Source organism: Yoonia maricola, assembly GCF_002797915.1.
Taxonomy (GTDB): domain Bacteria; phylum Pseudomonadota; class Alphaproteobacteria; order Rhodobacterales; family Rhodobacteraceae; genus Yoonia; species Yoonia maricola.
The window spans coordinates 1360211-1416419 of the sequence record NZ_PGTY01000001.1 but is presented as its reverse complement, the minus strand read 5'-3'; the positions used below and the strand labels follow the sequence as shown (position 1 = coordinate 1416419).

Sequence of the window (56209 nt, the reverse complement as noted above, 5' to 3'; positions counted from 1 at the left end):
AAGATGCATGATGTCGATGGCGCATGGCAGGCCAAGGGTCAGTGCGACATTACGTTGGATGATCTGGCAAAGCATAGCGCAGGCGTGCAGCTTATTGCGTTGCCGGGGGCAGATACTGCTCATTTCAACGCTGGCTTGCGCCGTCTGAAACGTGCATTGCCAACGCTGAAGCACATCGCGGCCAGTTACCTTTATCGTGGTGATGACCGGGCGCGGATCAACCAGCTTGACGCGCTGGCCAAGGCAAATGGCCTGTCCATTCTGGCGACCAATGATGTGCATTATCACGCCCCCGAACGGCGGCCTTTACAGGATGTGATGACCTGCATTCTGCACAAAACCACGATCCACAAGGCTGGCTATCTTTTAAATGCCAATGCGGAACGGCATTTGAAATCGCCCGCTCAGATGCAACGGCTCTTTGCCGAATGGCCGCACGCCATCAAGGCGACACGCGATGTCGCGGATGCTTGCGCATTCAAGTTGACAGAATTGGCTTATGAGTACCCCAAAGAAACCGTCCCTGAAGGGCGCACGCCGCAAGGCTACCTTGAAGATCTGACATGGCAGGGGGCCGCAAATCGCTATCCTGATGGCGTGCCGGAGACGTTAAAAGGGACGCTGCGCAAGGAATTGGCCCTGATCGCGAAACTCGATATCGCGCAGTACTTCCTGACGATCCAGCAGGTTGTAAACTTCGCTCGCTATGAATGCGACCCGCCGATTCTCTGTCAGGGGCGGGGCTCGGCTGCGAACTCTGCCGTCTGCTATGTGCTGGGCATCACTGCCGTTGATCCCGATAAAAACGACTTGTTGTTTGAACGATTTATCAGCGAGGAACGTAAAGAACCCCCCGATATCGACGTCGATTTCGAACATGAACGGCGCGAAGAAGTGATCCAGCACATATATGACAAGTATGGGCGCGACCGGGCCGCCCTTTGTGCCACCGTGATCCATTACCGCCCGCGTATGGCGGTGCGTGAGGTGGGCAAGGTGATGGGACTATCCGAGGATATAACGGCATCTTTGGCCAAAACCATCTGGGGGTCTTGGGGCCGCGAGGTCGGCGCCAAGGAAGCGGCAGAGGCGGGGATCGATCTGAAAGACCCGCTGATGGCGCGCACCATCAAGCTGGCTGATCAGATGATCGGGATGCCGCGCCATCTGGGTCAGCATGTGGGTGGATTTATCCTGACTGAAAAACCTCTGCTGGAAACTGTGCCCATCGGCAATGGGGCGATGCCAGACCGCAGTTTTATCGAATGGGACAAGGACGATATTGATGAACTGCGCATTCTGAAGGTTGATGTGCTTGCCTTAGGGATGCTGACTTGCATCCGCAAGGCGTTCGACCTGATTGAGGCGCATTATGGGGAAAAACTGACACTCGCCAGCATCAAAGAGGGGGATAAGCCCACCTATGACATGCTGTGCAAAGGCGATAGCCTTGGCGTGTTTCAGGTCGAAAGCCGCGCGCAGATGAACATGTTGCCCCGTCTGAAACCGCGCGAATTTTATGATCTGGTAATCCAGGTTGCCATCGTCCGCCCTGGCCCGATCCAGGGTGATATGGTGCATCCGTATTTGCGCAGGCGCAACGGACAAGAGCCTGAAGACTACCCCTCACCGGGGTCAGAGCATGACCCTGATGAGCTACGCAAGGTTCTGCAGCGCACCAAGGGTGTGCCGATTTTTCAAGAACAGGCGATGAAAGTCGCGATGGTTGCGGCAGAGTTTTCACCCGATGAGGCCAACCAACTGCGCAAGGCCATGGCGACTTTTCGGTCGCGGGGCACGATTGGCGCGCTGGAGGAAAAGATGGTTGGTCGCATGATAAAGCGTGGCTATGATCCAGAGTTTGCCAGTCGCTGTTTCAACCAGATTAAGGGGTTTGGTGATTATGGTTTTCCTGAAAGCCATGCGGCCAGTTTCGCCCATCTGGTCTATGTTTCCAGCTGGATTAAATGCCACTACCCGGATGTGTTCTGCGTCGCTTTGCTGAATTCACAACCGATGGGGTTTTATGCCCCGGCCCAGATCGTACGGGATGCGCGTGAGCATGGCAAAATCGTGCGTGCGCCGGATGTGAACTATAGCGACTGGGACAATACGCTGGAACCGATTGCCCCTGGTCAATTCGCTGTGCGCCTTGGTCTGCGTCAAATTGATGGTATGCGTCAGGATATGGCGCAGCGGATGATGGATGCGCGTGCGCAGCCCTTTGTCAGCCTTGCAGATCTAAAAGAGCGCGCAAAGCTGGATGCAAACACCATGCGCAAGCTGGCCGCCGCCGATGCTGTGCGCTCGATGGCGTTGGATCGCAGACAGGCGCTTTGGGATTCACGTGCGTTGCGGGACGCACCGGATTTGCCGCTTTTTGCGGAAGAGAAGGATGAAGGGGCAGAGGTGCGGTTCGACTTGCCACTGATGCCTGTCTGCGAGCATGTGGTGGCGGATTATCAGACCACGCGGCTGTCTTTGAAGGCGCATCCGATGTCGTTCTTACGGCGCAGTATGGACAAGCAGGGCTATACCCCAACCCGCATGTTGGATCAGTTGCGCAATGGCCAATCCATCAAACTGGCCGGCATAGTCCTGATCCGCCAGCGCCCCGGCAGCGCCAAGGGTGTATGTTTCATCACGGTCGAGGATGAAACCGGGGTGGCCAATTTGGTGGTCTGGCCTAAAGTGATGGAGGCTTATCGCAAGGTCATCATGCGCGCCCGAGTCATTGATGTGCGCGGCACGCTACAGCGCAGCGAAGACGTGATCCATGTAGTCGCCAATCAACTGACTGATCGCAGTGACGCGCTAGAGCGGTTGTCGCATGACCCGATGGAGCCATCTTTGGCCCATGCCGATGAGGTTAGGAAATCAATCCCAAACGACCCACGCGGGCGACATCCGCGTGATGTGCGCATAATCCCAAAGTCGCGTGATTTTCATTAACCAAACGGTCCGACCTTCAGGATCAGCCCATTTCGACTGTGTGAAACGTGATGGCCCCCGCTTGCAGCGTGCCATACCCTAGAGGGCAAGAAACTTACGTCTGCTCACGTGTCATCCCCGTATAATGCGATACTGTACTACGTGGTGTTGTGATCAACGAAGAAGTCGTACTTTCTGGCGTTCGATCATCTGGCAGCTGTTCCTTTGACTGGATTGACCCTATGCATATTGGGAATATCTGATGCGAAAGACCTCCATGCGGCTGAACCTCAAACAACTCGAAGCCTTTGTCTGGGTTGCTGATTTGCAAAGCTTTCGGCGCGCGGCCGAGCGTTTGAACACCACCCAGCCAAATATCTCGGCCCGGATTGCCGGATTGGAACAGGCGCTGGGCACGACGTTGATGACGCGGGATGCAGGCTCTGTCCGATTGACGGGCAAGGGGCAAGAGTTGCTGGCTCATGCGCGCCGGGTGTTGGATGCGACAGATGCCTTGATCGTCGCTGCAGACCAGAAGGCGTTGATCGAGGGGACGCTTCGCCTCGGGGTGACCGAGATGATCGTCCACACGTGGTTGCGCGCCTATCTGCGTCGTTTGAAAGAGGTCTATCCACGACTAACCGTTGAACTGACCGTCGATTTTTCGGTGAACCTCGAAAAGGGTTTGGCTGAACGTAGCCTTGACCTTGCTTTGCAGAATGAACCTTTCAGTCGTCTTGCCACGGGGCAGCGCGATATCGGACCGTACGAACTGATTTGGATCGCCTCCCCTGACCTTGGCCTTGCCGCGTCGCAGACCATTGAAACGCTGGCGGCGCAACCGATCCTGACCCATGCCCGCGACACCCGGCTTTATGAAGAGGTAGCAGCACATTTTGGTGCGCGCCGTGATTTGACACCGCGCCTTGTGCCATCGACCAATCTGGCCGCGTGTCAGACAATGACGATTGATGGCATGGGCATTGCTGTTCTGCCCGCCGCGATGGTTGCCCAAGACATTGCGTCCGGGTCGTTGGTGAAACTGGCGTATGACTGGACGCCGGAGCCGCTGCATTTCTTTGCGCGCTATGATGAAGAGCGCGCACAACGCTTTGTGGCAGAAGCAGCCATGATCGCTGTGCAGGTCGCCAAAGATCAATAAAAGTTATCGTTTATATCATTTTAAACAATTGGAATTGATCAAGTTGCCGCGTTAGCTTTTGCTTCGTAATCAGAGGACAGCGGAATGCAAAACCATATTCGGATGGGCGTTGATATTGGCGGCACCTTCACGGACGTTGTGCTCGAAATTGACAAGAACCAGTATTCGGCCAAGGTTCTGACGACCTATGCCGCGCCAGAGGATGCAATCATAGATGGCATGCATCAGGTTTGCGCCAAGGCAGGGATCGCGCCTGTTCAAATTCAGCAGATTATTCACGGGACGACGCTGGCAACCAATGCCTTGATCGAACGGCGCGGGGCAAAGACCGCGCTAATTACAACTGAAGGCTTTCGCGATGTCATCGAGATGCGCACCGAAAGCCGGTTTGAGCAGTACGACCTGAATCTGCAATTGCCCGAGCCTCTCTTGCCCCGTCAGCATCGGTTTACGCTTAAGGAGCGGGTGGATGCGCAGGGCAATGTGTTGGTTGCGCTGGACCGGGCGGATGTTGCGGCGTTGGCTGATCAGATTGTCTCTTACGGGTTTGAGAGTATCGCAATTGGCTTGATCCACGCCTATCTGAACGACGGCCACGAACAGATGATCCGCGATGCGCTGGCCGAAAAACTGCCCGGTGTGATGATTTCGCTTTCGTCCGAAGTATCGCCGCAGATGCGTGAGTATGAACGGTTTAATACGACTGTTGCGAATGCGTATATCAAGCCGCTGATGAAATCCTATCTGGGCCGTCTTGAGGGGCGGCTCGCGGATGAGGGTGCTGCCTGCCCGATCTTTCTGATGCATTCGGGTGGTGGGATTATCAGCCTTGAAAGTGCGGCTGATTTCCCTGTCCGACTGGTCGAATCCGGTCCCGCTGGGGGCGCTGTATTCGCCGCCAATATCGCGGCACGATATGGTCTGAACAAAGTGCTGTCTTTCGACATGGGTGGCACAACCGCCAAGATTTGTCTGATCAAGAACCAAACGCCCAAGACTGCGCGGGTGTTTGAGGTGGCGCGCACATATCGTTTCAAAAAAGGATCTGGCATGCCGATTTCAATCCCTGTCATTGATATGGTTGAGATCGGGGCAGGGGGCGGCAGCCTTGCGCATGTAGACGCGATGCGCCAGATCCGCGTTGGGCCGGAAAGTGCGGGGTCAGAGCCGGGGCCCGCCTGCTATGGCCGTGGCGGTGAACGGCCTGCGGTGACGGATGCCGACTTGACGTTGGGCAAACTGGACCCGGATAACTTCGCAGGTGGGTCGATCAAGTTGGACAGCGAGGCTTCGAGCAAGGTGCTGACGACGCTGGGTGCACCTTTGGATATGGATGCGCAGACGGCGGCCTTTGGACTGGCCGAGGTTGTTGATGAGAACATGGCAAATGCCGCACGGGTGCATGCGGTCGAGAATGGCGAGGACCTTGCTGGTTACACAATGATCGCTTTTGGTGGGGCGGCCCCACTGCATGCGGCCCGATTGTGCGAAAAGTTGGGGATAGATCGTCTTCTGGTGCCCACCGGCGCGGGCGTTGGCTCTGCTATCGGGTTTCTCCGTGCTCCGTTCAGTTTTGAGGCGACACGCAGTGTTTACATGAAGCTGTCGGATTTTGAGCCCCAGACCGTGCAGGACCTGCTGAGCGAGTTGGAGACCGAAGCGACGGGATTTGTGCGGACTTGCGATACACAAGCGCCGATCAGGGCCGAATACAAGGTTTATATGCGCTATACCGGGCAGGGCTGGGAAATCCCGATTTCTCTGACCGCAGCGCAGGCGGCGCAGCCTGACGCTGCGACATTCCAGGCGCTGTTTGAGGCGGATTATGCAACGCTCTTTGGCCGAACGGTTGCGGGGATGGATATTGAGATCACAGTTTGGGCCGTAAATGCGACGACTGAGGCGGCGAAGGCGGAAATGTTGGGTGAAACGCCAGCTGAGAAGGCAGGCGCGATAGAAGGCAAACGTGCGCTCTTTGATCCAGCCGCAGGTGTTGCAGTTGATGCATCCCTAGTTTTGCGCAACAACTTGACCTCCGGGGATACCGTCGTAGGCCCCGCCTTGATCACCGAGGATGAGACCACAATCGTCGTGCCAAGCAGCCGCAGCGCTATCGCCCGCCCAGACGGCACCATCGACATCACGGAGAAACGGACATGAGCAATGTGGCCTATCAAGTCATGTGGAACCGCCTGATCTCGATTGTTGAAGAACAGGCACAGGCGCTGGTGCGCACCGCTTTTTCGACTTCAGTGCGAGAAGCGGGGGACCTCTCTGCTGGGGTCTACAATGCGGAAGGTTTGATGCTTGCGCAGGCCGTGACCGGAACCCCCGGTCATGTGAACGCGATGGCGGATGCCGTTGCGCATTTTATCCGCCGTATCGGGCGTGAGAACATCAATGAAGGTGACGTCTATATCACCAATGATCCGTGGGAAGGCACCGGCCACCTGCATGACGTGACCGTGGTTAGCCCGTCGTTTCACAAGGGTAATCATGTGGGTTTCTTTGCCTGCACCGCCCATGTCGTTGACATTGGTGGGCGTGGTTTCGGTGCGGACGCAGCAAGTGTGTATGAAGAGGGCCTCTATATCCCGATCATGAAGTTTGTGGATCGCGGGACCGTCGATGAAACCCTGATCCGCATTGTGCGCGGCAACGTGCGCGAGCCGGATCAGCTGGTAGGCGATATGTATGCGCTGGCCACTTGCAACGAAATTGGGCATCGCCGCTTGGTCGAGATGATGGATGAGTTCGCGCTGAGCGATCTGGAAGGGATTGGCGATTTCATCCTTGAGAACTCGCGCCGGGCGACTTTGGAGCGGATTGCGGCCTTGCCGCGTGAAACTGCGACAGGGGCGATGCGCATTGATGGGTTTGCTACGCCGATTGATCTGAAGGTGAAACTGACGATTGAGGTGGATCGCATGCATTGCGATTTTGCGGGGACGTCGGGGTTGGACAAAAAGGGCATCAACGTGCCCTTGGTTTATACGAAAGCCTATGCCTGCTATGCGCTCAAATGCGCGATTGCGCCAGAAATACCCAATAACGCGGCCTCACTTGCGCCGTTTGAGGTGTCTGCGCCGGTCGATAGCATCGTGAATGCGGTGCATCCTGCACCGGTCGCTTTACGCCATGTGATTGGGCATATGATCCCAGATACGGTCTATGATGCGCTAGATAAGATTTTGCCTGCGACAGTGCCTGCGGAAGGGGCAGGGTGCCTTTGCAATTTTCAGGTCTCATTGCGGCCAGCGCCGGGGAAATCGGGGCAGCGGTCGGAAGTGCTGACCTTCAACTCCGGCGGTGCAGGGGCGCGGCCAACTGTGGATGGGCTGAACGCAACGGCGTTTCCTTCTGGTGTGATGACCATGCCGATTGAGGCAACTGAGCACACCGGCCCCGTGATTATCTGGCGTAAGGAATTGCGCCCTGACAGCGGTGGTGCTGGTGAGCATCGTGGCGGTTTAGGGCAATACATGGAGGTGGGCGCTACTGAGGGTCATGAGTTTGATTTCTCAGCTATGTTCGATCGTGTCGATCACCCCGCACGCGGGCGGCAAGGCGGGCAGGACGGTGCGCCGACAACGATCGTGCGGGATGATGGCACGATGATGCAAGGCAAGGGCAAGCAGCATGTGCCGGAAGGGAGGCGCGTCATGCTCGCCTTTCCCGGCGGTGCTGGCTATGGCGATGCCGCAAGCCGCGACCCTGAAATGGTCAAACGCGATCTTGCGCGCGGCTACATTTCTGCGGAAGCTGCCCGTAACACATACGGATTGAGCGCAGAGACTGTGGATGCCGTCCTTGCTGCGGTCGCGAAAGGAAAAACCGAATGACGCAAGCGCCTGCCAAAACCAGCTATGACGTCGTGATTGTTGGCGGGGCGATGTACGGTTCCTCGGTCGCTTGGTTTTTGACGGATAATCCGGGATTTGACGGGTCTATCCTCGTGGTGGAACGTGACCCGACTTATGAGTTTACATCCACCTCGCACACCAATTCCTGCATGCGCCAGCAGTTCAGTGCGGCGATTAATGTGAAAGTCTCGCAATTTGCCGCTGATTTCGTGAAGAACTTTCGCGACTACATGGGGGACGATCCGCGGGTGCCGGACGTCGCGTTGCAAAGCTACGGCTATATGTATCTGGCTGATAATGAGGCTTTCGCGGCGACCTTGCGCGAAAGCCAAAAGGTGCAAGCCGCGAACGGAGCAGGTACGAAACATATGACCTGCGAGGAAATCGCGGCAGCCTATCCATTCTACAACCTCGATGACATTATCGCGGCGAACCACAACCTCGTCGATGAAGGCTATTTCGACGGCAATACACTGTTCGACTGGTGGAAACGCTCGGCCAAGGAACGCGGGGTTGAATACCTCACCAATGAAGTCATCGCGATGAACCGCAACGCGGCGGGTACGAAGGTAGAAAGCGTGATCCTGAAATCGGGTGAGGTGATCAGCTGTGGCACGGTCGTAAACGCATCCGGCCCGCGCGCGGTGCTGACCAGCCGGATGGCGGGTATTGAAATCCCTGTAGAGCCGCGCAAACGCTATACATTTATCTTTGAGGCGGAAAAGCCGTTAGAACGTGATCTGCCGTTGACCATCGACCCCTCGGGTGTGCACATGCGGACGGATGGTACCTATTATCTGGCTGGCTGTCCCCCGGATGATGATCCGGCGGTGGACTATGATGACTTTGTGCAGGATCACAGCATTTGGGAAGAAAAGGTCTGGCCTGTACTTGCAACTCGTGTGCCGCAGTTCGAGGCGATCAAGCTGCGCAATTCCTGGGCGGGACACTATGCCTATAACACCTTTGATCAGAACGCGATTTTGGGGCGGCACACGGAGGTCGAGAACTTCATCTTCGTGAATGGTTTTTCGGGGCATGGTTTTCAGCAGTCCCCTGCGATGGGGCGCGGGACGGCGGAACTGATTGCCTATGGGGAATACCGTGCGCTGGACCTCAGCCCGTTCAACTATGAGCGGATCGCGAAGGGCGAGAAATTTATTGAGAAGGCTGTGATATGAAAATGTCCGCGAACCCGTTTCTGGCCGCGATCCGTGAAGGTCGTCCGCAGATTGGTCTTTGGGTCAGTATGGTGAGCAACTATGCCGCCGAAGTTGTCGCCTCTGCGGGATACGATTGGTTGCTGGTTGATATGGAGCATGCACCCAGCGACATGGGCATGGTTCTGGGCCAGTTACAGGCGATTGCGCCACATGGATCAACGGCGATTGTGCGCCCGCCCTGGAACGATACCGTTATGGTCAAACGGCTGCTGGATATCGGCGCGGCGGGGCTGTTGTTTCCGATGGTGCAGTCGGTGGAAGAGGCGCAGGCGGCGGTGGCGGCCTGTCGGTATCCACCCAACGGGGTGCGAGGTGTGGCCGGGTCCCTTCGCGCAAACAACTTTGGGCGCATAACGGACTACTACGCCAAGGCTGATGCTGAAACGGCGGTGATCGTGCAGGTCGAGACGCAATCGGCGGTCGCTCAGGCGTTGGAGATCGGACAGGTGGATGGTGTCGACGGTATCTTCTTTGGCCCTGCGGATATTGCGGCTGATATGGGGCTGTTGGGGCAGCATATGTCTGAACCGGTTTGGGATTTGATCCTGACTGCGGCGCACAAGTTGATCGATGCGGGCATTCCCGTTGGCACGCTTGTGACGGACCCTGCGTTTGCCCAAAAACTGCTTGCCGATGGGTTCACTTTTGTGGCCTGCGGCACCGACACGAATTTGCTGGCCAAAGGGGCCGATGCTTTGCTCGCGCAGATGCGCGCGGCGACTGGAAAGGAAACGATATGAAGAAACTTGTGCTGACAGGAGCCGCAGGCCGCCTTGGGTCTTACCTGCGAGAGCCGCTGACAGGCATGTGTGATGAGTTAGTTTCGACCGACCGGAATGGTGACATTGGCAAGCTCTATCCCGGCGAAACTTTCGTGCAGGCGGACTTGAATGATCTGGGGGCGATGGTCGATATCGTTAAAGGTGCTGACATGGTTGTCCATTTCGGAGCAATCGGTGATGAGGCACCTTGGGATGATATCCTGCAATCGAACATCATCGGTGCCTACAATGTTTGGGAGGCCGCATATCGCTGCGGTGTGAAACGGGTGGTCTACGCCAGTTCCGTCCACGCCGTTGGCATGTATCACAAGACCGATACCATCGGATTGGACGCACCGCACCGCCCCGACACTTATTACGGGCTTGCCAAATGCTTTAGCGAAGACCTTGCCAGCCTTTATTGGGAAAAGCGCGGGATTGAGAGTGTTTGCATGCGCATCTTCTCCTGCGCGCAGCCCAATAATGCACGCAGCATTGGGACGTGGCTGTCTTACGACGATCTGATCCATCTGGTCGAACGGTCGATTGACAGCCCTGTGGTTGGGTTCAGCATCGTTTACGGCATCTCGAACAATGACCGCGCTGTGGTCGATAATAGCAAGGCCGGGCATCTAGGCTATCGGCCCAAGGATAACGCAGAGGTGTTCGCGAAAGAGGTGTTTGCCGACACGCCACCACTCGACAATAAAGACCTTGCCAACCTGTGTATTGGTGGACCCTTCGCGACCGTGGAATTGGGCAACTCCGGTGTAGCCGCGCTGGGCGTCGTGGATGATCGCAAAGAGAATTAAGACGTCCGACCTTGCGCTGCCCACATGCCCGCAAGGATCAGCCCCACCCCGATGGTGCGCGCCCAAAGATCACCGGGCGCGCCCATGACAACATCCAGGACAACACCGGATATCATCTGCCCTGCGATGATCAGCAAGGCGGTTTGGGCCGCTCCGATCCGTGCAATCAGCCAGCTGCCTGCGGCGATGAAGATCACACCAATCGGGCCGCCTAAGTACGCCCACCATGGTGATGCGCTGGGTTCCCCGGCGAAAAGCCCGCCAATAAGCAGTGCGACCACGGTGATAAAAACCAGACCGACAAGGTGGTTCCAGAAGGACGATTCCATCGCCGAGGTTGAAAGCGCCAAGCGCCCGTTGATCTGGCGGCTGAGCGAGATCAGTACACCGGCAAGAATGGCAAGAGAGGCAAACCAGATCATGATCCACTCCCGTAGAAGATCAGGATCAGACTGCCCGCGATGATCAGTGTGAGAGCGATGAAGTCGCGCCCCACCGGTGTGCGCTGCGGTAATCCGAAAAGGCCGCGCATATCGGCGAAAAGGCTGAAAACCATCTGTCCGGCCAACCCAAGGGCGATCGTGCCGGACAACGCCAACGCGCTATTGAGCGTGGCAGAGGTCAGCATGACGGTGACTGCACCTGATACACCACCTAGGTAAACCCAAAGCGGTGGGCGCGCTGTATCTGCCCGCTTTGGCCTAAGCACCAGCAAGAACAGCAGGGCTGCCACGGTGCCCGTCAAATGTGGGATCCATGACGCAAAGAACAGTGACCCGTAGGCGGCCAATGTCCCATTGAAAAGCACCATCAATGACAGTAAGCCGCCCGCACCAAAGGCAGCGGCAAAATAAAGCATTTGTTTCGATTGCGACGGCTGCGACATAGCCGCAGGTGTCTAGCCTTTTGCGGCGGAACGCAATTGCTGTTGATGCTTGATGGCACCGAAATACTGCTTTGGATGCTCCGGGCGCGATGATTTGATATCGCGTAGCTGACCAATCAGCCTGCGATGCGGCGGCGAAAGCCAAATCGCCCCATAGTGTGACATCCATCCCGGCAGCGCATCCAGCGCATAGACATGCAGGACGACCAGCCTTTCCTCTGCGCTCAGCGCATCAAAGGGCACTGTACAATGTTGCCGACGCATCAAATCAACGCAAAGCGCAATGATCTGCGGCTGATGATTGGCCGTAGTTGGGGCAATAAATTCGGACCGATAATTGTCGGAAAGGCAAGTCTCCAAATGGTGGAAGCGGTGCTTCACCACGTGATGACCGAAAAGCCATAAAGCCGCCAAAACCATTAACGTAAATACCAGAAAACCTAGCACGCTTATTCCTCTTTATCGCCCCAGTATATGTCTTACTGGGTGCGTTTGGCGATAATTGGTCTTAATTAGCACTTTAGTAAGTCAAAAATAATGACGTCATGGCGGCGTGGCCTTCTTCGTTGACACCCGCAGAATCCCCTTTATAAGCCGCGCATTCATTGGTGTTGGTGGCCCGCGCAAGCGGAACCCTGTCGTCCCGGCCAAATCCGGGGAAAGGACAACGCCCTTCACAACAAAAGAAGGAGATCAGCGTATGACTAAACGTACCGCTGCCAAGTACAAAATTGACCGCCGGATGGGTGAAAACATCTGGGGTCGTCCAAAGTCCCCAGTAAACCGTCGTGAGTATGGCCCCGGCCAGCACGGTCAGCGCCGTAAAGGTAAACTGTCCGACTTCGGTACACAGCTGCGCGCCAAGCAAAAGCTGAAGGGTTATTACGGCGATCTGACAGAAAAGCAGTTCCGTCGCATTTATGGTGAGGCCGAGCGCGTCAAAGGCGATACAGGTGAAAACCTTATCGGTCTGTTGGAGCGTCGTTTGGACGCTGTTGTGTACCGCGCCAAATTTGTGCCAACCGTTTTCGCTGCACGCCAGTTTGTAAACCACGGCCACGTCACTGTGAACGGCAAGAAGGTGAACATCCCGTCTTACCGCGTTAAAGAAGGCGACGTGATCGAAGTGCGTCAGAAGTCCAAGCAGCTTGAGCTAGTCTTGGTCGCATCCCAGCTGCCAGAGCGTGATGTGCCGGACTACATGGAAGTCGATCACAACAAGATGACAGCGACCTTCACACGGACGCCGGGCCTTGGCGATGTGCCATATCCTGTCACGATGGAACCAAACCTCGTCGTCGAATTCTACGCGAAGAACTAATCTTCGCTGCAACCCGGCGAGATGCCGGAGCAAAAGCATCAAGGCCGCTCCGATCTGGGGCGGCTTTTTTGCATTCTACTGGCCCACGTTCGGACTGGTCTTGCAGAAGGCAGGGCGATAGAACGGGCGAAACGAGATGGGGATGGACTTCATGGCTGACGGCATTCAACCGCAACCGGGTATTTTGGATATTGCACTCTATCAGGGTGGTGCATCCCATTTGGATGGTGTCAGCAATGTGCTCAAGCTATCGTCAAATGAGAACCCTCTCGGTCCAAGTGACGCCGCCAAAGAGGCTGTGATGCGGGCCACCCACGATCTGCACCGCTATCCTTCCACCGATCATGCCAGCCTGCGCGCTGCGATTGCACAGGTTTGGGATGTGGATGCCGCGCGTATCTTTTGCGGCGTGGGCTCTGGCGATGTCCTGAAACTACTGGCCGAGGCCTATGCAGGCCCCGGCGACGAAATCGTGTTCACGGAACACGGTTTCTCGATGTATCCGATCTATGCGCATGCCTGCGGGGCGACGCCTGTGACGGTCCCTGAAAATGACCGTGTTGTAGATGTTGATGCAATCCTTGCCGGCTGCACAGATAAGACCAAGCTGGTCTTTATTGCAAACCCTGCCAACCCAACCGGTACGATGATCGGCAATGCGGAAGTGGCGCGTTTGGCCGAAGGGCTGCCAGCGCAAACTCTGCTGGTGCTGGATGGTGCCTATGCTGAGTTTGTCGATGGGTTTGACGCGGGCAAGGCGCTCGTCGAGGCCCGCGAGAATGTTGTTATGTCCCGCACTTTTTCCAAAATATACGGGCTGGGCGGTATGCGCGTTGGTTGGGGCTACGGTCCGCAGGCGGTGATAGATGTGCTGAACCGGATCAGAGGGCCGTTTAATCTGTCCGCCGCCGCATTGGCCGCGGCCGAGGCCGCCGTGCGCGATACCGAACACACCGAAAAGTGCCGGATAGAGAACGCCAAATGGCGCGATTGGCTGGCCAATGCATTGGCAGAGCTGGGGGTGCCGTCAGACACCTCGACCGCGAATTTTATACTTGCCCGCTTTGCCGATGAGGCGGAAGCCAACGCCTGCGACGATCACCTGCGCAGCGAAGGTATCATCGTCCGCCGCGTTGCAGGCTACGGTCTGCCCCATTGCCTGCGGATCACCGTCGGTGACGAAAGTGCCTGCCGGCGGGTTGCCCATGCGGTTGCGCAATTCAAAGAGGCCGTAAAATGACGCCACTTTATGACAGGGTCGCGCTGATTGGGCTTGGCTTGATCGCCTCTTCCATGTGCCATGCCATGCGACGTGCCGGGCTGGCACGACAGATTGTGGGCTATGCCCGCTCGTCCAAGACCCGCGACATCGCGCGCGAAATTGGGCTGTGTGATCATATCAGCGAGAGTGCCGCGGATGCCGCCAAGGATGCCGATCTTGTCGTGCTCTGTGTACCCGTGGGTGCTATGGAAAGTGTCGCGCAAGAGATCGGACCGGTTCTGAAACCGGGTGCGACTGTCAGTGATGTCGGGTCAGTCAAGCGCACGGTGATTGATGCAGTTGGTCCCCATGTTCCCGAAGGCGTGCACTTTATACCGGCGCACCCTTTGGCGGGGACTGAACACTCTGGCCCGCGTTCAGGCTTCGCAGAGCTTTTTGACAACCGCTACACAATCATTGTCCCCGTTGAAGAGAGTGATCCGCAAGCAGTAGACCGGCTTATAGCCTTTTGGGGTGGCCTCGGCGCGTTGACCGAAACCATGGATGCTGATCACCATGACCTTGTTTTAGCTGTCACCAGCCATACTCCGCACCTGATTGCTTACACGATGGTCGGCGTGGCTGATGATCTGCGCCGTGTGACCGATAGCGAAGTGATCAAATACTCCGCAGCCGGCTTCCGAGATTTCACGCGCATCGCCGCCTCTGACCCAGTAATGTGGCGGGATGTGTTTTTGAACAACAAGGAAGCGACGCTTGAAATTCTGGGTCGGTTCACCGAAGAGTTGTTCGCTTTGCAGCGCGCGATCCGGCAGGGTGATGGCGATCATCTCCATGACTACTTTACCCGCACGCGGTCAATCCGGCGTGGGATCATCGAAGCAGGGCAGGATACCGATGCTCCGGACTTTGGCCGCGTGAAGGTGCGTACGGAGTGATGCGTGGGGCGGCATGGTTGGTCGCCCTTTTGCTGGCAGGCCCGGCGTTGGCTCAGGATATCATACGTCCAGTGCCGCGCCCGACTGTTACGCCTGAACCCGCGGTTGAACTGACGCCTGCCCCAATCATAGTGGTTCGAACACCGACCGAGACAACCGTACGGCCAATTATCAGGGGATCAATGCAAGCACAGCTTGCCGGTCGTATTCTGCGGCCCATCACCCGCCCGTACGAGCGGCCCGATCTGGAATATGGTGCACAGACCCGTCCGCTTTTTCGGGCCGAACGCAACCTTTTTGCATTCAGCCCCTATGCCGTTGCACAGTCTCCACGACCGGACCTAAGACCAGCATCCATCGAAGCGGCTGCCGAAGAGCGACGCATCGCCCGGCTACGCGGACAGGTATGTGGTGATCCTTCTATTCAAGGCACTGTCGTGGGGCGGGTCAATGGCGCAGGGTCCTGCGGCATTGAAGGCGCTGTTAAACTGCGCGCGGTCGCAGGTGTGACGCTTAGCCCGCGTGCAACAATTGACTGCCCCACAGCACGAGCGCTCAAAACATGGGTAGAAGAAGGCGTTCTGCCTGCCGTCGGGGCTGAGGGTGGCGGCGCATCCTCTTTGCGCGTCGTATCCCACTATGCGTGCCGGACCCGCAACAACCAGCCCGGCGGGCGCTTGTCAGAGCATGCTTTTGGGCGGGCGATCGATATTGCAGGCATCCGGCTGCGTGATGGCACAGAAATGACGTTGCTAACGGACTGGAATTCAGCAGACGACGGGGCGCAACTGCGTCAGATGTGGCGTGCAGCCTGCGGACCTTTTGGCACTGTGCTTGGTCCAGAATCCAACCGGTTTCACCGCGATCATTTCCATTTTGATACCGCGCGTTACCGGAGCGGGTCTTTCTGCCGTTAAACGCGGCCCAGACCGCGTAAAGGTGGCAACATCGTCCCGCAAACGATAGCGGTCAGAACGCGCGGGCCTGGCGGGACTTGCGACAAAGGATAAAGCAGACGATCACGCAAGGCAGGCAACCAGCGGCTATCGGATTGGTACTGCGGGGTGAAAGCAGAACTCATCGCCTGATAGGTCATGACATGCCAGCGCCGTGCCTTGGTATAAAGCGCAAGTGCGGCGTCACCGCTGGTTGCATCCAGCGCACGAGCCAAGGCAAGCGCGTCAAGCAAGGCCATGTTGGCGCCCTGTCCAAGCTGCGGGCTGGCTTTATGGGCGGCATCACCGATGTGGACCAACCCTGGCGACCAAGGCCTGCGCAGGGTGCCATGGGCATATCGGGCCATTGTCATTTGATCCGTCGATCGCACCTGAGCGGCAAAAGGGGCAAAGGCTGGCCAGAGTGTTGTGGCCTCGGCTTTCCACGCTTCAATGCCTTCTGCGACCCAAGTATCATAGCTGTCACGTGGCATGGACCAAAAGATCGCCGCCTTGGGTGTCGCATCCCCTGGTATTTTGCCGATGGGTAGTGCGCCAATCATCCGGTTGGCGCTGCGATAGCATTGGCTCAGTTGGGTTCTGGGCAAGTCTGTCTTGGGCCAGTCCACCGTTCCCCAGATTGCGCCATATGGCAGTGGTTGCGACACTAGCGGCGACAATGGTGATCCTGCCCCCGCACTATCGACGATCAGGTCAAACGGGCCATGCGCGCGCCCATTGGCCAGTTGCACCATGCCGGAACGCGCGGTGTTGATTTGGCTTTGCGTATGGACCTTGATATCGCGGGCTTGCACCGCAGCGAAGATCGCTTGAAAAAGGCTTGCACGATGAATCCCAAGTCCGAACTGTCCGCCAGCGTCTTTGTCATACCAGACATTCAGCACCTTGCGCCCCTTATCGGCCTCATGCCCCAGCATCCGCTGGATCGGATTACCTAAAGCGCGCGCGGCATCACCTGCGCCGATATGGTCAAGTACAGCCTGACCAACCGGTTGGATCACAAGGCCCGACCCCACGGGTTGCGGGGTGTCGAACTTGTCAAATATCTCCACCCGGTGGCCGCGATCAGCCAGCAGGGCCGCGGCCGTCAGACCGCCGATCCCGGCACCTGCAATGGCGATCTTGATGCGTTTTGTCATGTGATCGTTGTGCAGATGCGTTTTTGTAAGGGCAATGCGCAATTGTGACCAAGCGCGCAATTTGGATTAACTAATTTCCAAAAGACGTCAAAGCGCTACACTCAGACGAGAACAAATAGGAGTAATCATGGAAACGCTGGCCCAAGATCTCGCGACGATGGTGCGCACGCCACTGCACGACAGTCATGTTGCCGAGATGCACGAGATCGGGACTATCCATACCTATGATGCGGGTGAAACGTTGGTGGAAGCGGGCAGTGATATCGATGCGTTTTATTACGTGATTGATGGCGCAGTTGTTGCGATTGATCCACGAACAGGTCAGCAGTACGGGACTGGTCACCTGGGGCCGACCCAGTTTTTTGGTGAAATCAGCTTTCTGTCAGGTGGCAGTGCGATGCTGGGCGCCCGTTGCATTGAGCGGTCGACTATCCTGAGGGTCGCTCGCGTAGACATGCTGGCTTTGATGAGCCGTATTCCTGAAATGTCGGATATTATCATTACCGTCTTTGCAGCCCGCCGCAGGCGGCTGCTAGAAAGTGGTGAAGCGAGCCTGACCCTTATCGGGGCCGAAGAAGACCGCACAATCCGCCAGATTGCCGCCTTTGCCGGGCGCAACCGTATTCCGTTCCGCAGTCTGACATTGGGTGAGCATGAGGCGGAGGCCGTGGCGCATTCCTGCAATATCGGCACGGCGAAACCTGCTGTAATCTTTGGCAAGCATCTGGTGGTGGATGCGCCGACGCCTGCCAAGATTGCCGGCATCCTTGGCCTTGATCTGGCAGTGCATGAGGACTGCGTCTTTGACGTTCTCATTGTCGGCGGTGGGCCGGCGGGCGTGGCGGCGGGGGTCTATGCGGGGGCAGAAGGACTCAAGGCGCTGGTGGTGGAGGATTTGACGATTGGCGGGCAGGCGGGCACCTCGTCGCGGATCGAGAACTACATGGGTTTCCCGACGGGGATTTCGGGCGCTGACCTTGTGTGGCGCGGCGAAGTGCAGGCGATGAAATTTGGAACCCAGTTTGCGGTGCCACGCCGGGTGTCGTCGTTACGGGAGGATGATGAGGGTATTTTCTGCGCTGTGATGGACGATGGGACCGAAGTTTGCGCCAAGTCCGTTGTTGTGGCCACTGGCGTGCAATATCGCCGGTTGTCTATTCCACGGTTGGAGGATTTTGAGGGCATCGGCATCTATTATGCCGCCACCGACGTCGAGGCTCGCTATTGCCGTGAAACCGAAGCGATTGTTGTGGGCGGCGGGAATTCTGCCGGGCAGGCGGCGATGTATCTGTCGCGCACCGCCAGTCATGTGCATGTGCTGGTGCGTGGGTCCAGCTTGGCTAAGTCGATGTCGGATTACCTGTTGTCGCGGCTGGAGGCGGACCCGGCAATTACCATCCATTATCATGCCGAGATCACGGCGCTGCATGGCGATAAGCATCTTGAGAGCGTGACGGTGCACCATAAGGCTGCCGGGGAGGATGAGACCGTCGCGGCGCGTGCGGCCTTTATCATGGTGGGTGCTGCGCCAAATACCGAGTGGTTGTCGGGGCTGGTTGATCTGGATGACAAGGGTTTTGTGCTGACAGGGGCAGCTGTGGGGAAATCCACGCCTTACGAAACCTCGCATCCCGGTATTTTTGCAGTTGGGGATGTGCGGGCAGGGTCGGTGAAGCGTGTGGCATCAGCTGTTGGCGAAGGCTCGGTCACGATTTCGAAGGTCTGGGACCATGTGCGTGGCGTTGACTGATCCAAAGGAGCGCTGCCGCGCATTATTGATTTTGTCTTGCTGACCTGACACGTAGATAGTGGGCGGTATTGCTTGCCCCAATGTCGGAGCCTCCGGCGGGAGTTTTTTGGCCAAGATGAAGCGCATGAGGTGGCTTTACCCTTTTGGGCCTTGCCCCTATAAGCGGCCTCATGTTGCGGCAGATGATCATAAGCATTATGTGCCCGGCGGTTTGAAGCCTCAGACCTGCCGGGAAAAGGTGTCTGCCTATGCGCACCGATCCATCGCGATTTTTCCTGATATTTACTGCTTGAAGGACGCCACCCATGTGCGCCGAAACACCCGACTATAAACAAACCCTGAACCTGCCCCGTACCGATTTCCCGATGCGCGCCGGATTGCCCAAACGCGAGCCGGAGTGGCTGACACGTTGGGAAGAGATTGGGGTTTATGACCGCCTGCGCGACAAAGCTGAGGGGCGCAAGCCCTTTACCCTGCATGACGGCCCGCCCTATGCGAACGGCCATCTGCATATTGGTCATGCGCTGAACAAGATCCTTAAAGATATGGTGGTCCGCAGCCAGCAGATGATGGGCAATGACGCCCGTTATGTTCCGGGCTGGGACTGTCATGGCCTGCCGATTGAGTGGAAGATCGAAGAGCAATATCGCGCCAAGGGCCGCGATAAGGACGATGTGAACGTCGTCGATTTCCGCCAGGAATGCCGCAAGTTTGCGGAAGGCTGGGTTGATATCCAGCGTGATGAGTTTAAGCGTCTGGGCATCACCGGCAATTGGGCTGATCCCTATCTGACGATGAATTTCCACGCTGAGCGCGTGATTGCCGAGGAATTCCAGAAATTCCTTATGAACGGCACGCTTTATCAAGGGTCCAAGCCGGTGATGTGGTCGCCTGTTGAAAAGACAGCGCTGGCCGAGGCTGAGGTAGAGTATCATGATCGTCAGACCGATGCGATCTGGGTGCGGTTTCCAGTCGTGCCCTCTGATGAAGCACTGGCGCTCTTGGATGAGGCGACAGATTTTGAAGGCACGCTGTTTGAAATCGCGACAGATTTGCAAACCGCCAAGGTGCTGATCTGGACGACGACCCCATGGACCATCCCGCAAAACCGGGCGGTATGTTTTGGCCCGAATATCTCTTATGGTCTGTATGAGATCATTGGCCGCCCCGAGGAATGCTGGGCCAGCATTGGCGAGAAGATGATTGTCGCTGATGCGCTGGCAGAAGAGGTCTTTGCCGCGGGCCGTTTGGCCGGTGATGAAATGATCCGCCGTATCCGTGATGTCACGATCGAAGAACTGTCAGCGCTCACACTTGCCCATCCGCTGCGGGGCGCGACAGGTGCAAACGGCGAATGGGACTTCAATGTGCCGTTGCTGCCCGGCGATCATGTGACCGATGACGCGGGGACAGGCTTTGTCCATACCGCCCCCAGCCATGGCGACGATGACTACGCCATCGGGGTTAAGCACGGCTTGCCGATGACCTATAACATCCTTGATGACAGCTCTTATCGTGCTGATCTGCCGTTCTTTGGTGGTGAGGCGGTGTTGAAACCCAACGGGAAACCAGGGGGGGCGAGTAAAGTAGTCATTGATAAGCTGGTTGAGGTTGGGGCCCTTTTGGGACGTCGCCGTATCACAATCTCTGATGCGCATAGCTGGCGTTCGAAAGCGCCTGTCATCCGTCTGAACCGTCCGCAGTGGTTTGCAGCGATTGATAAGGCTGTTGGTGATGGGCAGGACACCTACGGCACAACGATCCGTGAGCGTGCGTTGCGGTCGATTGATGAGCTGGTCACTTGGACACCGCAGACGGGGCGTAACCGTTTGTATTCCATGATTGAGGCGCGCCCTGACTGGGTGCTGTCGCGCCAACGTGCTTGGGGTGTGCCTTTGACCTGCTTTGTGAAGAAGGACGCGCAGCCTACTGACCCTGATTACCTATTGCGCAACGAGGCCGTGAACGCCCGTGTGTTGCAGGCGTTCGAGCAAGAAGGTGCGGATGCATGGTACAAGGAAGGGGCGAAAGAGCGGTTCCTTGGCAATGAGGTGAACCACGAAGACTATACTCAGGTGTTCGATATTTTGGATGTTTGGTTCGACAGTGGCTCAACCCACGCTTTTGTTTTGCGCGACCGTGAGGATGGATCAGAAGACGGCATGGCCGACCTCTATCTTGAAGGCACCGATCAACACCGCGGCTGGTTCCACTCGTCGATGTTGCAGGCTTGTGGCACCAAGGGGCATGCGCCTTATCGTGGTGTACTGACGCATGGGTTCACGCTGGATCAGAAGGGCATGAAGATGTCCAAATCCATCGGCAATACAATCGCGCCCGAGCAGGTGATCAAGCAATATGGCGCGGATATCTTGCGGCTTTGGGTGGCGCAGTCCGACTACACCGCCGATCTGCGGATCGGGGATGAGATCCTCAAAGGGGTCGCGGATAGCTATCGCCGGTTGCGTAACACGCTACGATTTATGTTGGGCTCATTGGCCGACTTTACGGAAGCCGACCGGATCGCGCCTGCTGAGATGCCCGAGCTTGAGCGCTGGGTCTTGCACCGTTTGGCCGCGTTGGATCAGCAAGTGCGTGAAGGTTACGCCAGATATGATTTCCAAGGCGTGTTTCAGGCGGTGTTCACCTTCGCGACCGTTGAGCTCTCAGCCTTTTACTTCGATATCCGTAAGGATGCGTTGTACTGCGATGGCGATACGACACGCCGCCGCGCCGCACGCACTGTACTTGACATCTTGTTCCACCGTTTGACCAAATGGCTGGCCCCGATGCTGACCTTCACGATGGAAGAGGTCTGGTTGGAGCGGTTTGACACGGATGACAGCTCGATCCACCTTGAGGATTTTGCAGAAACCCCTGTTGAGTGGCGAGACGACGTGCTGGCGACAAAATGGGCCGAGGTGCGCAAGGTACGGCGGGTTGTGACCGGTGCTTTGGAGGTGGAGCGGACAGCTAAGGTGATTGGTGCGTCATTGGAAGCGGCGCCGGTGGTCTATGTCAGCGATAAGACGGCCAAGCTTTTGGAGACCGTCAGTTTTGACGACCTTTGCATCACGTCGAGTATCGTTGTTTCAACGGATGCGGCCCCAAAAGGCGCATTCCGTTTGGATGATGTCGCGGATGTTGCCGTTGTCTTTGCGCAGGCCGAAGGTGAGAAATGTCAGCGTTGCTGGAAGATCTTGCCCGATGTCGGCACACATGCACATGCTGGTGTTTGCAGCCGTTGCAACGACGCATTGGGCTAGAACAGTGACCGGACTGGCAGGACATCAAGTATGATTTGCCAGTCCTCTCCTGTCGGGCCGCTGAGTGTGAACGCAAAAGATGGGGCAGTGACAGAGTTGATCTGGGGGCAGGGTGGAAACCTAACTGGCGGCCCACTTTTTCAACGTCTGCAAGATGAAATGGCTGCTTATTTTGCTGGTGATTTGCAGGCGTTCACAACGCCTGTTTGCCCGCGTGGTAGTGCCTTTCAACAACGCTTCTATGCCGCGCTTTGCGCGATTCCTTACGGCGACACGCGGACCTATGGAGATATTGCGGAAGAGCTGGATGTCTCGGCTCAGGCCATCGGTCAGGCTTGTGGTGCAAATCCGATCGCCATTTTGATCCCTTGTCACCGGGTTTTGGCTGCGGATGGGCTCGGGGGATACTCTGGCATGGGTGGGATCGAGGCGAAAGTAACCTTGCTAAGGCTTGAGGGTGCGGCGGGTCTGCTGATCTAGGCGGTTTTGCGTTCGGGGAACATCTGCTGGGTCACACCGGCGAACAGCAGATAGACTGAGGTTCCAATCAGACCCCAATGCGCCCAGCTATTGGGATAAAAATCAACCCAAGCAGCCCAGCCTGCAAAGAAGGTCCACCCCAGTGCCATGGGGAGCGTGACCATGCGCCAACGCTGTGTGCGCACCGGATGCACAAACTTCAGTGGTACGAACATTGTAATTGCAAGACTGCCAACCAGCACGAGCGAGACCCAGAAATTTGGTTGCAGTGCAAAGATCACCAGCACCAGCATGTTCCAGCATCCCGGAAAGCCGGAGAAGGAATTATCTTTCGTTTTCATCCGCGTATCGGCGAAATACATGGCCGACGCAAAGGTGATGATGATAATCGCAAACCACCCCGTCCAGCCAGGCAGAAGCCCCGATTTAAACAGCGCATAGGCGGGCACGAAAACATACGTCAGGTAATCGATGATCAGATCAAGCAACACGCCATCAAAAGCAGGCGCGTTGGTTTTGACGTCGTATTTGCGGGCCAATGGCCCATCGATGCCATCGACGAAAAACGCAACGACCAGCCACAAAAACATCAGGCTCCAATTTTCTTCAACGGCTGCCAGCATGGCGAGCATGGCAAAAACGGCACCCGTCGCTGTCAGCAGGTGAACAAAAAGGGCTTTGGCGCGAAGTGTCATTGCACTCTCATGGGGGAAAACGGGGCAGGGGGCAACCGGTTGTCAGGCTTTGGGATGCGCCTTTTCATAAACCGACATCAACTGCGCGGCATCAACTGCTGTATAGGCTTGGGTGGTCGACAGAGAGGCATGGCCCAACAGCTCTTGAATGGCTCTGAGATCACCACCCGCAGCCAGCAAATGCGTGGCAAAGGAATGCCGCATGGCATGGGGTGTTGCGGTGGCAGGCAGGCCAAGTTGCAGGCGGGTCTGTTCCATGACTTTCTGGATCGCGCGGGGCGACAAAACACCCCCTCGGATTGCGCGAAAGATGGGTTGGTCATCCGCCACCGCGTAGGGGCATAGCCGTAGATAGGCATCGACGGCATCGCGGGCTTGCGCGATGACAGGTACGATCCGTTCCTTGTTGCCTTTGCCCATGATACGCAGCACCTCAGGTAAAGGTACATCGGCACCGGTGAGGCTAAGTGCCTCTGATATTCGCAGCCCACAACCATAAAGAAGGGTCACGACGGCGACATCACGGGCGGCGACCCAAGGGTCAGCGGATTGCAATGCGACTGTTTCAATCATCGCAGAGGCTGCCTCGACCTCCAACGGGCGGGGGAGCTTGCGTTGAAACTTGGGCGCGCGGGTGGACAGAACCGCCGTCGGCTCAAACCCTTCACGCTCTGCCAGCCAGCGATAAAACGATTTGACGGCCGAGAGTGACCGCGCCAATGATCGCGCGCCCACACCACGGCCCCTTTCATGGGCCATCCATGCGCGCATGTCGCGCACAGTAACGCGCGCAATCGGGGCAAGGCCCTGACTTGCGCCATTGTACTGGGTCATAAACGCTAGAAAGCCCAATACATCCGTCTGATAGGCTTTCAACGTATTCTCTGCCGCGCCTGCCAGCGCACGTTGGCCCGCCAGCCAAGCGCCCAGGGCGTCCGACAGGGCAGGGGCAATCATGGCTACGCCAGCCAGCGGCGCACGACCCGTTCGAAAACGCCGATAAAGAATGTCAGCAGATCGGTGCCTTGCTGTGCGGTGAATTGCTGTGGGTCTTCGCTGCCCATGACCAGCATGGCGGGTAGGCGTTCAGGGCCGAGGTCAACTTTCAGGCAGGCTTCGGATTTGATGTATTCGGCACGGGGGCCATAAAGGCTGCCGCCGACCTTGTGGAACTCACGAAGGGTGATCTGGCGGGCGGGCATGTTGCGGCCGAGGGTGATGTAACCTTGAACAAACCCTTCGGGCATGATGGCAACAGCATCACCGGCGCTTTTGTGGGAATCCTGTAGATTGCTTTCCAGTACCAACCGGATCGCATCGACCCTCAGAATATCAGCAACCTCGCCTGAAAGGTCAGCAAGAAAACGCTCAAACGTGCTGGCGTCCAGCATCCGCAGGATTGCGCGGTGGATTTGATTGGTGCCCGCAAGGTTATCATAGGCCGCGGCGATGACATTGCGGTGGGTGTCTTCCAGGCGGTCGAAACGGGCCTCAAGGCGCTCCATTGCGACAGAGCGCAGATCAACGATATTGCCGTTTGTCTGGTCTGCGTCAGCGCCCACAAGGGCGCGCATGACATCTGCATCTTCTAAAAGAACATCGGGGTTTGCGATGATCTTCTCACGAAGGTCATCGGCCATCAGTGGTTTATTCATGAGCCTGCTCTGCTTTTTCGTTTTTTGGCAAGTTAGCAGAGGGTTAGGGGGCGTGTCTCATGTTTTTTCTGTAGAGGTGGCGCTGCGTGGCAGATTTGCCGATCCGTGCGGCAGCGTAAGGTGGATCATGATCCACCTTACCTGAACGTCGCTTAAACGATTTTTATCCCGGCTTTCTCTGCATCCGCCATAAATGCGGCTAACCCCTTGTCCGTCAGCACATGGTTGGCCATTGCTTTGATCACGTTTGGTGGGGCTGTGCAGACGTCCGCGCCGATTTTGGCGCATTCGCTCATGTGATTGGCCGACCGGATGGATGCGGCAAGGATATTCGTCTCAAATCCGTAGTTGTCATAGATCGTGCGGATATCCTCGATCAGTTCCAGACCGTCCATGTTCAGGTCATCCAGGCGGCCGATGAAAGGGCTGATGAAGGTCGCACCGGCCTTGGCGGCCAGCAAGGCTTGGTTGGCCGAGAAACAAAGCGTCACGTTCACCATGATCCCATCATCCGTCAGCGTCTTGCAGGTTTTCAGGCCAGCCCATGTGAGCGGCACTTTCACTGCGATGTTGTCGGCGATCTTGGCCAGCTTGCGTCCTTCTGCCAGCATGTCGTCGGCTTCAAGTGCGACGACTTCGGCGGATACCGGGCCAGAGACGATGGAACAAATCTCTTTCGTCACTTCCAGAATGTCGCGGCCTGACTTGGCGATGAGCGACGGGTTCGTTGTGACCCCATCCACCATCCCAAGGTCATTGAGTTCTTTGATCTGGTCAATCTCGGCTGTGTCTACGAAAAACTTCATCTTTGTCTCCGGGGGAAGGGGTTGGCGTTTGCTTGAGCGTCGTTTACCTCATGGGGGTCGCAGGGAAAAGCCCTGACAGCGGATGGAGAGCGGACGCATATGGAATTTCAACTTTGGATCGCATTTGTTTCTGCCTCGATCGCCTTGCTGCTGATCCCCGGACCAACGGTTTTGCTCGTGCTGAGTTACGCGCTGAGCCAAGGGCGCAAAATCGCGGTTGCCTCGGCCGCCGGTGTCGCGTTGGGCGATCTGATCGCTATGACAGCGTCTTTGCTGGGACTTGGGGCGCTGGTGTTGACCTCTGCCGCGCTGTTTACCGTCATCAAATGGATTGGTGCGATTTATCTGATTTGGATGGGTATCGGTATGCTGCGTGCGGCGAGTACCCAAAAGGGTCTGACTGTTGTTGATGCACCTGCGTTGCCAACCCGACAGATTTTCCGCAATACAGCGACGGTAACCGCATTGAACCCTAAGTCCATCTTCTTCTTCATCGCCTTTGTTCCCCAGTTCATCCGACCAGAGGCCGCGCTTGCGCCACAGTTCCTGATCCTGATCGGCACATTTGTCGGCCTTGCCGCATTAAATGCGCTGGCCTACGCCCTGTTGGCTGACAGGTTGCGAGCAACGATCAAGCGTCCGGCGATCTTGCGCTGGCTAACCCGGGCGGGTGGTGGCGCGTTGATTGCGATGGGAGCCCTGACAGCCACCTTGCGCCGTGCCGCCTGAGTATTTCCATGAAGGTGATTTGGTGGGGGTATTGACGACCCAACCCCTGGATCGACTGTTGGATTATAAGGCCCCCGAGGGTGGCTGCCATCTGGGGGCCTTTGTTGAAGTACCCTTGGGTCCACGTAAGGTGTTGGGTGTGGTCTGGGGGCCGGGCAAAGGGGACTATGACCTTGCCAAGATACGCTCTGTTATTCGCGTGCTGGATGTGGCGCCGATGCGCGAGGAGATGCGCGCCTTTCTGACCCGTGCGGCTGAATACACGTTGACGCCAATGCCTGCGATGCTGCGCCTTGGTACGCGTGCGCCGGGATTGGGTGACGCACAGTCGATGCGCAAGGTTTACCGTCTGGGGGATCAGACGCCGGATCGCATGACGGGCGCACGTGAGAAGGTGTTGGGCGTTCTGCGTGATTATGGCGGGTTGTCCTTTACCTTGAGCGAGGTCGCTGAGATGGCTGGGGTTGGCACGTCGGTTGTGAAGGGCTTGGTCAAACTGGGGGCCGTGTCCGAAGAAGAAGCGCCGCGTGATACGCCCTATCCGCAGCTTGATCCCGACTACGGCGGCAAGGACTTGAGTGTCGATCAAGCGGCGGGGGCCGAAGCCTTACGTGCGGCGCTGCGCAGTGATGGGTATGGCACGACCTTGCTGAAAGGCGTCACCGGGTCCGGTAAGACCGAAGTGTATTTGGAAGCGGTCGCCGAATGCCTGCGCATGGGACGGCAAGCCTTGGTCCTCTTGCCCGAAATCGCGCTGTCAGGCGAATTTATCAATCGTGTTGAGGCGCGCTTTGGCATGAAGCCTGCCGAATGGCACTCAGGCGTGACCATGACCGAGCGCCGCCGGTGTTGGCGCATGGTTGGGCAAGGGGATGCACAGCTGATTGTGGGTGCGCGGTCTGCGCTGTTCTTGCCCTATCAGAACCTTGGGCTGATCGTGGTCGATGAGGAACATGACACATCCTATAAGCAAGAAGATGGCGTGCTTTACAATGCCCGCGATATGGCCGTGCTGCGGGCTGCGATCAATGGCGCGCAGGTGGTGTTGGCGTCTGCGACGCCAAGCTTGGAAAGTTGGGCCAATGTGGAGGCAGGCAAGTATCAACGCCTTGAGCTGACAGCGCGCTTTGGCGCGGCCGTCATGCCCAAGATGGCCGCGATCGACATGCGGGTAGAGGATGTACCGGGGGGCACATGGGTTTCACCTACCTTGCGTGGTGCCATCCAGCAGCGGTTGGAAAAGGGGGAACAGTCGTTGATTTTCCTCAACCGCCGCGGCTATGCGCCGATCACGCTTTGCCGCGCCTGTGGGCATCAAATTGGCTGTGATCATTGCGATGCGCGGATGGTGGAACATAGGTTCCTCAAACGCCTGATGTGCCATCAATGCGGTGAGACCAAACCGATGCCAACGCAATGCCCATCCTGCGAGGCAGAGGACCGTTTGAGCGCTGTTGGCCCCGGTGTGGAGCGGATGGGTGAAGAGGTGGCAGCGCTGTTTCCAGACGCGCGGATCGCGGTGTTGTCGTCTGATCTTTATGGCTCTGCCCGCGCAATGAAAGCGCATATTGAAGAGATCGCGACAGGCGGGACCGATATTATCATCGGGACGCAATTGGTGGCCAAGGGGCATAATTTCCCACTGTTGACGCTGGTAGGCGTGATTGATGCTGATCTGGGGCTGCAAGGGTCAGACTTGCGGGCAGCGGAACGGACCTTCCAATTGATGCGCCAAGTGGCGGGCCGTGCCGGACGTGGTGACACGCCAGGCCAGGCGCTGTTGCAAACCTATCAGCCAGAGCATGCCGTCATCCGCGCTATTCTGGCAGGTGACGAGGAAAGCTTTTGGAAGGCCGAGGCCGAAGAACGCAAGGCCGCCGGCGTACCACCTTACGGGCGCATGGCGGGGATCATTCTGAGTAGTCCGAACGTGCAGGAGGTCTTTGATCTGGGGGCAGAGATGGCGCGCATGGATGCCCCCTTGCGTCAGATCGGCGCGCAGGTCTTTGGGCCTGCACCCGCGCCTATTGCGCGGGTCCGTGGACGGCACCGTGTCCGGTTGCTGGTGAAGGCGGAAAAATCCGCACCCTTGCAGCAGGCGCTGGCCAAATGGGCGGGGCAGTTCCGGTTGCCTGCGAACTTGCGCATGGCGATCGATATTGATCCGCAGAGTTTCTATTAGTGGGCAGGCGCCTCCGGCGGGAGTTTTTGGGCCAAGATGAAGATGGGAGCTTACGGCTTGTTGGGGTCGGCGTGCTCGCCCATTTCGGCGCGCCAGTGGCGGCGACAAAGAGAGACGTAGCGTTCGTTCCCACCGACGACGATTTGATCGCCATCAGCCAGGACAGTGTCGTTCTCATCTGTGCGCACAACCATGGTGGCCTTCTTGCCGCAATGGCAGATGGTGCGGACCTCGCGCATTTCATCGGCCAGCGCCAGAAGGGACGCGGAGGCCGGGAAAAGCCGTCCGCGAAAATCAACTCGCAAGCCGTAAGTCATCACCGGAACGTTGAGATCATCCACCACGCGGGCCAGTTGCCACACGTGATCTGGAGTCATGAAATGTGCTTCATCAAGGAACACGCAGGCGCAAGGGCCTTCGTTCAGCCGTCTTTTGATCATATCGAAAAGGTCGTCTTCGGCACCGAATGTATCGGCATCCGCGCCAATCCCGATACGGCTGCCGATCCGGCCGACGCCCGCACGATCGTCAAAGCGGGCGATCATCAGATAGGTTTGCATGCCACGCTCAATATAATTGTGCGAGGCTTGTAAAAGCACGGTTGATTTGCCCGCGTTCATGGTGGAATAGTTGAAGTAGAGTTTTGCCATGCCCACTGATTAGCGCCCGGGCTGCCAGAATGGCAAGACGACAGTGCAGGGTTATGACGTCTGACCAATCACCCCAAAAACACATGACTGGATTATTTGAGCCAGACGGTGCATTTCCATAGATATGAATTGTGACGTCGCGTCCATAACATGTGGGGCAGTCGCACAGATGGAGGATGCATATGGCGGTACCGGGAAATTATCTCAAAAAGCACACCGAGGCTTTGGTCAAGGATGTAGGCATTGAAGCGGCCTGCGAACTGACAGGTAAATCCAAGGCCACCTTGGGCCGCTATTATTCCGACAATGACGAACATAGCGATCGTTTCATGCCGGTTGATACCGTGGCGTTGCTGGAAGCCGCGGCCTCTTACCCGCATGTCACATCGGCCTTGGCAGAGCTGAAAGGTGTGACCATATCCTATGACACGAAGCGATCAAACAGCGAAGGTGAGATCAATACCGATGTGATCAAACTGAGCCAGCGCTTTGCTTTGCTGATGGCTGAGTACAATCAATCCATTGCGGACGGCGTTATCACTGCTAACGAAGCCAAGCGTATGTTGCGCGAAACAACATCGCTGCAGCAGGTCTTGATTGATATGAAGCTGCACCTTGACGGAACCGCCTGATGGCGATGGATATGTCCGATATGCCTAATCTGGTGGAAGGCGCGCTACTGCCCTTGGATATTGCGGCATTGGCAGGGCCGGATGCACCACAGCATCCGCCGCGTATATTGCTGCTTTATGGATCACTCCGCGAGACCAGCTATTCACGACTTTGCGCCGAAGAAGGCGCACGTGTCCTGCGGGCACTGGGCTGTGAGACGCGGTTCTTCAACCCCTCCGGCCTGTCTTTACCGGATGACGCTGATGCCGATCACCCCAAGGTGGCCGAGCTACGTGAATTGGCGCTGTGGTCTGAGGGCATGGTGTGGTCCAGCCCCGAACGACATGGGGCCATGACGGGGATCATGAAGACGCAGATCGACTGGTTGCCACTGTCGCCGATAGGGGGGATCAGGCCCACACAAGGCAAGACGTTGGCGGTGATGCAGGTCAGTGGCGGGTCGCAATCATTCAATACGGTCAATCAGTTACGCACCCTGGGGCGCTGGATGCGGCTGATCACCATCCCCAATCAATCATCAGTTCCGATGGCCTGGAAAGAGTTTGAGGGCGGGCGCATGAAACCCTCGTCCCTCTACAACCGCATTGTGGATGTGATGGAAGAATTGGCCCGCTTTACGATCATGACGCGCGGGCGCAGTGCGATGCTGACCGACCGCTATTCCGAACGGGTTGAGACGCTACGGGATGTCCATAAACGGGTCAGTGGCTAGACCAGCGGGACGAAGGGGACGCCGCAGGCTGTGAGTGTCAGAATAGTGATTGTGGCGATGATGATCTTCATGCGCGTTCGACAATCACCGATCCGACGGAATAGCCTGCTCCGAACGAACAGATCAAACCTTTGTCTCCGGGCTTCATGTCATTGGAATGCTTTGAAAAAGCGATGATTGATCCGGCAGAAGACGTATTGGCATAATCCTGCAGGATGTTAGGCTGCTCGCCGGGTTCCGGGGTGCGGCCAAGGACTTTTTTCCCGATATAGTCGTTCATCGTCTTATTCGCCTGATGCAGCCACAGGCGGTGCAGGTCGGTGGCGGCGATGTTTTCGTGCTCCATATGATCGGCGATATGTTGGCTGACCAGCGGGAGGACCTCTTTGAAGACCTTGCGTCCGTTTTGCATGAACTGCATGTCACGGCGGTCTTCCATGTGGTCCTGTGTGCGGCGTAAGTAGCCGTTATTGTTACGGATATTATTGCTGAACTGGGTCGCGCAGCGCGTGGAAAGAACCTTAAAATGTGGTTTGTCGAGGTCTTCGTCACGCTCGAGCAAGGTCGCGGTCGCGACATCGCCAAAGATGAAATGACAGTCGCGGTCGCGCCATTCCAGATGGGCGGAACAAATCTCGGGGTTGATCACCAATGCGCGGCGGATTGAGCCGGAGCGGATCATGTCGGCGGCGGTTTGAATGCCGAAAGTAGCGCTGGAACAGGCGACGTTCATATCGAAGGCGAAACCACCTGCGCTCAGAAGCTGTTGAATTTCCACGGCAATTGCAGGGTAGGCGCGCTCCATGTTGGAAGCCGCACAGATCACCAGATCGACGTCAGCGGCATCGACACCGGCGGCAGAAAGCGCTTTTTGCGCGGCATCGACGCCGATTTCGGCCATGTACCCCGGTTGGTCATCGGACCGTGTGGCCAGACGTGGGAACATGCGGGCGGGGTCAAGAACGCCTTCTTTATCAAGGACATAGCGACGCTCAATCCCGGAGGCTGCGACGATAAACTCGCTCGACGAATGGGTCTTGGCCTGAACCGTGCCTGCGTCAATCGCGGCGGCGTTTTCGGCGTTCCACAGGTCCGCGTAGCTGTTGAATGCGGCGACCAACTCGTCGTTTGTGATGACCTCTGAGGGCGTAAAAACCCCGGTTCCTGTGATGGCGACGTTATGCATGCTGGCCCCTTAAATTGGTCCGGCTACCCTAGGGGGAAGGGGGCGGGAATGTCCACCGGAACGCGGCGTACAGACCCTGTACATACAGCGTACAGACCCCGTACGTACGCTGCGTCATCACCGGGTTTACCTTTGCGCGGCAGTTTGAGCAGCAAAAGGAGAGCCCCGATGACCGACCCAAAAAAGATGACCAAGACCCAGCGGATCAACTGGGGCTATGCCGTCGACGCGCGGCGGATGATTGAATACGACCTGCATTCGGTGGCGATGAAACTGCGCTGCATGCCGCGGGAATGGGATGAGATCTGGCACGACGAGGACCGGCGCGACCCCAAGCGGGTGCCGGTGACAATCCGGCTGGATGCGGATGTGGTGAAATTCTTCAAGGCGATGGGGCCGGGGTATCAGCCGCGGATCAACCGGGTGCTGCGGGCGTTCATGCACTACCGGCTGGCGGGGATTTTGGAAGGGCCGGACACGACGGATTACGTGTTGCACCCCGAGCGATTGGACAAGACGCGGGAAGAGCGGCCTGAGTGGGGGAACCTGCAACAAATGGAGGCGGACATAGATGAGCGGATGGCACGGTATTTGAAGGGGGAGTGACGGGGCTTGCAATGAACCTATGGAAGCGACCCACCTATCTTGTCAGGCTTTATTTCTGCAAAAGCTTTTAGTTTCTACAAATCAGAAAGACTCAAATTAAGACTGGGGTTCTTGCAAATATGGTCGCAACGCCGCGGCGTATTTCTCGCAACCACCAATGTTTCCTTCGAAATCATGGCCAAGAATGCGGTTATTGCGGTCAATTTCGACCATTACAGTGCAATTATAGTTGACCGTTTGTGGAACGTAAGTTGTTGAAGTGCCAGAATAACTCCCATATCCATAGCCTCCGTATCCATACGCATTTGCGGTACCGGAACTGTATGTTGTGACAGGTGTCACCGTCGTCACATTTTGGCTGGAACTCCAAACCACCAATCTTTTGCCTGCTACAGAGCGCTCTCCGTCTGGAAATCCAATAATAGAGATGAGGTCATCAATGGGCTTTCCTCGGAATGCGTCCAAGCCACCATCAATGTCTTCAAATGTTGTACATGCCGAAATAAGTACCAGCGCCGACAATATCCTAAATAGTTTCATGCTCTTGTCCCAGTTCTCGTGGGTTAAAAATTGAAGCGAACATTTGTTCGAAGTTCGTTCTGTTTTAAATCCTTATCGAGACAAAACATTCAATCTTGGCATGTTTATGGCTATTTTGGTTCTTCCTTGGGGTGTGCTTAGATGCCCGTTTTTACCCCTGCAACGACCTCACCCCAACATCCCCCTCAACCCGTGCCTGCATCGCCAGCACCGCCGCATGTGATGCCGCCGCTGTCGTGAAATACGGGATTTTGTCGTAGAGGGCGACGGCGCGGATGTCGCGGCTGTCTTCGACCGCTTGTGACCCTTCCGTCGTGTTGAAGACCAGTGCGATGTGCCCGTCTTTCAGCCGGTCCACAATTGTCAGCCCGCCTTCGTAGACCTTGTTGACCACTTCGCAGGCGATCTCGTTTTCCGTCAGCCAGGCTGCGGTGCCCCGTGTCGCCACGATGTCGAAGCCCAGTTTCAGCAGCATTTGCGCGGCTTCCAGCATCATGGGCGTCTTGTCAGCGTCCTTGATCGAGATGAAGACGGTGCCGGCCTCTGGCAATTCCGTGCCTGCGCCCATCTGCGCCTTGAGGAACGCGCGGGGGAAGGACCGGTCCCAGCCCATGACCTCTCCGGTGGATCGCATTTCCGGCCCCAGGATCGTATCGACACCGGGGAAGCGGGCGAAGGGCAGCACGGCCTCTTTCACGCTGAACCACGGCGTGTGCGGGTCGGCCAATGTGAAGGCATCGCCCAAAGGCAGCACGTCCATCGGGTTCTCGGTTTCGGGGTAGGGTTCGCGCAACGGGAAGTTCGACAGCGGCTCACCCGCCATCAGCCGTGCGGCGATGGAGGCGATGGCCGAATCGGTCGCTTTTGCCACGAAAGGCACGGTGCGGGACGCACGGGGGTTCACCTCAATCAGGTAGACTGTTTCGTCTTTCACCGCGAACTGGATGTTCATCAGGCCTACGACGTTGAGCGCTTTGGCGAGTTTTTCTGTCTGGCTGCGGATTTCCGCGATCATCGCGTCGGACAGCGAGTAGGGGGGCAATGAGCAGGCGCTGTCGCCCGAATGCACGCCCGCTTCTTCGATATGCTGCATGATACCCGCGACATGGGTCGCGGTGCCGTCCGACAGGCAGTCGACGTCGACTTCGACCGCACCGGACAGATAGCTGTCAAGCAGGACGGGGCTGTCGCCGGATACGACCACAGCGTCAGAGATGTAGCGGCGCAGCTGGTCCATATCGCGCACGATTTCCATGGCGCGGCCACCCAGCACGAAGGAGGGCCGGATGACCAATGGGAAGCCGATGCCTTCGGCGATGTTCAATGCCTCTTCGTCGGTGGAAGCGATCCCGTTATGCGGCTGCTTGAGGTCGAGTTTCTGGACAAGCTGTTGGAACCGCTCACGATCTTCGGCCAGGTCGATGCTGTCTGGCGTGGTGCCCAGGATCGGGATGCCTGCGTCGTTTAGCGCGTTGGCCAGTTTCAGCGGGGTCTGTCCGCCGAATTGGACGATGACGCCGTGCAGGGTGCCGTTGTCTTGCTCGACTCGCAGGATTTCCATGACGTGTTCGAATGTGAGCGGTTCGAAATAGAGCCGGTCGGAGGTGTCGTAATCGGTGCTGACCGTTTCGGGGTTGCAGTTGATCATGATCGTCTCGTACCCCTGATCGGTTAGGGCGAAACAGGCGTGACAGCAGCAGTAATCAAACTCGATCCCCTGGCCAATGCGGTTGGGGCCACCGCCGAGTATAACGACCTTTTTGCGGTCCGAAGGCCGTGCCTCGCATTCCGCGTCGCCCATCACGGGCGTCTCATAGGTGGAATACATGTAGGGCGTTTGCGCCTCAAATTCGGCGCCGCAGGTGTCGATCCGTTTGAAGACCGCCGTCACACCCAGGTTGTGGCGTGCGCGACGCACCTGATCTTCGGTCCGGCCTGTGAGTTTTGCGAGGCGCGCGTCGGTGAAGCCGAGCATTTTGATCGCGCGCAGTGCGTCTTCTTTGACGGGCAGGCCGTTTTTGATGATGTCGGCCTCGGCCTCGATGATCTCGCGGATGCGGGCGAGGAACCATGGGTCGAATTTTGTGACTGCAAAGATTTCGTCGTCGGACAACCCGTGTCGCATCGCTTGGGCAATGACGCGAATGCGGTCGGGCGTTTGTTTGGCGAGCGCTTTGGTGATCGCGGCTGCGTCGGGGGCGCCGGGGATATCGATGTCGTCGAAACCGGTCAGGCCGGTTTCCATGGAGGCGAGCGCCTTTTGCATCGACTCGTGGAAGGTGCGGCCGATGGCCATGGCTTCGCCGACGGATTTCATGGCTGTTGTCAGGTACGGCTCGGACCCTGCGAATTTCTCGAACGCAAAGCGCGGGATTTTGGTGACGACATAGTCGATTGTTGGCTCAAACGAGGCCGGGGTGACGCCGGTGATGTCGTTGTCGAGTTCGTCCAGCGTGTAGCCGATGGCAAGTTTCGCGGCGATTTTGGCAATGGGGAAACCCGTTGCTTTCGATGCCAGCGCAGAGGACCGCGATACCCGCGGGTTCATTTCGATGACCACCATGCGCCCGTCGTCGGGGTTCACGGCCCATTGCACGTTGGAGCCACCGGTTTCGACGCCGATTTCGCGCAGCACGTTGATGCTGTGCGTGCGCATGATCTGGTATTCTTTGTCCGTCAGGGTCAGGGCTGGGGCGACAGTGATCGAATCGCCCGTGTGCACGCCCATCGGGTCCACGTTTTCGATGGCGCAGACGATGATGGCGTTATCGGCTTTGTCGCGCACCACCTCCATTTCGAATTCTTTCCAGCCGAGAAGGGACTGATCGACAAGAATCTGACCAACGGGGGAGGCATCCATGCCCGTCCGACAGAAGTGTTCGTATTCTTCACGGTTGTACGCGACGCCGCCGCCGGTGCCACCAAGGGTAAAGGCGGGGCGGATAATTGCGGGAAGACCGATGTCCTCTAGCGCTTCAAACGCGAGGGTCACGCCAGCAGCGAGGTCCTGTTTGCCGTCTTTCTCGGGGGCGGTGACGATGGTGGCCTTGGGGTTTTCGATGCCTAAACGATCCATCGCTTCGCGGAAGAGCTTGCGATCTTCTGCCATTTCAATGGCTTCGCGCTTGGCCCCGATCATTTCGACGTTGAATTTTTCCAGCACGCCCATATCGGCGAGGGCCAGCGAGGTGTTCAACCCGGTTTGCCCACCCATCGTGGGCAACAGCGCGTCTGGGCGTTCTTTTTCGATGATCTTGGCGACAACTTCGGGGGTGATCGGTTCGATATAGGTGGCATCTGCCAGCCCCGGATCGGTCATGATGGTGGCAGGGTTCGAGTTGACGAGGATGACCCTGTAGCCTTCCTCGCGCAGCGCCTTGCAGGCTTGTGCGCCTGAGTAGTCGAACTCGCAGGCTTGTCCGATAATGATGGGGCCCGCGCCGATGATCATGATCGACTGGATGTCGGTGCGCTTTGGCATGGCAGTGCCCCCTTATTTGCAAATTGTCGTGGGTTATAGGGATGGCGTGCGCATGTGCAAGGGAGTGTAAGAGATTTTCATGCCTCCGGCGGGAGTTTTTGAGCCAAGATGAAGGGAGTGGTTGACTTCGGCTGGGCAAACAGGTGTATCGGGCCGACAATCGCCTTAAGGAATTGACCCATGCATCCATACCGCAGCCATACCTGTGCCGATCTGACCGCCGCTAATGTGGGCGAAACTGTCCGTTTGTCAGGCTGGGTCAATCGGGTACGTGATCACGGCGGTATCCTGTTTATCGATCTACGCGATCACTATGGCATTACACAGGTGCTGTGTGACCCTGACTCGGCCGCCTTTGCGGATGTGGAAAAGGTGCGGTCAGAGTGGTGTATCCGCATTGATGGTGAGGTGAAGGCGCGTGATCCGGAGTTGGTGAATGCCAAACTGCCCACTGGTGAGGTTGAGGTTTTTGTGCGCGTCATCGAAGTGCTGGGTGCCTCCAAAGAGCTGCCGTTGATGGTATTTGGTGATCAGGAATATCCTGAGGAAACCCGCTTGAAGTACCGCTATCTGGATTTGCGTCGCGAGGCGATGCAGGACAATATGAAACTGCGCTCTGATGTTGTGGCCTCGATGCGTCGCCGTATGTGGGACAGTGGGTTTCGCGAGTATCAGACGCCGATTATCACCGCCTCTTCCCCTGAAGGCGCGCGTGACTTCCTTGTGCCGTCCCGTTTGCATCCGGGCAAGTTTTACGCGCTGCCGCAGGCCCCCCAGCAGTTCAAGCAGCTGATCATGGTGTCAGGCTACGACAAATATTTCCAGATCGCACCCTGTTTCCGGGATGAAGACCCGCGTGCGGACCGCTCACCCACCGATTTTTATCAACTGGATATGGAGATGTCCTTTGTCGAACAGCAGGATGTATTCGACACGATCCAACCGGTGATCACGGGTATTTTTGAAGAGTTTGGCGGTGGCCGTAAGGTTGACCAGACGTGGGAGCAGATTTCCTATCGTGATGCTGCTCTTTGGTATGGGTCCGACAAGCCGGACCTGCGCAACCCGATTAAGATGCAGGTGGTGTCCGAGCATTTCGCGGGGTCCGGTTTTGCGATCTTTGCCAAGCTGTTAGAACAAGAGGGCACAGAGGTGCGTGCTATTCCTGCACCCACCGGAGGGTCACGTAAGTTCTGCGACCGCATGAACGCTTTTGCCCAGAAAGAAGGCCTGCCCGGTATGGGTTACATCTTCTGGCGCGAGAAGACCGCGGATGCGGTCGCTCAAGAGATGGGTATTTCGGTGAAAGAGGCACAGGCCAAGCTGAAATCAGGCGAAGTTGAAGGCGGTATGGAAGCTGCCGGCCCGCTGGCCAAGAATATCGGGCCAGAGCGGACCGAGGCAATCCGTCAGCAGTTGGGCCTTGGCCTTGGTGACGCGGCCTTCTTTCTTGGTGGTAAGCCGAAGGCGTTTGAAGGCGTCGCTGGCAAGGCCCGCAACGTGATTGGCGAAGAACTGGGTCTGACAGATCAGGACCGCTTTGCCTTTGCATGGATCGTGGACTTCCCGATTTACGAACAGGACGAGGAAACCGGCAAAATCGACTTTGAACATAACCCGTTTTCGATGCCGCAGGGCGGTATGGATGCGCTGCAAGGTGATCCGCTGAAGGTGCTGGGCTATCAATATGATCTGGCCTGTAATGGTTACGAGTTGGTGTCCGGTGCCATCCGGAACCACCGCCCTGAGATCATGTTCAAGGCGTTTGAGCTGGCTGGTTACGGCAAAGACGAAGTCGAAAAGCGCTTTGGTGGCATGGTCAACGCATTCCAATATGGTGCCCCGCCCCACGGTGGGTGCGCGGCAGGGATCGACCGGATCGTCATGTTGCTGGCGGATGCATCCAACATCCGCGAAGTCATCATGTTCCCGATGAACCAACGTGCCGAAGACCTGATGATGGATGCACCAAACGCGCCACAAAACGAACAATTGCGCGAATTGCGCCTGCGTGTGCTACCACCTGAAAGCTAAAGCGGCCCGCCAGCGGCAATCCGCGTTTGCACCAGTTGTGACAAGGCAATGACACCCGCATCAGGGTTATCGCCGCCACGTCGCAATCTTGTCAGGTTGTTGACTGCTTCGTCGAGGTCGTGGTCATTCGCGCTCTTCGCGACCCCACCCAGAAACTGGGTGACATAGTCCAGTGCTGTGTCATCGCCGGTATCTTCAAGCACTTGCGCGATATGCGTCAGGTCATCGCGGTAAGCGATCGGATCGGGTCTGATTGTTTCATCAGGGACGGCCCGCGGTGAGGGTGGCTGCCGCTCCGCCGCTAAATGTTCCAATATGGCGGACTGGAAGGCCAAAAGGCTTTGCACGGGTTTTTCCAGAAATCTGTTTGCGCCAGAGGCTAATACCTCTTTTGCGTGATCATCCCCGCTCATCCCCAGGATGACGTCGATACGTGGTGCGGCCTCTGCGGCCGTTCGGATCAGTGACAGACCGGACCCATCCGGCAGGCCGACATCGACCAGTAAAACGGTAGGGCGATAGATCGCCAGATGCCGCCGTGCGTTTTCCAAACTATCTGCCCGTCTGATCCGCGCGCCTGATCGCAGGCACATCAGGCGCACTGCTTCGCTGGCAAAGCGGCTATCTTCGACCACCAGCACGGTGACCCCCAAAAGCGGGCGGCGTGCGGTGGGTGCACGGGTGAATATCAGGTCGTCCAGCGTTTCCATTATGATTCTTCCCTTCATTGCGGCGAACCCCATTGAGAGCATCTCAAGGTGAAGAGGAGGTTAAGCGCATCGTCCGTTGCACCTGCGCAGTGCAAACGGCATAAGGCCCAAAACAGGAGAAATGATCATGATTGGCCGTCTGAACCACGTCGCTATCGCTGTGCCCGATCTGGATGCGGCAAGTGCGCAATACCGCACCATGCTGGGTGCGGATGTGGGTGCGCCGCAGGATGAACCTGATCATGGGGTGACGGTGGTTTTTATCACTTTGCCAAATACTAAGATCGAACTTTTGTATCCATTGGGCGAGGCATCCCCAATCCAGGGTTTCCTTGATAAAAACCCGTCCGGGGGCATCCATCATGTCTGCTACGAAGTGGATGATATCCTCGCTGCCCGTGATCATCTGTTGGCTGAAGGTGCGCGCGTGTTGGGCGGAGGAGAGCCCAAGATTGGCGCGCACGGCAAGCCTGTATTGTTCCTGCATCCCAAGGATTTCAACGGCTGTCTTGTTGAATTAGAGCAGGTCTAGCCCCTTGTCCTGACGTCTATTCGGCGTATCTGTCTACGAAGCGCTTTATATAAGGAATATCGCTTTGGGTCCCGTTTCCGGTCTTGTGCTGCTTGCCGTTATCTGGACGGTTGTGTTTTTCATCGTGCTGCCCTTACGTCTTGAAACCCAAGGTGAAGCGGGTGAAATCGTGCCGGGTACCCATGCGTCATCGCCTGCCGATTTCAACCTCAAACGCAAGGCCAAGGTCACGACCCTTTGGGCCGTGCCGATCTGGGTTGTTATCGCAGGAACGATCCTGAGTGGTGCAATTAGCATCCGTGATATTGACTGGTTTGACCGGATGTCGACGCCAGAGGTCAGCCGCGACTGACCGCGTGATAAAGGTGGGTAAAGGTCGCCGCCCCCAGAATTGGAATGATCAGGTTAATCAGCGGAAAGGTCAGCGGGACCGCCATAAGGCAACCCGCCAGCCAGATTTTGGCACTGTGTTGTTTGCGTAAGTTCTTGGCCGCCGCCCGCCCGATCCGGCGCATTGCGGCCAGTTGGAAATATTCCCGGCCCAACAGGTATCCGTTCAGCGCATAGAAGATGAAAATCGCGGCAAAAGGGAATATGGCGTAGAGAATGAAGGCGAATATGTTCGCGGCAACCAAAACGCCAAGGAAGTTCACCGTATCGCGCAGCCCGTCCCAGAATGACACATGTGGAATATCTGGCAGGCCGGGAAAATGTTTATCCTCAACGGCTTGCGCGACTTCATCAAGAAAAAGCGAGGTGATCGCCGATGCTACGGGGACCATCAGAAAGATCGACATCACGATCACAAGCCCAAGAGAGCCCCAGCCAAGTAAATCACCAAGCCATGTCACTTCACCGACGCCGGGTAGGGTGATGGGTTCTGCGGTAAGCCATTCAATCAGCCACAAAAGCCCAGCATAGATGGCCACCAACAGGGCAATCGTCAGGCCAATACCGCGCCACAGCACACTGCGAAACCGCTGGTCGGGCAGTTGAGCGATTGCTTTGAGAAACGAGGCAAAGATCATGTCTCGACCCAGGTTGTAATCGCGGAAAGGTCGGGGCGCGGGCGTTCGGGTGGTGCGTTTGTTTCAGTGCCGAGGTGGATGAAACCTGCAATGGTTTCATGCTCTGCAAGGCCAAGGCCTTGGGTCGCAAATGTCTGATCATGGCTGGCCCAGCCCGATAACCAATTCGCACCCCAGCCCGCAGCAAGGCCCGCATTGACCAACGCCAGACAAACAGCGCCGGCAGAATAGATTTGTTCGATCTGTGGAATTTTTTCAGAAGGTTTTGGGCTGCAGATTACGGCAACAGCCAGATTGGCGTTGCCAAATTGATCCTTGGCCTTGGTGATCTTGTCAGGATCGATGCCCAAGGCGGCACCACGGGCAGGCACCATGTCAGCCAGTCTTAGTAGGGCAGGTCTGGTCAGGACAATGAACCGCCAAGGCTCTAGCTTGCCATGGTCGGGGGTGCGGGCGGCTGCCGTTAACAGCGTTTCAATTGTTGTGCGATCCGGCACGGGTGTTGTCAGCGTCTTGGCAGGGCGCGAACGGCGGGTCAGCAAAAAGTCGAGTGCGGCGGTGTTTGGCGTGGGCATTGGGGATCCTGTCTTCGTTCGTTCGCAGATAAGATCAGGTCGGCGCAATGGCAACCTTGCTCAGAGTGCGGCTTCCATCTCGATAAGCCAGCCATCAAGAAATGCATCAAAGCGGACATCGGGTTGGCGGAGTGGAAATACCTCTGCGAAGGGATCGGGTGCTATGATCGTGCTCCCCGCCATTTCTTGCAGCACATTGTGTCCGCAGAAAGGGACGTAGGTTTCCGAATACCCGCCTTCGTGGACCATCAATAGTTTGCCACCGCAGACATCCTGCGCGAGCGCCATGACGGCCCGTGTCATCATCGTAAAGGTCTCAGCTGTGGCCAGCATCCGCCCCAATGGATCATTGGCGGCGGCGTCAAAGCCGCAGGCGATGATCAACACATCAGGCTGGAAATTGCGGATGGTGGGTAAGGCCAGACGCTCCATCGCGGCCAGATACCCGATGTGGCCGGTTCCGGGTGGCAGCGGGATATTCAGGTTAAAGCCAAGGCCATCCCCCTCACCACGATCTGCAAAAGCACCTGTATCCATGGGGTAATTCCGGTCTTGATGCAGTGACACGGTCAGCACATCGGCCCGGTCATAAAACACCGCCTCGGTGCCGTTGCCGTGATGGACGTCCCAATCCAGCACGGCAAAGCGCTGGGCAAGACCTGCGTCCTTTGCCGCCTCGATCGCGATACCGATGTTGTTGAGCAGACAAAACCCGTTGGGATAATCAGGCAGGCAATGATGGCCGGGCGGGCGGGACAGGGCATAGGCGTTCTTTAGGCTTCCCTCCAGAACAGCCTGTAAAGCAGCCTTGGCCAAACCCGCCGAGAGTGCTGCAATCTCGTACCCGCCGGGGCCGAAGGGGGTGCGCCGTCCCAGTTCACCACCGCCTGCATCGGATAGCGCCTTGAATTCATCAAGGTAGCGCGCAGGATGTACGCGGCGCAGATCATCATATGTGGCGGGATCAGCGCCTTGCATTGCAAGTGCCGTGGCAAGCCCTGTGACCTCGATCAGGTTCTTCAACCGGCGCTTTGTCTCAGGGCTCTCTGGCAGCCCGCCATCCAGCGGCTGCACAAGGCCACCCACCGGCAGCATCCCGGCATAATTACCGCCGCCATGCCAAAAACAGCTTTCATTCCAGAAAAACCCTGTCGTCATAAAGTTCCCACCTTCATCTTGGCCCAAAAACTCCCGCCGGAGGCATCTGATCCCTCAACACGCTCAGGTCTTGCGCAATTGATAGATCCCTTCAGGCAAATCCAAGGCCGCTTCCAGATCACGCAACTGCGACAGCGACAGGGTGATGCGCACAACCTCATCTGTGCGCGGATCGACCTGCGTGACGGTCACACAATCATCAAAGGCATTGATGATCACGTCTTCTTTTAGCGGGGCTTTGCCTTCGTCAACCAATGTAACAACGGTGGCGTCATAGTCGTGTTCGATTGTAAACATGAGACCAAGCCTAGCCATGGTTTAGGCAAGGCGCAATCAAGGCTGGCAGGGTCTCGCAAAAATGCTAGGTTTTATCGAATAGAGGTTTTTAAAAGGTGACATATGCGCGTTTTGCCGATTGTTTTGATGTTTGGTTTAGGGGCCTGCACAACGGCCGTGGTAGAGGAAAGGGCGGATGTGGCAGTGCCCACAATCACGCCCGCCGCAGAGACGCCGCGCTTGTCCGAAAGGCAAGCGCTGAACAACTTTGAATATGTTGTGCGCCGGGTTGAACCGATGGCCGAACAATACTGCCGGACCAGATCGCAACAGGAGAACTGTGATTTCCGCATCATCATCGACGACCGGGCCAATCAGGGGGTGAATGCCTATCAGACGCTGGATGCCAATGGCCGGCCGATCATCGGCTTTACCGTGCCGCTGATCGCCGAGGCACGCAACCGCGATGAACTTGCCTTTGTGATGGCGCATGAGGCCGCGCATCACATTCGCGGTCATATTGCCCGTCAGCAGCAGAATGCGGCCCTTGGTGGGCTTTTGATCGGAGGTCTGGCCGGAGCGTTGGGTGCGACAGATATTGAAACCGCACAGCAGATCGGCGCCTCTGTTGGTGCACGGACCTATTCGAAGGATTTCGAACTGGAGGCGGATGCGTTGGGCACCCAAATCACGGCGGCTGCGGGGTTTGATCCGCGCCGGGGCGCACAGTTCTTTTTCCGTATCCCCGACCCGGGCGACAGATTTCTTGGAACGCACCCACCCAATGCCGACCGCCTGCGGACGGTCGAGCAGGTTGCCGCAGGTCTTTAATACTCAAGCTGTGTCTTGGTCATGGATCTGGCGCGTAATCTGATCAGGATTGCCACAGCGGAACTGAGGATAAAGAAGATTTGGATCAGGGCTGAGGCCAGATTGAATGCCGACGTCAGGCCAACCAGAACCAACCCGGCTGCCATAAGATTGGTTGCAAAGTACCTGATGCTGTCTGCATCCACCCATCGCAGGGTCAGCGTCATATAATTGAGAACATAAAGTGCAAAGCCTGCGAACCCGAATGCATCGAAAACGGTGCTGTCAGAAAATTCAATAAAACTAGTCATACAAAAATCTCAACTTACTAAAATTACTGCAAAACTGAGGCGAAAATTGCCTCGCAGTGAATACAACGTCAGATAAAATTGACGCTAAGGAAACAAGACCCGTGTGTCAGGTCAGACTTTCCCTACCACAATTGCTGCTAACGGGCAACGCGGCACGTGATCTGTATTACACACGGACCTACGCGATGGCCGCCATGGCGGTTGCGATAGCGGCAAAGAAACACGCTGAGGCTGCAACGACAAATCCATGCCAGATGGCGATGGAAAACTTCATCGTCTCGCTGGCATAAAAGGGTACGCCTGCCGTATAGAGCAACCCGCCCACCCCCATCAGCACCATGGCCGATACGGGCACGATGGGCCAAAGCGACCAGATCAGCGCAAGGCTGAGCCAGCCCATGATCAGGTAAAGCGCCGGCCCAAACCGCCCCGGCGTGCGCCAGAAAAACAGCTTGAGAACCATACCGATCACGGCCAGCCCCCAAACCACTGCCAGAATTGTATAGGCAAACCAGCTGCCAATCATAACCACGAGTGGCGTATAAGTGCCTGCAATCTTGAGATATATCGCGGCATGATCAACGCGGCGCAGGATAGGGCGGATGTTTTCCCACGGGGTCATGTGATAGAATGCAGAGGCAACAAAGGTGGCGATCAACGTCGCCCCATAGACGGAAATCGCGGCAATATGGCTGGCCATTGCATGTTGAGACGACCAGACGATTAGCACCACCGCCCCGCCGACAGCCCCTAAAACACCCACCGCATGCATGGTGCCATCGGCAATACGTTCTGAACGGGCATAACTCGGATACATAACAGTTTCCTTAGGTGTCTGCTGAAACGGTAGCGGGATCACATCGCCGGTCAAATGTTTCGTCGGGTCACTCCAATCCCTTGGCAGGCAAGGTTTAAACCCGCACACTCAACTCAAAGTGTGAGAGGTTAACAACGATGTGGCAACAAATTCTGCGAATACAGCAACGGGCGATCTGGTCCTGGGACGGCTTTGCCCATGTCTACAAAACCGAAGGATCATTGGCGCAATGGCTGGTGGCGAATGCCGCTTTCGCTGTGTTGGCCTTTGCGTTGCCGCTAAGTGCGGGTGAACGTGGGATGCTGCTGATGGGCGGGATCATTGTGCTTGCGGCTGAATGCATGAACACCGCGATTGAGCGGGTCGTGGATGACATTGGCACGGACAAGCGAGACGCAGCGAAATATGCAAAAGACTGCGGATCAGCGGCTGTGGCGGTAACCGCAATTGGGGTCGGGGTGGCTTGGGTATGTGTTTTGGCGGGGCAGGTAATCTAAGGCAGTATCTAAATCTAGGATGTTTCGGGCCTGTCGGCCTCTATGATACGTGCGACTGACGTAACATCCACTAATGTCGTGATTTCCATCGGGTCCAGTGGGCGGCCCAGACGCTCTTCTACCGCAAGAACCATGCGAAAATGTGCCAGACTGTCCCATTCCGATGTGGTCATCAGGCTGGTGTCCACTGTCACCTTATCTGGCGATATGTTCAAGGCTTCAGCCACCAACGCAAATGTTTCACTCGGCATCTGCGCCCACCTCCTTACCGCGTTTCTTAATCCAGTCCTCGGCCAACATCTCGTAATGGACACTATCATGATGTTCGCCCGTGCCGGGTGACAGCCACGCTTTGCGATCATAGCCAATCATGCGAAAACCCATTTTGTTGTAGTTGTAGATTGAGCTAACATTCCGGCTCAACACCCGGCCATAAAAACGCACAACTCGATCTGATTGGGAAAAGTGATCGAGGATTGCTGTGCGCACCTCCTCGAAGACATCTTTGCCCCACCAACTGCGAGCATGGATGACGATCGTCAGGCTGGCGGTGCCGGATTTATTGAGGCTTAGTTTATGAACGCCAATTGTGCCTTTGATGTCCTTCGCGACAATCGCATGTGTAAAGCGCGAATACCCATTCGCGCGCCCCATCAATTTGGCCCAACGAAAAACCGAATACTCGGTGCGTGACGTCATAAGGTTCTGCAGTATTTCGGGATCATTGCGCCAGGGGGCTGTTACCTTGACTGCCTCTGATCGGGTGCAATTTACCAGATTGAAACGCTCTGTGATGATCGGTTTACATAAATAGGGATCGGGCGGTTTGCGCCGCATTCTGCTTAGAACCATTTTGCCAACATCTGTTGCTTAACCTCGATCCGTGCAATTTTGCCCCGATCATTCTTAGGGATTTCATTCACAAACTCAATCTTTGAAGGGACCGCATCAGCCCGCACGTTTTCGCGGCACCAAGCTATCAACTCTTTTGCGTCGGCACTGTCTGACTTGAGCCGGACGAGAGCAGCGACCTTTTCACCCGAGACCGGATCAGGAATACCAAAGCTGCAAGCCTCTGCAACGTCCGGGTGGCGTTCAAGAAGCATGTCGACTTCCTCGGCCAGAACCTTGATGCCAGAGACATTAATCTCATTCTTGGTGCGACCGATCAATGTCAGCGATTGATCCTTCGCCAGATGCCCGAGATCACCGGTCAACATATAGTCGCCCATCATGATCTTGCTTGTTTTCAAAGGGTCACGCCAGAATCCCAGCATTTGCCCTGGACTTTTCACTGCAATTTCTCCTTGGCCATCACGATGCAACCTGTTGTCACGCAATACCCGAAACGCGCCGCCCCACGGTTTGCCGACATAGCCGTCACAGCAGTCAACATCTCTGAATGCACCGCCGGAGATCCAATTGGCCGTCTCGGTCATCCCATATGTGTTGAAGACGGCTTCCGTACCACACCATCGCGCGATCTTTTCCCACAAGGCCAGAGCAAGTGGAGCGGATCCGACATGGACACGCTGTAGCGCGGCTTGCGGGGGCGCAGAGGTTGCGAGGATCATCTTCCAGAACGATGGTACCGAACTGAGGAAGGTGATCTGGTGTGTGTCGAGCGTCGCCCCAAAGCTGGCCATCTCTGGAATTCCTATTTTGGGCAAAAGCCAAAGGTGCTGTCCAGCATAGAGCGCTGTCAAAGCGTTTCCGATCAGGCCATGGCCAAAGAAAAGTGGCAATATGCAGAGCGTGTTCTGCAAGGCGGCGGGGCCAATCTCTCTGAGGTTTGCGTCAAGCCGCGCGCGAAGCCCATCAATGCTGTGCGTTACACCCTTAGGCGTGCCGGTCGTACCAGAGGTCATCAATATAAGCGCTGCACCGTCTATGTTGTCAGGATCCGCTGCCTGCGGTGGCAATGCCGCCACTTCGTCATCGTTGAGCCAGAGCGCAGCGCCAGTGCTCGCAATGACGTTTTCCCGCTCGCCTGCTTTGATGTCGGGGTTTACCACCACGGCGCAGGCGCCGCATTCCCAGACCGCAAAAAGGCTCACGATGCAATCAATTGGATCCGAAATGGCGATCACCACGCGAGCTGGTGTGCTAGAAAGATACTCCCTGATTGCGGTCGCGCGCGCCTCGACCGCATTGAAGAACGCGGCTTGATCACTGTGCCGTCCGGATCGGACGCAAGTGAGTTGCATGGTTTCGGGGAGGCTAAACAAGATTGACTTCAATGCGTTACGTGCCCTTGAGATTGCCGGTCTGTCCGCGACTTGAGCGCCAGTGCTGTTGCTTTAATGCATAGGAATAGTGTGGCCACAACGGTTCATAATCAACTTCTTGTTGCGCGAAGTTAAGCTCACGCTTAATGTTGACGCAATTGGTGTTTGGTTTGTAAAGGAGGTATAGATGTTCAAACGAATTAAAGCTGGTATTGCAGCGATTTCCGCCCTTGTGTTGACAGGTACAGCGGCATCGGCCGGTGGGCTGGCCGATGAAATCGTCGAAGCGCCTGTCGTTGTCGAAGATCCCGTTGAAGCTGCACCAGCAAGCAGTGTTCCTGGCTGGGTTATTCCGGTGGCGATTTTGGCACTTGTGATCGGTGTTGTGGCTAGCAGCGATAATGACGATGACGATGATGATGATGTTGTTGACGATGATGATGACGATGGCGGCAAAACGAAAATGCAATAATTTTCATCATAAGGCTGTACCGTTGATGTTGGTATTTTGTTCATCACGCTTTTAAGCGTAATGTCTGCAAAAAGGTTTCTAGCCACAGCTGGCATGAGCAAAAAAAGTTTGGCGCATCTTGAAGAAGATGCGCCTTTTTTGTCCGATGGTATGAATTACCGCACAAACTTCTTGTGCTTCATCCGCTTCGGCTCAAGCGCGTCTGCCCCCAGCCTTGCTTTTTTGTCTTCTTCGTAATCCGTAAACGCCCCTTGGAACCATTCCACATGCGCGTCGCCTTCGAAGGCAAGGATATGGGTGCAGATACGGTCGAGGAAGAAGCGGTCGTGGCTGATCACCACGGCGCAGCCTGCAAAGCTGACCAAGGCATCTTCGAGCGCGCGTAGCGTTTCGACGTCAAGATCGTTGGTTGGTTCGTCGAGCAACAGGACGTTGCCACCCGACTTTAGCAGTTTGGCCATATGCACGCGGTTGCGTTCACCACCCGAGAGTAGGCCCACTTTCTTTTGTTGATCACCACCTTTGAAGTTAAAGGCCGAGCAATAGGCGCGGCTGTTCATCGACGCGTCACCCAGCTCGATAATCTCGGCCCCGCCGCTGATTTCCTCCCACACTGTCGTGTCGGGGTTCAGCGCATCGCGGGATTGGTCAACGTAGGACAGCTTGACCGTATCGCCATAGGTCACCGACCCTTCGTCGGGTTCCGCCTGCCCTGTCAGCATGGAAAACAGCGTGGATTTACCCGCGCCGTTCGGGCCAATCACGCCCACGATGCCGCCGGGGGGCAGGTCGAAGGTGAGATCTTCGATCAGAAGCTTGTCGCCCATGGCCTTTTTCAGCCCATCAACCTCGATCACTTTAGAGCCGAGGCGTGGTCCGTTCGGGATGATGATCTGGGCGCGGCCCAGTTTTTCTTTCTCGGATTGGTTGGCCATTTCGTTATAGGCCGCGATCCGGGCCTTGGATTTCGCTTGGCGTGCCTTGGCGCCCTGTTGCATCCATTCCAATTCGCGTGCCAGCGTGCGTTGCTTGGATTTGTCATCTTTGGCTTCGCGTTCCAATCGCTTGGCTTTGGCCTCCAGCCAGCTGGAATAGTTGCCTTCATGTGGGATGCCGGACCCACGGTCGAGTTCCAGAATCCAGCCGGTGATCGCATCAAGGAAATAGCGGTCGTGCGTGACGATCAGGATTGTACCTTTGTAATCAATCAGGTGCTGTTGCAGCCACGCGATGGTTTCCGCGTCCAAGTGGTTGGTCGGTTCGTCGAGCAGCAGCATATCTGGCGCATCCAGCAGCAGTTGGCAAAGCGCCACCCGGCGTTTCTCACCACCCGAGAGCGTGGTCACGTCTGCATCATCGGGCGGGCAGCGCAGCGCCTCCATCGAGATGTCGATCTGCGCGTCGAGGTCCCAGAGGTTCTGGCTGTCGATCTGGTCTTGCAATTGTGCCATCTCATCCGCTGTTTCCTCGGAATAGTTCATCGCCACTTCGTTGTAGCGATCCAGAATGGCCTTTTTGTCAGCCACGCCCAGCATGACGTTTTCGCGCACCGTCAGATTGGGGTCCAATTCCGGTTCCTGCGGCAGGTAACCCACGCGCGCGCCTTCGGCTGCCCATGCTTCGCCTGCGAAATCCTTGTCTTGGCCCGCCATGATCCGCATCAGCGTGGATTTACCGGTGCCGTTCACGCCGACCACGCCGATTTTGACGCCGGGCAGAAAGTTCAGGCGGATGTTTTCAAAGACTTTTTTCCCGCCGGGATAGGTTTTGGACACGCCGTCCATGAAGTAGACGAATTGATTGGCAGCCATGAGGGGACGCTCCGCTAAGATTAGGGTTTGGCCCTAGATAGCGATGGTGCAGGGCGGGGGCAATGCGTTGCGGTTCTGCCCGCGAATTTCAGGTGCTCTTTGCTGCAAGTCTTGGAACGTGGTCCGGTTGAACGCGGAATGAGCGCGCGATCAGTCGCTGGCGGGATATGAACGTTTATGCGGATGACTTGATCTAGCGCAAGGTTCGGCATGCCGCAGCATGTTAGGTCAACATCATCCGCAATCGGAGGACCAAAGATGCAAACCTTGGGCGACCCTCGCGCACACTTTTGGCGTGTCATCAAAATGGCCAAAGCCTGTGAGGTTGATCTGTCAACCGCATTGGACGAAGACAAGATCGACATCGTGGCATATGCCGACATGATCACGGGCTGTCGTGGATGCACGCAGGTCGAGAAATGCGACCGGCTCTTGGCGGAAAGAGAGCACGTGGATCAAGCCCCGGATTATTGCGTGAACCGCGAGACGTTTGCCGAACTGCGGCAGGCCTAGATTTCAGGCCGCATCGTTGATATCGCGCGCGGTGCTATAGATCAGCCCAGCCGCGAGGATAGTCACCCCCATCGTGGCAAATGCGATGCGGTATTGATCTGATGTCTCAAAGCCCTTTCTAGCGGTCGCGTCAAGAATAGCACCGAAACCCAGTTGCATCAGCGGAATGGCGGCGACGGACACCAGTGACAGCAATGTCGATGCACGGCCCAGATGGGTGTCTGCTACCGTTTTGCGCATATGCGCGCCCAGCGGGATATAGAATTGCTGGCTGAAGACCATGATCACCAATAGTCCTATCGCCAATGAAACGGGTGGGTTCGCGATGGCGGCGAGTGACAGCAGACAGGCAGCCGACACCACAAATGCCACATAGATCAGGGCTTTGCGTGAGGGTGCGTTCCGGTCCAGCAGACCAAAGACATATCCGGCGGCGATTGTGGCGGCAAAGAGCAGCAATAACACTGCCCCCGATTGCTCGGCAGAAAGCCCCGCCACATCTTGCAGGAAAGGCCCACCCCACAGGCCGGTGATCGTGGTGATGGGGGCATAGGCAACGGCCCCGAGCGCCAGAATTTTTCGAAACTCAGGTTGGCGGAGCAAGGTCAGATAACCGCCTTGAGGTCCGGCTTCTGCGGCGGTTTCGTTTGTGATGCCACCGGTGCGCACGACACGGAAAACGCCTGCCGCCAGGATCACAGTCAGCGCAGCGACGCTGCCAAAGACCACGGCCCAAGGAAGATTTTCCAGCGCGATGGCCAAAGGATATGTCCCCAGCAACCCGCCGATCCCACCCAATGTTACGACGAGGCCACTGATATAGCCGAAATCCCGTGCGGTGAAATTCCGCGCGATGATCACATGGCTCGCGGCCCCCATCGCGGCCAGCCCGACCCCGATCAGGATGCGCGATACCAAAGCCATATCGAAGCTTTGGGCCACTGCAAACACGCCTGTACCAATCGCGATGATGCATAGGCAAATGCTCAGCACCATACGTGGTCCGATCCGGTCAAGCGCGATGCCAAAGGGTACTTGCGCTGCAATCGTTGCAAAAAACATCGCCGAGACCAGACCACCCACCGTCGCTGCGGACAGGGCGTAACGGTCCATCAGGATTGGCGTGAAGACACCGCCGGATGCCCGATGAAACTGCCCAAGCGCAAAGATCGCCACGCAAACAAAAAGGACAACGTATTGATTTCGGCTGAAGGGCGCAGGCATACGCGTGGTTAAAGCTGAGACATGCTTTGGCGGCAAGGCATCGTCTTAGGATTTGGTGTGTCGCGTGTCAGGATGCAGCGCGGTGCCTAATATATGGTCGGCTTTGTGAATCACCTTCTTGGCACTGCCCACAATCTGTGTCTGAGGGGCTTGGGCAATCGCATGGTCCTTGCCGGGATAATCCAATGTGGATAGGAAATGGCGCATGCAATTGAGGCGCGCGCGTTTCTTGTCGTTGGATTTCACAACTGTCCAAGGGGCGTCGGCGGTATCGGTATAGAAAAACATCGCCTCTTTGGCTTCGGTATAATCTTCCCATTTATCAAGGCTGGCCTTGTCGATGGGCGAAAGTTTCCATTGCTTGAGGGGGTCGGTCGCGCGGGCCTCGAACCGGCGCTTTTGTTCGTCTTGTGTGACCGAGAACCAGTATTTGTAAAGCCTGATGCCAGAGCGGGTGAGCATACGTTCTAACTCTGGGGTCTGGCGCATGAATTCAAGATATTCCTCAGGTTCGCAAAACCCCATGACACGTTCAACACCGGCGCGATTATACCAGCTGCGGTCATAAAGCACCATCTCGCCAGAAGTCGGCAAATGGTTGATGTAACGCTGAAAATACCACTGACCGCGTTCTTCATCGGTCGGTTTATTCAAGGCAACAACACGGGCGGCCCGTGGGTTGAGGTGTTCGGTAAAGCGCTTGATCGTGCCGCCCTTGCCAGCGGCATCACGGCCTTCAAACAGCAGGACAAAGCGCTGGCCCGTCTCTTGCGCCCAAAGCTGCACTTTCAACAACTCTGCCTGCAATTCGGCTTTCTCGGCCTCATAGGGACGGCGTGCCAGCTTGGGCAAATGGCCGGTTCTGCGGCGTCTCGGTTTGGCTTTGACCACGTTATCTTTCATGTTCCTCTCCTTGCGGGCTTGGAGTGAGGATAACAAAGACCAAAGAACGCGGCCTTGATGTGGGTCAACAGGTACGACAGCGGATCATTTGATAATGTCGCCTGTCGGGTTAATACCGTCTCATCGTACTTGCTACCGCTTTATTGCCCATGGGTGCATATGCGCAAGAAGTGACACTGCCAGATATGACAGAGCCTGCGGTCGCATCTCCATGTTGGCATGGCGTGGAGTAACCCCGCCTGCGCCGAGGTTACACAAAGTGGCCCTGCGATGGGCTGCTTGGGCGGTGCAGGAGGCTGCAATTATGACGCTGTGCGCGAGGTGATGTCTTAAGGCGGCAGCCGTCATCTTAACCGCAATTGCTGCGCTGTACGGACTTGCACTAGACGAAGCAAGGTTTTGAGCTGTCGCTCAAATGCGGCACTAGGGCCGCGAAACCTTGCGCTGGCACGCGTATCGTTCTGGCTTAGAGGAACAGTCGTTTTTTTAAGAGCTTGACTTGGTTTCGTATACGGCGCGCAAATCCGCTGTGACGAATTGGTCGGGTTATTGCGCGAAATGAGTTTCGAAAACCGTTGGCGGCGCGAAGAACCGCTTTTGGTATGAGCGGGTGTATTGCGGCCGCCACCCGGTCCTTTTGATTTGCCCGCGCCAGTCCTTTTAAGGCCTTATCGCCAAGCTGCTGATAGCGTTGTTCGTTGATCAGGCAAATGGCGCGCACGCTTGTAAGTTCATCAAGCCGTAAGAACCGCGCAGAGGGGTGAGCCTCGGGACGTTCAAATCGGATGTCTAAAGTGTTCTCGACCCACTCCAAATCTGAGGTAGCATCATGGATGATACGTGCGACCCCTGGCTTGTACTTGGGGCTCGTTCCTCCGGGGAGCCGCCTATCAATTCTCAGGATATGGCGTTGCTGCTCCTTGGTCAAAACGCGCAACTGATCATATGGCTTGGGCGCGGTACCGGCGTCGATGTCATCCAGAAGGGCCATGGCCTCGGCTGACATCGACAAATTGGCCTCAGATTCTGCCATTTTTACCGCTGACGCCGCTGTTTTTGTCAGGTAGCGCGTGGTGAAATCCTGCACGATATCGCCGCCGATCAGCTCGGCACGATCGAATTTGTGGACGTTTGTCGTTGCGTTTGTCAATTGCAGGTAGTGCTGTAGAGACGATCTAAAAAAGTTGAGTCGATTGTGAGGTCTGAAGCTTCCTGAAAACTTAATGTTCTGGCTCAATGACGAAAGATAAAACGCAGAGGGTGCTCTGATATATGCAACAAAGGTGACCTCATCTGCCATCGCCTTCAGTTCTTGTACGAACTTCCGCACCCCATCATTTTTGCCCAAGCCAAAGAAGCCTTCAGAACTTAAAATCACGGTTTCCGGCTTATGCCGCGCGATGTCATTGCAGACCAGTGTCCATGCATTCTGCGCATCTTCCATGATTGCATCGTAGTTCCCTTTATGTCGGCGCAATTCGTTCCGGTCCGCTGCTTCTGGCCCAACAAAAAGGGGCTTAATCGCAAGGTGGTTATTGCCGCGAATAGTGTGTGGATACAGCACCCCATGTTGCAGCAATGCGCCGCGAGACCTGTGGAGGCACTTTTGAAGGGTTGATGTGCCTGTTTTTGGATGGCCGATATGAACGATGATTTGTCTCATTCTCAATCTTCTCACTGCTCTGTTCGGAGTGCTCCCCACAAACCATATTCACCAGTTTTGTCGACGTCGACCTTCAAAACATCCCCCACCACCAATCGCCCATCCGCTTTATCAGTATACAAGTTTCTGCCGATCTCTGGTGCGTCTGCCCATGACCTGCAGTTGGCGATCCCATTTTCATCGATATCGTCCACAATCACCTTAAGGATCTGCCCAACCTTCGCCTTCAGGTTTGCGGCGTTTGCGTGGTTTGGGTTTGGCGTCCGGCACAGTGTCTTTCATGTCCCTCTCCATTCTATATGGGACAAGACTAGCAAAAACCGTGGGATTGGGGCCTTAATACAGGTTAACAGATGCGACGGCTGGTCATTTGATAATTTGGCAGATCGGGTTAGTATAAATTCATCAAATGATTGCAGGAGGACCGGATGCGTCTCATTGTACTTGCTACCGCGTTGTTGCCCATGGGTGCATATGCCCAAGAAGTGACACTGCCAAACCTGACAAAGCCTATGGTCCAATCCCAAAGTTGCCCGGTTGGCATGACATGGGATCAGACCGCAGGCACCTGTGCCGAAGTCGCAGATACGACATCGCCGATTGACGATTTGAGCGACCGCGGCGGTTGCAGTTACGAAGCACCGCGTGAAGTGATCTCTTGATTTGGGAATAGTTCCCTGAAGATTATCGAGAATGTACGAAACGACCGCGGATCCAAATACGCGGTTTCTGGTGGGCCCGTGGCCTCGGCGGAGGAGGCGAAGGTTTTTGTCAAAACACTTTGCCGTCGCAAGAAATTCGCCAAGGCAACGCATAACACATGGGCCGTTCTGCTGCCCGATGGGCCGGTAAAGAATGACGACGGGGAAAGCGGGGCAGGGATGGTAATCCTGCGGATGCTGGAACGCGAAGGGCTGGAGGGCCACATCATCGTTGTGACACGGTGGTTTGGCGGGATAAAGCTGGGCGGAGACCGGTTTCGCCGGGTGCAGGACGCGGTCAGAGTTTATTTGGATCAGGCCTGAGGGATGACGCGCCGATCATGCTATCCTTTCACAGTCTTGCGTACCTTCCTTGCAATACGACTTTGACGAATGGGACGCGTCACGAAGCGAAAGCCAAAGCGGAGTGCTGATAGAAACTCCGCTAACGTTCTGGTTTCGGTCGAGCTGCTTGGTTGTTTTTTATCCATCCCCTGTTTGGCGTCCTCTAAAATCCCTTGGTAGCGCGCCTCATCTATGGGGCAAAGATCGCGCACACTCTTCAGGTCCTCGGCACGAATATCAGGTGGGTCCTGCAGCATTGGTGGTTTGGGAAAATCGATACCAAAGGTGTCGCGGACCCAATCCAGGTCGGTGAAAACATCTTGGATAACCCTTGCGATGCCAGGTTTATAAGCAGGCCGGGTTTTGCCGGGGATATTTGCATCTGCAGCGACCACTCGGCGACGGAACTCATTTACCATCAAATCGTCTTCAGGATTAACAAATGGGATTTTGCCAGTACAGGCCTCTTCGAGGAGTACCATGGCCTCAGCAGAAATGGATACATTTTGATCGTCTGGGAGCCATTTGATCGCTTTTGCAGCCTCAGTTGGAATGTAGCGCGAGACGAAATCGCGCACCACATCGCCCTCAATCAAGGTCGCGCGATTGAATTCATGAACACACAGATTGATCTTATCAGAGGCGAGATAGGGTTCCAGTTTATCGCGAACAGCAACGCGCTCTGTCGGCGCGGATCTGACTATGCGGCCTCTCAGTGCTTGATTGCAAAGCGACAAGTGGCGCGCTTCCGGAGCACGAATGTAGACCACGGCGGTCACCTTCTCGGCCATCTGCACGATTTCATCGTGAAATTGACGGAATCCCGCGAGTAAGCCAATAGAGTAAAATTGTTCGGCGCTTAGAACGACAATCTCTGGGTTATTTTTTGCAATATCATCAAGAATAACCTGCCAGGCATGATCAGCCTCAGCAATAATCGCGACCTCATCGTTGTTATGTCTCTCGACATCCCTACGCTGTGCTCCTTCAATCCCGCAGAAATGCGCTTTGACAAC

56 protein-coding genes (2 of these 56 cut by a window edge) are annotated in these 56209 nt (G+C 56.4%); 28 read left to right on the top strand and 28 right to left on the bottom strand.

The window, feature by feature from the left end:
• The 7 genes from BC777_RS07260 to BC777_RS07230 form a co-directional block, all read left to right on the top strand.
• On the top strand, window positions 1–2952 hold the 3' portion of the coding sequence (locus BC777_RS07260) for an error-prone DNA polymerase (protein WP_100368046.1). 354 nt of this gene lie to the left of the window's left edge; 2952 of the gene's 3306 nt are visible here — the last part of the coding sequence; the start codon falls outside the window, past its left edge; the stop codon is at window positions 2950–2952.
• Window positions 2953–3193: 241 nt separating this feature from the next.
• Entirely contained in the window at window positions 3194–4093 is a 900-nt protein-coding gene (locus tag BC777_RS07255) for a LysR family transcriptional regulator (protein ID WP_245834190.1), read from the top strand.
• 84 nt (window positions 4094–4177) lie between these two features.
• Window positions 4178–6253 (top strand): hydantoinase/oxoprolinase family protein, encoded by a 2076-nt coding sequence (locus tag BC777_RS07250; RefSeq protein ID WP_100367422.1) that lies wholly within the window; start codon window positions 4178–4180, stop codon window positions 6251–6253.
• Window positions 6250–7935, top strand: a complete 1686-nt coding sequence (locus tag BC777_RS07245) for a hydantoinase B/oxoprolinase family protein (RefSeq protein ID WP_100367421.1) — start codon at window positions 6250–6252, stop codon at window positions 7933–7935. The genes BC777_RS07250 and BC777_RS07245 overlap by 4 nt, the downstream gene beginning before the upstream one ends.
• A complete protein-coding gene (locus BC777_RS07240; protein WP_100367420.1) occupies window positions 7932–9137 on the top strand; it encodes an NAD(P)/FAD-dependent oxidoreductase in 1206 nt (401 codons plus the stop codon). The genes BC777_RS07245 and BC777_RS07240 overlap by 4 nt, the downstream gene beginning before the upstream one ends.
• Window positions 9134–9919: an HpcH/HpaI aldolase family protein gene (locus BC777_RS07235; protein ID WP_100367419.1), complete on the top strand. Its 786-nt coding sequence runs from the start codon at window positions 9134–9136 to the stop codon at window positions 9917–9919. Before BC777_RS07240 ends, BC777_RS07235 begins: the two co-directional genes overlap by 4 nt.
• The gene (locus BC777_RS07230) at window positions 9916–10752 is read left to right on the top strand and encodes an NAD-dependent epimerase/dehydratase family protein (protein WP_100367418.1); all 837 of its coding nucleotides are present in this window, start codon (window positions 9916–9918) and stop codon (window positions 10750–10752) included. Before BC777_RS07235 ends, BC777_RS07230 begins: the two co-directional genes overlap by 4 nt.
• On the opposite strand, the gene BC777_RS07225 is transcribed toward BC777_RS07230, so the two are convergent.
• From BC777_RS07225 to BC777_RS19210, 3 genes are read right to left on the bottom strand one after another with little or no spacing between them, the layout of a single operon-like run.
• Window positions 10749–11174, bottom strand: coding sequence for a DMT family transporter (locus BC777_RS07225; protein ID WP_100367417.1), 426 nt, complete (start codon window positions 11172–11174; stop codon window positions 10749–10751). The genes BC777_RS07230 and BC777_RS07225 overlap by 4 nt on opposite strands.
• Window positions 11171–11611, bottom strand: a complete 441-nt coding sequence (locus BC777_RS07220) for a DMT family transporter (RefSeq protein WP_245834188.1) — start codon at window positions 11609–11611, stop codon at window positions 11171–11173. Before BC777_RS07220 ends, BC777_RS07225 begins: the two co-directional genes overlap by 4 nt.
• A gap of 39 nt (window positions 11612–11650) precedes the next feature.
• On the bottom strand, window positions 11651–11902 hold the full coding sequence (locus BC777_RS19210; protein ID WP_133122528.1) for a hypothetical protein: 252 nt from the start codon (window positions 11900–11902) through the stop codon (window positions 11651–11653).
• 436 nt (window positions 11903–12338) lie between these two features.
• Between BC777_RS19210 and rpsD the strand changes: the two genes are divergently transcribed.
• From rpsD to BC777_RS07195, 4 genes are all read left to right on the top strand, one after another.
• Window positions 12339–12959, top strand: coding sequence for a 30S ribosomal protein S4 (gene rpsD, locus BC777_RS07210; protein ID WP_100368045.1), 621 nt, complete (start codon window positions 12339–12341; stop codon window positions 12957–12959).
• A 151-nt stretch (window positions 12960–13110) separates the two neighbouring features.
• Window positions 13111–14199 (top strand): histidinol-phosphate transaminase, encoded by a 1089-nt coding sequence (gene hisC / locus BC777_RS07205; protein WP_100368044.1) that lies wholly within the window; start codon window positions 13111–13113, stop codon window positions 14197–14199.
• Window positions 14196–15119 (top strand): prephenate/arogenate dehydrogenase family protein, encoded by a 924-nt coding sequence (locus BC777_RS07200; protein WP_100367414.1) that lies wholly within the window; start codon window positions 14196–14198, stop codon window positions 15117–15119. The genes hisC and BC777_RS07200 overlap by 4 nt, the downstream gene beginning before the upstream one ends.
• Window positions 15119–16036: an extensin-like domain-containing protein gene (locus BC777_RS07195; RefSeq protein WP_311135473.1), complete on the top strand. Its 918-nt coding sequence runs from the start codon at window positions 15119–15121 to the stop codon at window positions 16034–16036. The genes BC777_RS07200 and BC777_RS07195 overlap by 1 nt, the downstream gene beginning before the upstream one ends.
• Here the strand turns inward: BC777_RS07195 and BC777_RS07190 are convergent.
• The gene (locus BC777_RS07190; RefSeq protein WP_100368043.1) at window positions 16033–17214 is read right to left on the bottom strand and encodes an FAD-dependent oxidoreductase; all 1182 of its coding nucleotides are present in this window, start codon (window positions 17212–17214) and stop codon (window positions 16033–16035) included. The two genes, BC777_RS07195 and BC777_RS07190, sit on opposite strands and share 4 nt — an antisense overlap.
• Window positions 17215–17341: 127 nt before the next feature.
• Here BC777_RS07190 and BC777_RS07185 point away from each other — a divergent pair, with 127 nt between their 5' ends.
• The 3 genes from BC777_RS07185 (at window position 17342) to BC777_RS07175 (ending at window position 22710) form a co-directional block, all read left to right on the top strand.
• On the top strand, window positions 17342–18964 hold the full coding sequence (locus BC777_RS07185; protein ID WP_100367412.1) for an FAD-dependent oxidoreductase: 1623 nt from the start codon (window positions 17342–17344) through the stop codon (window positions 18962–18964).
• Window positions 18965–19269: 305 nt separating this feature from the next.
• A complete protein-coding gene (gene ileS / locus BC777_RS07180) occupies window positions 19270–22230 on the top strand; it encodes an isoleucine--tRNA ligase (RefSeq protein WP_100367411.1) in 2961 nt (986 codons plus the stop codon).
• Between the two features lie 30 nt (window positions 22231–22260).
• The gene (locus tag BC777_RS07175; protein ID WP_100367410.1) at window positions 22261–22710 is read left to right on the top strand and encodes a methylated-DNA--[protein]-cysteine S-methyltransferase; all 450 of its coding nucleotides are present in this window, start codon (window positions 22261–22263) and stop codon (window positions 22708–22710) included.
• Here the strand turns inward: BC777_RS07175 and BC777_RS07170 are convergent.
• From BC777_RS07170 to fsa, 4 genes are all read right to left on the bottom strand, one after another.
• Window positions 22707–23405, bottom strand: coding sequence for a CDP-alcohol phosphatidyltransferase family protein (locus BC777_RS07170; protein WP_100367409.1), 699 nt, complete (start codon window positions 23403–23405; stop codon window positions 22707–22709). The two genes, BC777_RS07175 and BC777_RS07170, sit on opposite strands and share 4 nt — an antisense overlap.
• 42 nt (window positions 23406–23447) lie before the next feature.
• Window positions 23448–24362: a tyrosine recombinase XerC gene (locus BC777_RS07165; protein WP_100367408.1), complete on the bottom strand. Its 915-nt coding sequence runs from the start codon at window positions 24360–24362 to the stop codon at window positions 23448–23450.
• 2 nt (window positions 24363–24364) lie between these two features.
• Window positions 24365–25060: a DUF484 family protein gene (locus BC777_RS07160; protein ID WP_100367407.1), complete on the bottom strand. Its 696-nt coding sequence runs from the start codon at window positions 25058–25060 to the stop codon at window positions 24365–24367.
• Between the two features lie 152 nt (window positions 25061–25212).
• A complete protein-coding gene (gene fsa, locus BC777_RS07155; RefSeq protein ID WP_100367406.1) occupies window positions 25213–25866 on the bottom strand; it encodes a fructose-6-phosphate aldolase in 654 nt (217 codons plus the stop codon).
• 99 nt (window positions 25867–25965) lie between these two features.
• Between fsa and BC777_RS07150 the strand changes: the two genes are divergently transcribed.
• Complete coding sequence (locus BC777_RS07150; protein ID WP_100367405.1) at window positions 25966–26595, top strand: LysE family translocator; 630 nt, start codon at window positions 25966–25968, stop codon at window positions 26593–26595.
• Window positions 26585–28777, top strand: a complete 2193-nt coding sequence (locus BC777_RS07145; RefSeq protein ID WP_100367404.1) for a primosomal protein N' — start codon at window positions 26585–26587, stop codon at window positions 28775–28777. Before BC777_RS07150 ends, BC777_RS07145 begins: the two co-directional genes overlap by 11 nt.
• Before the next feature lie 50 nt (window positions 28778–28827).
• On the opposite strand, the gene BC777_RS07140 is transcribed toward BC777_RS07145, so the two are convergent.
• On the bottom strand, window positions 28828–29427 hold the full coding sequence (locus BC777_RS07140) for a thymidine kinase (protein WP_100367403.1): 600 nt from the start codon (window positions 29425–29427) through the stop codon (window positions 28828–28830).
• A gap of 182 nt (window positions 29428–29609) precedes the next feature.
• Here BC777_RS07140 and BC777_RS07135 point away from each other — a divergent pair, with 182 nt between their 5' ends.
• Both BC777_RS07135 and arsH read left to right on the top strand, forming a co-directional pair.
• On the top strand, window positions 29610–30059 hold the full coding sequence (locus BC777_RS07135; RefSeq protein ID WP_100367402.1) for a phage regulatory CII family protein: 450 nt from the start codon (window positions 29610–29612) through the stop codon (window positions 30057–30059).
• A 5-nt stretch (window positions 30060–30064) separates the two neighbouring features.
• Window positions 30065–30772, top strand: coding sequence for an arsenical resistance protein ArsH (gene arsH / locus BC777_RS07130; RefSeq protein ID WP_211095360.1), 708 nt, complete (start codon window positions 30065–30067; stop codon window positions 30770–30772).
• Window positions 30773–30839: 67 nt separating this feature from the next.
• On the opposite strand, the gene BC777_RS07125 is transcribed toward arsH, so the two are convergent.
• The gene (locus tag BC777_RS07125) at window positions 30840–31958 is read right to left on the bottom strand and encodes a beta-ketoacyl-ACP synthase III (protein ID WP_100367400.1); all 1119 of its coding nucleotides are present in this window, start codon (window positions 31956–31958) and stop codon (window positions 30840–30842) included.
• A 168-nt stretch (window positions 31959–32126) separates the two neighbouring features.
• Here BC777_RS07125 and BC777_RS07120 point away from each other — a divergent pair, with 168 nt between their 5' ends.
• Window positions 32127–32564 (top strand): BrnA antitoxin family protein, encoded by a 438-nt coding sequence (locus BC777_RS07120; protein ID WP_211095334.1) that lies wholly within the window; start codon window positions 32127–32129, stop codon window positions 32562–32564.
• Window positions 32565–32660: 96 nt separating this feature from the next.
• Here the strand turns inward: BC777_RS07120 and BC777_RS19205 are convergent, their stop codons facing one another.
• Together BC777_RS19205 and carB are read right to left on the bottom strand one after the other, a co-directional pair.
• Window positions 32661–33104: a hypothetical protein gene (locus tag BC777_RS19205; protein WP_133122527.1), complete on the bottom strand. Its 444-nt coding sequence runs from the start codon at window positions 33102–33104 to the stop codon at window positions 32661–32663.
• A 151-nt stretch (window positions 33105–33255) separates the two neighbouring features.
• Window positions 33256–36585, bottom strand: coding sequence for a carbamoyl-phosphate synthase large subunit (gene carB / locus BC777_RS07115; protein ID WP_100367399.1), 3330 nt, complete (start codon window positions 36583–36585; stop codon window positions 33256–33258).
• Between the two features lie 180 nt (window positions 36586–36765).
• Here carB and aspS point away from each other — a divergent pair, with 180 nt between their 5' ends.
• Window positions 36766–38619, top strand: a complete 1854-nt coding sequence (gene aspS, locus BC777_RS07110; RefSeq protein ID WP_100367398.1) for an aspartate--tRNA ligase — start codon at window positions 36766–36768, stop codon at window positions 38617–38619.
• Here aspS and BC777_RS07105 read toward each other — a convergent pair.
• Window positions 38616–39329 (bottom strand): response regulator, encoded by a 714-nt coding sequence (locus BC777_RS07105; protein WP_100367397.1) that lies wholly within the window; start codon window positions 39327–39329, stop codon window positions 38616–38618. The two genes, aspS and BC777_RS07105, sit on opposite strands and share 4 nt — an antisense overlap.
• A 127-nt stretch (window positions 39330–39456) precedes the next feature.
• On the opposite strand from BC777_RS07105, the gene mce reads away from it, so the two are divergent.
• Window positions 39457–39861 (top strand): methylmalonyl-CoA epimerase, encoded by a 405-nt coding sequence (gene mce / locus BC777_RS07100; RefSeq protein ID WP_100368041.1) that lies wholly within the window; start codon window positions 39457–39459, stop codon window positions 39859–39861.
• Between the two features lie 64 nt (window positions 39862–39925).
• Window positions 39926–40213 carry a DUF1467 family protein gene (locus BC777_RS07095; protein ID WP_100367396.1) on the top strand — a complete coding sequence of 96 codons (288 nt, stop codon included), beginning with the start codon at window positions 39926–39928 and terminating at the stop codon, window positions 40211–40213.
• Here the strand turns inward: BC777_RS07095 and BC777_RS07090 are convergent.
• The 4 genes from BC777_RS07090 to BC777_RS07075 all read right to left on the bottom strand — a co-directional run bounded on the left by BC777_RS07090 (window position 40200) and on the right by BC777_RS07075 (window position 42919).
• Window positions 40200–40889, bottom strand: a complete 690-nt coding sequence (locus tag BC777_RS07090; protein ID WP_100367395.1) for an EI24 domain-containing protein — start codon at window positions 40887–40889, stop codon at window positions 40200–40202. The two genes, BC777_RS07095 and BC777_RS07090, sit on opposite strands and share 14 nt — an antisense overlap.
• Window positions 40886–41464 carry a nitroreductase family protein gene (locus tag BC777_RS07085; RefSeq protein ID WP_100367394.1) on the bottom strand — a complete coding sequence of 193 codons (579 nt, stop codon included), beginning with the start codon at window positions 41462–41464 and terminating at the stop codon, window positions 40886–40888. The genes BC777_RS07090 and BC777_RS07085 overlap by 4 nt, the downstream gene beginning before the upstream one ends.
• 60 nt (window positions 41465–41524) lie before the next feature.
• Window positions 41525–42622 carry a histone deacetylase-like amidohydrolase gene (locus tag BC777_RS07080; protein ID WP_100367393.1) on the bottom strand — a complete coding sequence of 366 codons (1098 nt, stop codon included), beginning with the start codon at window positions 42620–42622 and terminating at the stop codon, window positions 41525–41527.
• A 63-nt stretch (window positions 42623–42685) separates the two neighbouring features.
• Window positions 42686–42919, bottom strand: a complete 234-nt coding sequence (locus BC777_RS07075; protein ID WP_100367392.1) for a DUF8831 family protein — start codon at window positions 42917–42919, stop codon at window positions 42686–42688.
• Window positions 42920–43021: 102 nt separating this feature from the next.
• Between BC777_RS07075 and BC777_RS07070 the strand changes: the two genes are divergently transcribed.
• The gene (locus BC777_RS07070; RefSeq protein ID WP_211095333.1) at window positions 43022–43729 is read left to right on the top strand and encodes a M48 family metallopeptidase; all 708 of its coding nucleotides are present in this window, start codon (window positions 43022–43024) and stop codon (window positions 43727–43729) included.
• Here BC777_RS07070 and BC777_RS07065 read toward each other — a convergent pair.
• Both BC777_RS07065 and trhA read right to left on the bottom strand, forming a co-directional pair.
• Complete coding sequence (locus BC777_RS07065) at window positions 43726–44019, bottom strand: CBU_0592 family membrane protein (protein ID WP_100367391.1); 294 nt, start codon at window positions 44017–44019, stop codon at window positions 43726–43728. The genes BC777_RS07070 and BC777_RS07065 overlap by 4 nt on opposite strands.
• A gap of 178 nt (window positions 44020–44197) precedes the next feature.
• A complete protein-coding gene (trhA, locus tag BC777_RS07060) occupies window positions 44198–44836 on the bottom strand; it encodes a PAQR family membrane homeostasis protein TrhA (protein ID WP_100367390.1) in 639 nt (212 codons plus the stop codon).
• Between the two features lie 137 nt (window positions 44837–44973).
• Here trhA and BC777_RS07055 point away from each other — a divergent pair, with 137 nt between their 5' ends.
• Entirely contained in the window at window positions 44974–45333 is a 360-nt protein-coding gene (locus BC777_RS07055; RefSeq protein ID WP_100367389.1) for a diacylglycerol kinase, read from the top strand.
• A gap of 14 nt (window positions 45334–45347) precedes the next feature.
• On the opposite strand, the gene BC777_RS07050 is transcribed toward BC777_RS07055, so the two are convergent.
• Genes BC777_RS07050 through BC777_RS07040 form a run of 3 tightly spaced genes read right to left on the bottom strand, consistent with a single transcriptional unit; the run spans window position 45348 to window position 47390 of the window.
• Window positions 45348–45584 carry an acyl carrier protein gene (locus BC777_RS07050; RefSeq protein WP_100367388.1) on the bottom strand — a complete coding sequence of 79 codons (237 nt, stop codon included), beginning with the start codon at window positions 45582–45584 and terminating at the stop codon, window positions 45348–45350.
• Window positions 45574–46170 (bottom strand): GNAT family N-acetyltransferase, encoded by a 597-nt coding sequence (locus tag BC777_RS07045; protein ID WP_168769096.1) that lies wholly within the window; start codon window positions 46168–46170, stop codon window positions 45574–45576. Before BC777_RS07045 ends, BC777_RS07050 begins: the two co-directional genes overlap by 11 nt.
• Window positions 46171–46175: 5 nt before the next feature.
• Window positions 46176–47390, bottom strand: a complete 1215-nt coding sequence (locus BC777_RS07040) for a class I adenylate-forming enzyme family protein (RefSeq protein ID WP_168769095.1) — start codon at window positions 47388–47390, stop codon at window positions 46176–46178.
• 358 nt (window positions 47391–47748) lie between these two features.
• Here BC777_RS07040 and BC777_RS07035 point away from each other — a divergent pair, with 358 nt between their 5' ends.
• A complete protein-coding gene (locus tag BC777_RS07035) occupies window positions 47749–48033 on the top strand; it encodes a hypothetical protein (protein ID WP_100367385.1) in 285 nt (94 codons plus the stop codon).
• Between the two features lie 155 nt (window positions 48034–48188).
• On the opposite strand, the gene ettA is transcribed toward BC777_RS07035, so the two are convergent.
• Entirely contained in the window at window positions 48189–49844 is a 1656-nt protein-coding gene (gene ettA / locus BC777_RS07030) for an energy-dependent translational throttle protein EttA (RefSeq protein ID WP_100367384.1), read from the bottom strand.
• A gap of 258 nt (window positions 49845–50102) precedes the next feature.
• Between ettA and BC777_RS07025 the strand changes: the two genes are divergently transcribed.
• A complete protein-coding gene (locus BC777_RS07025) occupies window positions 50103–50357 on the top strand; it encodes a DUF6455 family protein (RefSeq protein ID WP_100367383.1) in 255 nt (84 codons plus the stop codon).
• A gap of 3 nt (window positions 50358–50360) precedes the next feature.
• Here the strand turns inward: BC777_RS07025 and BC777_RS07020 are convergent, their stop codons facing one another.
• From BC777_RS07020 to BC777_RS19360, 4 genes are all read right to left on the bottom strand, one after another.
• A complete protein-coding gene (locus BC777_RS07020) occupies window positions 50361–51581 on the bottom strand; it encodes an MFS transporter (protein WP_100367382.1) in 1221 nt (406 codons plus the stop codon).
• Between the two features lie 45 nt (window positions 51582–51626).
• Window positions 51627–52484 (bottom strand): polyphosphate kinase 2, encoded by an 858-nt coding sequence (gene ppk2 / locus BC777_RS07015; RefSeq protein WP_100367381.1) that lies wholly within the window; start codon window positions 52482–52484, stop codon window positions 51627–51629.
• 466 nt (window positions 52485–52950) lie between these two features.
• The gene (locus BC777_RS07010) at window positions 52951–54147 is read right to left on the bottom strand and encodes a hypothetical protein (RefSeq protein WP_100367380.1); all 1197 of its coding nucleotides are present in this window, start codon (window positions 54145–54147) and stop codon (window positions 52951–52953) included.
• Between the two features lie 11 nt (window positions 54148–54158).
• On the bottom strand, window positions 54159–54356 hold the full coding sequence (locus tag BC777_RS19360; RefSeq protein WP_281251796.1) for a hypothetical protein: 198 nt from the start codon (window positions 54354–54356) through the stop codon (window positions 54159–54161).
• 219 nt (window positions 54357–54575) lie between these two features.
• Between BC777_RS19360 and BC777_RS07000 the strand changes: the two genes are divergently transcribed.
• Both BC777_RS07000 and BC777_RS06995 read left to right on the top strand, forming a co-directional pair.
• Entirely contained in the window at window positions 54576–54809 is a 234-nt protein-coding gene (locus BC777_RS07000; protein ID WP_100367378.1) for a hypothetical protein, read from the top strand.
• Between the two features lie 15 nt (window positions 54810–54824).
• A complete protein-coding gene (locus tag BC777_RS06995) occupies window positions 54825–55172 on the top strand; it encodes a YigZ family protein (protein WP_100367377.1) in 348 nt (115 codons plus the stop codon).
• A 20-nt stretch (window positions 55173–55192) separates the two neighbouring features.
• On the opposite strand, the gene BC777_RS06990 is transcribed toward BC777_RS06995, so the two are convergent.
• Window positions 55193–56209, bottom strand: partial view of a hypothetical protein gene (locus tag BC777_RS06990; RefSeq protein ID WP_133122526.1) — the 3' portion only. It continues 138 nt past the right edge of the window; only the last 1017 of its 1155 coding nucleotides appear in the window; its start codon lies beyond the right edge, outside the window — the gene reads right to left on this strand; its stop codon occupies window positions 55193–55195.

What these genes read in the sequence shown, in the direction of transcription:
- BC777_RS07090 (WP_100367395.1), bottom strand. Translation starts at nt 40,889, where the DNA reads ATGATCTTTGCCTCGTTTCTCAAAGCAATCGCTCAACTGCCCGACCAG.
- BC777_RS07160 (WP_100367407.1), bottom strand. Translation starts at nt 25,060, where the DNA reads ATGAATAAACCACTGATGGCCGATGACCTTCGTGAGAAGATCATCGCA.
- BC777_RS07170 (WP_100367409.1), bottom strand. Translation starts at nt 23,405, where the DNA reads ATGACACTTCGCGCCAAAGCCCTTTTTGTTCACCTGCTGACAGCGACG.
- BC777_RS07200 (WP_100367414.1), top strand. Translation starts at nt 14,196, where the DNA reads ATGACGCCACTTTATGACAGGGTCGCGCTGATTGGGCTTGGCTTGATC.
- BC777_RS07140 (WP_100367403.1), bottom strand. Translation starts at nt 29,427, where the DNA reads ATGGCAAAACTCTACTTCAACTATTCCACCATGAACGCGGGCAAATCA.
- rpsD (WP_100368045.1), top strand. Translation starts at nt 12,339, where the DNA reads ATGACTAAACGTACCGCTGCCAAGTACAAAATTGACCGCCGGATGGGT.
- BC777_RS07010 (WP_100367380.1), bottom strand. Translation starts at nt 54,147, where the DNA reads ATGAGACAAATCATCGTTCATATCGGCCATCCAAAAACAGGCACATCA.
- arsH (WP_211095360.1), top strand. Translation starts at nt 30,065, where the DNA reads ATGGATATGTCCGATATGCCTAATCTGGTGGAAGGCGCGCTACTGCCC.
- BC777_RS07245 (WP_100367421.1), top strand. Translation starts at nt 6,250, where the DNA reads ATGAGCAATGTGGCCTATCAAGTCATGTGGAACCGCCTGATCTCGATT.
- BC777_RS07185 (WP_100367412.1), top strand. Translation starts at nt 17,342, where the DNA reads ATGGAAACGCTGGCCCAAGATCTCGCGACGATGGTGCGCACGCCACTG.
- BC777_RS19210 (WP_133122528.1), bottom strand. Translation starts at nt 11,902, where the DNA reads ATGCGTCGGCAACATTGTACAGTGCCCTTTGATGCGCTGAGCGCAGAG.
- BC777_RS07105 (WP_100367397.1), bottom strand. Translation starts at nt 39,329, where the DNA reads ATGGAAACGCTGGACGACCTGATATTCACCCGTGCACCCACCGCACGC.
- ettA (WP_100367384.1), bottom strand. Translation starts at nt 49,844, where the DNA reads ATGGCTGCCAATCAATTCGTCTACTTCATGGACGGCGTGTCCAAAACC.
- BC777_RS07225 (WP_100367417.1), bottom strand. Translation starts at nt 11,174, where the DNA reads ATGATCTGGTTTGCCTCTCTTGCCATTCTTGCCGGTGTACTGATCTCG.
- BC777_RS07175 (WP_100367410.1), top strand. Translation starts at nt 22,261, where the DNA reads ATGATTTGCCAGTCCTCTCCTGTCGGGCCGCTGAGTGTGAACGCAAAA.
- trhA (WP_100367390.1), bottom strand. Translation starts at nt 44,836, where the DNA reads ATGTATCCGAGTTATGCCCGTTCAGAACGTATTGCCGATGGCACCATG.
- mce (WP_100368041.1), top strand. Translation starts at nt 39,457, where the DNA reads ATGATTGGCCGTCTGAACCACGTCGCTATCGCTGTGCCCGATCTGGAT.
- BC777_RS07220 (WP_245834188.1), bottom strand. Translation starts at nt 11,611, where the DNA reads ATGCTTTATTTTGCCGCTGCCTTTGGTGCGGGCGGCTTACTGTCATTG.
- BC777_RS07035 (WP_100367385.1), top strand. Translation starts at nt 47,749, where the DNA reads ATGTTCAAACGAATTAAAGCTGGTATTGCAGCGATTTCCGCCCTTGTG.
- BC777_RS07235 (WP_100367419.1), top strand. Translation starts at nt 9,134, where the DNA reads ATGAAAATGTCCGCGAACCCGTTTCTGGCCGCGATCCGTGAAGGTCGT.
- BC777_RS19205 (WP_133122527.1), bottom strand. Translation starts at nt 33,104, where the DNA reads ATGAAACTATTTAGGATATTGTCGGCGCTGGTACTTATTTCGGCATGT.
- BC777_RS07190 (WP_100368043.1), bottom strand. Translation starts at nt 17,214, where the DNA reads ATGACAAAACGCATCAAGATCGCCATTGCAGGTGCCGGGATCGGCGGT.
- BC777_RS07125 (WP_100367400.1), bottom strand. Translation starts at nt 31,958, where the DNA reads ATGCATAACGTCGCCATCACAGGAACCGGGGTTTTTACGCCCTCAGAG.
- BC777_RS07045 (WP_168769096.1), bottom strand. Translation starts at nt 46,170, where the DNA reads ATGCGGCGCAAACCGCCCGATCCCTATTTATGTAAACCGATCATCACA.
- BC777_RS07055 (WP_100367389.1), top strand. Translation starts at nt 44,974, where the DNA reads ATGTGGCAACAAATTCTGCGAATACAGCAACGGGCGATCTGGTCCTGG.
- BC777_RS07195 (WP_311135473.1), top strand. Translation starts at nt 15,119, where the DNA reads ATGCGTGGGGCGGCATGGTTGGTCGCCCTTTTGCTGGCAGGCCCGGCG.
- ileS (WP_100367411.1), top strand. Translation starts at nt 19,270, where the DNA reads ATGTGCGCCGAAACACCCGACTATAAACAAACCCTGAACCTGCCCCGT.
- BC777_RS07000 (WP_100367378.1), top strand. Translation starts at nt 54,576, where the DNA reads ATGCGTCTCATTGTACTTGCTACCGCGTTGTTGCCCATGGGTGCATAT.
- BC777_RS07085 (WP_100367394.1), bottom strand. Translation starts at nt 41,464, where the DNA reads ATGCCCACGCCAAACACCGCCGCACTCGACTTTTTGCTGACCCGCCGT.
- BC777_RS07025 (WP_100367383.1), top strand. Translation starts at nt 50,103, where the DNA reads ATGCAAACCTTGGGCGACCCTCGCGCACACTTTTGGCGTGTCATCAAA.
- BC777_RS07050 (WP_100367388.1), bottom strand. Translation starts at nt 45,584, where the DNA reads ATGCCGAGTGAAACATTTGCGTTGGTGGCTGAAGCCTTGAACATATCG.
- ppk2 (WP_100367381.1), bottom strand. Translation starts at nt 52,484, where the DNA reads ATGAAAGATAACGTGGTCAAAGCCAAACCGAGACGCCGCAGAACCGGC.
- BC777_RS07120 (WP_211095334.1), top strand. Translation starts at nt 32,127, where the DNA reads ATGACCGACCCAAAAAAGATGACCAAGACCCAGCGGATCAACTGGGGC.
- BC777_RS07230 (WP_100367418.1), top strand. Translation starts at nt 9,916, where the DNA reads ATGAAGAAACTTGTGCTGACAGGAGCCGCAGGCCGCCTTGGGTCTTAC.
- carB (WP_100367399.1), bottom strand. Translation starts at nt 36,585, where the DNA reads ATGCCAAAGCGCACCGACATCCAGTCGATCATGATCATCGGCGCGGGC.
- BC777_RS07065 (WP_100367391.1), bottom strand. Translation starts at nt 44,019, where the DNA reads ATGACTAGTTTTATTGAATTTTCTGACAGCACCGTTTTCGATGCATTC.
- BC777_RS07135 (WP_100367402.1), top strand. Translation starts at nt 29,610, where the DNA reads ATGGCGGTACCGGGAAATTATCTCAAAAAGCACACCGAGGCTTTGGTC.
- BC777_RS07240 (WP_100367420.1), top strand. Translation starts at nt 7,932, where the DNA reads ATGACGCAAGCGCCTGCCAAAACCAGCTATGACGTCGTGATTGTTGGC.
- BC777_RS07255 (WP_245834190.1), top strand. Translation starts at nt 3,194, where the DNA reads ATGCGAAAGACCTCCATGCGGCTGAACCTCAAACAACTCGAAGCCTTT.
- BC777_RS07070 (WP_211095333.1), top strand. Translation starts at nt 43,022, where the DNA reads ATGCGCGTTTTGCCGATTGTTTTGATGTTTGGTTTAGGGGCCTGCACA.
- fsa (WP_100367406.1), bottom strand. Translation starts at nt 25,866, where the DNA reads ATGAAGTTTTTCGTAGACACAGCCGAGATTGACCAGATCAAAGAACTC.
- BC777_RS07080 (WP_100367393.1), bottom strand. Translation starts at nt 42,622, where the DNA reads ATGACGACAGGGTTTTTCTGGAATGAAAGCTGTTTTTGGCATGGCGGC.
- BC777_RS07150 (WP_100367405.1), top strand. Translation starts at nt 25,966, where the DNA reads ATGGAATTTCAACTTTGGATCGCATTTGTTTCTGCCTCGATCGCCTTG.
- BC777_RS07020 (WP_100367382.1), bottom strand. Translation starts at nt 51,581, where the DNA reads ATGCCTGCGCCCTTCAGCCGAAATCAATACGTTGTCCTTTTTGTTTGC.
- hisC (WP_100368044.1), top strand. Translation starts at nt 13,111, where the DNA reads ATGGCTGACGGCATTCAACCGCAACCGGGTATTTTGGATATTGCACTC.
- aspS (WP_100367398.1), top strand. Translation starts at nt 36,766, where the DNA reads ATGCATCCATACCGCAGCCATACCTGTGCCGATCTGACCGCCGCTAAT.
- BC777_RS07250 (WP_100367422.1), top strand. Translation starts at nt 4,178, where the DNA reads ATGCAAAACCATATTCGGATGGGCGTTGATATTGGCGGCACCTTCACG.
- BC777_RS07165 (WP_100367408.1), bottom strand. Translation starts at nt 24,362, where the DNA reads ATGATTGCCCCTGCCCTGTCGGACGCCCTGGGCGCTTGGCTGGCGGGC.
- BC777_RS07075 (WP_100367392.1), bottom strand. Translation starts at nt 42,919, where the DNA reads ATGTTTACAATCGAACACGACTATGACGCCACCGTTGTTACATTGGTT.